This is a genomic window from Agromyces sp. Y575, from assembly GCF_059445445.1.
In genome coordinates this window covers 1-56432 of the sequence record NZ_JCAIUI010000005.1, presented here as the reverse complement: position 1 = coordinate 56432, position 56432 = coordinate 1, and the positions used below count along the sequence as shown (strand labels likewise).

The window sequence follows — 56432 nt, the reverse complement described above, 5'->3', positions numbered from 1 at the left end:
AGGATGCATCATGAGCGCCGCCGAGATCCGCCTCACGTCACTGCCTGCTCGTGTCGGGAGAATGCAATGAGCGCCGCCGAGATCCGCCTCACGTCACTGCCTGCTCGTGTCGGGAGAATGCAATGAGCGCCGCCGAGATCGCCACCGGTCTGCTCATCCTCGTGAGCGGTTTCCTCTCGATGGCCGCGGGCATCGGCATCGTGCGGTTCCCCGACGTGCTGACCCGGCTGCACGCCGCAACGAAACCGCAGGTGCTCGGGCTCGCGACCGTGCTCGTCGCGATCGTCGTGCAGGTTCCGACGTGGGGTGTGCTCACCACGGTCGTGCTCGTGATGACGTTCCAGTTGCTCACCCAGCCGATGACTGCGCACATGCTCGGGCGCTCGGCCTACCGCAGCGACCACGTTCGCCGCGACCTCCTCATCGAGGACGACCTCGACCGCGACATCGCCGAGCACGATCAGACTGGGCCTGATAGTCGACGGTGAGTCGACCGTCGCGGCCACTTTCGTGACGGCTCGGGGCCCCGTGACGCATCACCCAGCACGTCACCGAAGTCCGACGAGAATGGAGTGGCGGGATGGTGGCGGCTCACCGGCGGCTCACCGGCGGTGCCCTGACGTGGTTCCGATGGAAGAGGTGGCGCGAGCATGAGACCCATGAATACGACACGAATCGTCGACCTCCGTCAGGAGCACGGCTGGACCCAGGAGCGACTCGCGACCGAGAGCGGAGTCGGCCTCAGAACCATTCAGCGGCTGGAAGCGGGACACGACGCCAGCCTCGAGACGCTGTCCTTGGTGGCCGACGCCCTGCGAGTTGCAGTGCGAGGTGCTGCCCGTGCCGCTGTCGACGGTGAGGCCGGCCCATGCGAACCCGGCGTCAGCCGCGGGTCGGTGAGACCGTCTTGCGCATCACGGTCTTGCTCTTGCCGATTTGCCGCTCGAACGTGAATCCCGCCTTCTCGAACATGGCCCTCGTGCCGTTGTGAAGGAACGAGGACGACGTCTTCTTGTCCGGGGTGAGCTCGTTGGGGAACGAGACCACCTCGCCCCCGCCGGCCTGCGCGATCAGCTCCAGCGCGCCGTCCAGCGCCTCCCGTGCCACTCCCGAACGTCGGTGGTCGCGGTCGACGAAGAAGCAGGTGATGCGCCACGGTGCGGGCTTGGTCTCGCCCGCGTCGTACTGCTTGCGGTGGTAGATGTTCGGCAGTTCGACCGGACTGCCATACTCGCACCACGCGATCGCGTCGTCGCCGTCGAATACGAGCGCGGCGTGGGCGATGCCCTCCGCCACAAGTCGCTGCTTGAACGTCGGCCGGTCGTACTCGTCCTTGACGGTGTGCTCCGAGTCGGTGTGGAAGTACGAGCAGTAGCACCCGCCCCAGACCCCATTGTGCTTCTGTGCAAGTGCCAGCCACGCCGGGAAGGTCTCGGGAGTGAGCGGCCTGATCACGTGCGAAGTCGTCACGCCCATCTCACCGGCCCCACGTGTCGGTCCAACGCGGCGATGTCGATGCCGTGGTGTTCAGGTGTCGGAGGATCACTCGCCACGCGCGTGCCATGCCGTCATCTTGCCAGCATCACCGATTGATGTCACGGCTTTCATCGTTTGCCCGAAGACCGGTCGATCCGCGCGGCAAGAATCTGTCGCTAGACGCCTGTCTCGACCCAACTCACCGGAAGGAACGGGCTGTACACATAGACGACCTTGTCTCCCTTGCGGTCGATCTCGATAGTTCCCTTGCCCATGTTCATCGCATTGATGATCTGGGACCGAACACCCTCCCACGTGGGGCCATCCGTGAAGCGGAACTTCGCGTAGTTGGGTGCGATGCTGCCGATATAGAGAGTGACGTCCGTTGCCATGTGACGAACTCTACCGAGGGCCGCTGGGCATCAGAGTTCGCGCAGAGCGGCGGGTTCGCAACCGTCCTGGTCGCGGTCCTTCCCTGGCCCGGTGCCGAGAGAACGATATTCTTGAAGTGACGCTCTTCAGGATATTCTTGAACTGGCTGAATTCGTGATATTCTTAAACACCCGGCATTCAGAATATCCTTGAACCCGCTCGTTCTTGATGATCAGGAAAGAGGCCGAATGCCCACCTACGACGTACGCAATCCCAAGATGCTCGCCAATGCGATCCGCGACGCCCGGCGACAGTCCGGCGTGACCGTCGCCGACATTGCAGACGACCTCGGCATCACGCCGCAGTACCTGTACGAGATCGAGGCGGGGAAACACCCCATGTGGATCACTCGGGTGTTCCGGATTCTTCGCAAGCTCAACATCACGGTCACCGTCTCATACGGGAAGGCGGATGACGATCGTGACTGACCCCGAAACTCTGAACGTCTACCTATACGACAATCTCATCGGCACGGTCACCCGGGGCGAGCGGATCGACCAGGTCAAACTGAGCCTGGAACCGCGAAACGTCGGTGATCCCGGCGCGATGTCAGAAGGATTCGCCCTGCTGCCGTCCATCCCGCCGACCCCGAAACAGATCTCCGCGTTCCTCGGTGGATACGCCCCCGAAGGTCTGCAACGCACCGCCCTCGCCGCGAAGAAGCGTATCGACCAGTCGGATCTGTACTCATTGCTCCGGCACTACGGGCTGACCATGGCAGGCGCAGTCTCGGTTCGAAGCTCCGGCCACACCGACGATGCGCCGGGAACCTACCGGAAGCTCACCGAACGCGACCTCATCAAGAAGCTCCAGAAGGCACAGCGCGACCACGACCTCGGGAACGAGCCCGACTCCGGCAGATCGATGCTGCCCGGATTCCAACCCAAGGTGCTGATCGCCCGATTCGACGACGTTTGGTACCAGCCGGAACGGCGGGCGCACTCCACGCACATCCTGAAGCCCGCACCGACCCGCAGGCCTGCGACGGTCTACGACGAGTTCTACTCTCACCAGCTGGCACGCCACATGGGACTCTCCTCGTTCGACAGCGACCTCCTCACTTACAACGGGCACACATTCCTCGCAATCGAACGCTACGACCGGCGTATCGAGAACGGCGATGTTCAGCTCCTCCATCAGGAAGACGCCGCCCAAGCGCTCGGACTCGACTGGGTGGCGTCCACCGCGAAGTTCCAAGACTCTGCATCCCCAACCATGCCCGGCCGACCGAGCGCGAAGAGAATTGCCGAGTTGTTCGGCTCGTTCGGCGATGGCAGCGACGTGGAAACCTGGCTTCGGTATCTGCTGTACAACGTCCTTGTCGGCAACCATGACGCCCACGCGAAGAATGTCTCGATCCTCCACACCGACGATGGACCCCGAATCTCCGACCTCTACGACGCCGTCCCGATTCTGCATATCAATGACGACCCGTCGCGCCTCGGGTCGAAGAGGATCAACGACGAGCTCTCCCTGGCGATCGGCGGAGAATTCAGCCACCACTCCATCACCCTCGACCACTTTCGAAAGGAAGCATCGAGCTGGGGGGCGATCGGGTCCCGTCGCGCTCAACAAGTGATGACGGGCACCATCGAACAGTTCGGCGCCGCCCTCGACGCCGTCGCCGAGATCCCAGGCGGCAGTATCGGCCTTCGGAACCGGCTCGAGTACAATCTCGAGCGAATCGGTTCCGGCAAGCCGATCGGGAGGCCGAAGCTGCCCCGGCCCGCACGGTAGTCGACGGTGAGGCAAGGCACTCAACCGCCGCGAGCGTCTCAGTGCGCGAGCTGCGCGGCCTTCAACCGCACCGGCTTGCCGGGCTTGTACGGCCGGGCACCGTGCCCGGGTTCGTCGGCACGCCGCTCATCCTCGATGCACTGTGCGTGGCAGGTCGACCCGACGTCCCCACTGCATGCTGCTCGAGATCAACGTGAGCCGGTGAAGACCGGCTTGCGCTTCTCCTGGAACGCGGCGAAGCCCTCACGGTAGTCGACCGTGTCGCAGAGCGCGGCCTGCGCACGGTTCTCCTCCGCCATCGACGCCCAGAGTCCGAGCCGGTCGTCGCGGAGCGCGGCGATGAGTCGCTTCGAGGCGACGAACGCCTGGGTCGCCCCGGATGCCGCGGCGCGGGCCGCGGTGCGGGTGGCATCCGTCACCTCGTCGGCGACGAAGACCTGCGAGAACAGCCCGGCGGCGACCGCCTCCGACCCCGACATGAGCCGGCCCGTGACGATGAGGTCCATCGTCCGGTGCGCGCCGAGACGCTCGAAGAACAGGGCGTGGCCGCCCGAGTCGAGGGTCGCGCCGAGGTTCGCGAATGGCGAGCCGATCTTCGCGGTGTCGGCGACGTAGACGATGTCCGACGCGATGAGCAGGCCGAGTCCGACGCCGAGGCACGCGCCGTGGGCGACGGCGAAGGTCGGCGCGGGGAATCCCGCCATGCGCTGCAGCAATGGCTCGACGAGTCCGCCGAGATAGCCGAGCACGTCGTCTTCGCGCGGGTCGACGCCCGAGATGTCGCGGCCGGCGCAGAACGCGCGCCCTTCGCCGCGCAGCACAAGTGCACGCACCTCGCCGAGCTGCGACATCCGCTCGGCCTCGGTGTAGGCCGCCGAGAGTTCGCCGATCGCTGCCTCATCGAGCGCGTTCAGCTTCTCGGGCGCGTTCAGCACGATCTCGGCAACGCCGTCGTGCACGCTCAGTTCGATCATCGTGCCGCTCTCTCTTCCGCTCGCCTATTGCTTTTCTCAGGAGATTCTTGCCCGATACCGCAGATTCCCGTCAGATTCTCCTGAAAACAGTACGTTTTGGGAGGGTCGTTCCTGAGAAGGGAGGCTGTGGCGCCGCGGTGGGACATCACACGTCGTAGTCGACGACGACGCGGTCGGACTTCGGGTGCGACTGGCAGGTGAGCACGTAGCCGCGTTCGAGTTCGTCGGGTTCGAGCGCGTAGTTCTCGGTCATCGCCACGCTGCCTTCGACGAGGCGCGCGCGACACGTACCGCAGACACCGCCAGCGCACGCGAACGGTACGTCTGGCCGCACTCGCAGCGCCGCATTGAGGATGGACTCGTTCGCGCTCACCGGGCTGTCGACGGTCGTCGACTGCCCGTCGAGGGTGAACTCGATTGCGACGGTCGGCTCGCCGCGCTCGACGACGACAGGCCGCCCGTGTCGCGGTTCGACCCGGTCGGCGTCGGTCGTGAAGAGTTCGTAGCGCACATGCTTGGTGGGCACACCGCGCGCCTCGAGCGTGTCGCGAGCGAGCTGCACGAGCTCGAACGGCCCGCAGAGGAACCACTCGTCGATCGTCTCGGGGCGGATCAGCACGTCGAGCATGCGCTCGAGCTTCTCGCCGTCGATGCGCCCCGACAGCAGTGGCGCGGTGCGTTGCTCGCGCGAGAGCACGTGGTGCAGCGCGAGGCGCGAGGGGTAGCGGTCCTTCAGTTCGGCGAGCTCTTCGAGGAACATCACGTCGAGCGTCGACCGGTTCGTGTAGACGAGTTCGAACTCGGATGTCTCGGAGCGGGCCAGCACCGTGTGGGCGAGCGCCATGAGCGGGGTGATGCCCGAGCCCGCGGCGATGCCGACGACATGCTTGCCGTCGAGTACGTCGAGGGTCGAGGTAAACGTGCCCTGCGGGCTCATCACCTCGAGCGTGTCGCCCGCGGCGAGCTCGGTATTCGCCCACGTCGAGAAGAGTCCGCCGAGGTCGCGTTTGATCGCCACCGAGACGCTGCCCCGCACCGGCGGCCGGCAGATCGAGTAGCTGCGTCGCAGCTCGTGGCCGTCGAAGTCCTTGCGGAGGGCGACGTACTGGCCGGGCAGGTAGGTGTACTCGTCGGCGAGGGCATCGGGCACGGCGAAGGTGACCTCGACCGCGTCGGCAGTGAGCGGGCGCACCTCGGCGACCTCGAGCGCGTGGAACCGGGCTCGCCGTCGGCTCGGGCTCGGACCGTCTTCGTTGGTCGCCGTCTCGCCGCCGACCGTGCTCGCGAGGAACGCCGAGGCGACAGCCTCCGTGGGTTGAGGAGGGTGCGCAGCGCCCGTCTCGAAACCTCCGCCACCGAGGGGCGGGTTTCGAGACGCGTCCTCCTGCGCCGGGCGCTCCTCAACCCGCGAGGAGGTGGAGCCCAGGTTCTTCGCCGCCATCAGAGCACCTTGAAGTAGTCGAAGGGCTCGAGGCAGTCACGGCACTCGTAGAGCGCTTTGCACGAGGTCGAGCCGAAGCGGGCGAGCTCGCGCGTGTTCAGCGAGTCGCAGCGCGGGCACTTCACGGCGAGCTGCAGCCGCACGGGCCCGGAGCCGCGCGCGGCGGCGTTGCCCGTCGGCGCCTGGATGCCGTAGCGGCGGAGCTTCTCCTTGCCGCCCTCGCTCATCCAGTCGGTGGTCCACGCGGGCGCGAGCACGATGTCGACCCGCACTTCGTCGTAGCCGGCGTGCGTCAGCGCGAGCAGCACATCGTCACGCATGGCGTCGAGCGCGGGGCATCCGCTGTATGTGGGCGTCAACGCGACGCGCACGGTGCCGTTCTCACCGATGTCGACCGAGCGCAGCACGCCGAGGTCTTCGATCGTGAGCACGGGGATCTCGGGGTCGGTCACGGTCGCCGCGACCTCCCACGCGCGCCGGGCGGCCGGGCTCGTCGGCACCGGTCGTGCGACGGAAGCAGCTGGTCGAGCAGGCGGCGCAGCCGTCGTATCGAGACCCGTCTGCGTCTCGATGCGCGTCGCCTCCGGCAGCGCTACTCGACGGGCGATCGCGGCCGCGCTCACCACGACGTCCCCGGGTGCGCACGGGCGAGCACCTGCATCTCTGCGAGCAGCGGGCCGAGGTGCTCGGTGTGCCGGCCTTCGCGGCCGCCGCCCGACGCGACGAACGCGGTGCGACCGGCCGGTCGCTCGAGACCCGCCTCGAGGAACACCTCGTCGATGACGGCGTCGAAGGCAGCGAGCAGCGTCGAGGGAAGCACCGCAACCCCGTCGGCGGCAAGGCGTTCGACGAGCGCATCGTCGACGAAGAGCTCGTCGATGTACGGCCAGGTGTCGGTGATCGCGGCGATCATGCGGCGACGCGACTCCTCGGTGCCGCCCGCGAGCCGAAGCACCCACTGGGTGGCATGGTCGCGGTGGTAGTCGATCTCCTTCACCGACTTCGCAGCGATCGCCGCGAGCGTCGGGTCGGCCGAGTCGACGAGCCGCGAGTACAGCTCGTACAGGTACACGGATGCCGCGAGCTGACGCGCGATCGTGTGGGCGAAGTCGCCGTTCGGCTGTTCGAAGAGCCAGGCGTTCGTCCACTCGGGCTCGTCGCGCCAGTAGGCGAGGTCGTCTTCGCTGCGGCCGCTCGCGGTGCCCGCATAGTGCAGGAGGGAGCGCGCGTGGCCGATGAGGTCGAGGGCGATGTTGCCGAGGGCGACGTCCTCTTCGAGTTCGGGAGCGCTGGCGATCCACATGCCGAGCTGCTGGGCGAGCACGAGGGCGTCGTCGCCGAGGCGCAGCGCGTACTGCGCGGCATCCGTCGACGCGACCGTCATGGTGCCGTCGGCGGCGGTGCCCGCGAGCTCTTCGGCGAGCGCGAGCCGATCGACGGAGACGTCGCCGTGGACGTCCACTGCGGGTTGAGCCTGTCGAAACCCTTCGACTGGCTCAGGGCGCACATCGCTCACAGGTGCTTCACCCCTTCGCTCTTCGTGTAGTAGACCGCGTGCCGGTAGTTCTTGCCGGCGGGGCTCTCGAAGAACGCGCCCTTCGCGTCGGGGTCGCTCGTCGTGATCGCGTCGGCGGGTACCACCCAGATCGAGATGCCCTCGCCCCGGCGCGTGTACAGGTCGCGCGCGTTGCGCACCGCCATGTCGGAGTCGGGCGCGTGCAGCGAGCCCACGTGTACGTGGGAGAGCCCGCGATTGGCGCGCACGAAGACCTCCCACAGGGGCCAGGCCTCGGTGCCGATTTCGCCGGGAGTCGACATCAGCTGTTCCTCTCGCTCACGCGGGTTGAGGAGGCGCGCCAGCGCCGTCTCGAAACCCCACGTTCGGACAGCCCGGGTTTCGGTGGCTCGCTGCGCTCGCTCCTCAACCCACTCATGCTGCACCCTTCGACAGGCTCAGGGAGCGCTTCTCGGCGTACGCCGCCGCGGCCTCGCGCACCCAGGCGCCGTCTTCGTGCGCCTCGCGCCGACGGCGCAGGCGCTCGGCATTCGCGGGTCCGCGGCCGGCGAGCACCTCGTTGAACTCGTCCCAGTCGATCTCGCTCATGTCGTACTGCCCGGTCTCGTCGTTCCACGCGAGGTTCGGGTCGGGCAGCGTGACGCCGAGCACCGCTGCCTGCGGTACGAGCATGCCGACGAAGCGCTGGCGCAGTTCGTCGTTCGAGAAGCGCTTGATGTTCCACGCCATCGACTGCGCCGAGTTCGGCGACTCGTCGTCGGGCGGCCCGAACATCATGAGCGAGGGCCAGTACCAGCGGTTCACGGAGTCTTGCGCCATCTCGCGCTGCGCCTCGCTGCCCTGCATGAGTTCGAGCAGGATCTCGAAGCCCTGCCGCTGGTGGAACGACTCCTCTTTGCAGATGCGCACCATTGCGCGTCCGTACGGGCCGTACGACGCGCGGCAGAGCGGCACCTGGTTGCAGATCGCGGCACCGTCGACGAGCCAGCCGATCGCGCCCATGTCCGCCCATGTCGGGGTGAGGTAGTTGAAGATCGAAGAGTAGCGCGCCCGCCCGGTGATGAGTTGGTCCATCATCTCTTCGCGGGTGATGCCGAGCGTCTGCGCGGCCGAGTAGAGGTAGAGCCCGTGGCCCGCCTCGTCTTGCACCTTCGCCATCAGGATCGCCTTGCGCTTGAGGCTCGGCGCGCGCGTGATCCAGTTCGACTCGGGCTGCATGCCGATGATCTCGGAGTGCGCGTGCTGGCTGATCTGGCGAATGAGCGTCTTGCGGTACGCATCGGGCATCCAGTCGCGCGGCTCGATGCGGGAGTCCGCGGTGATGAGGTCGTTGAACTGCTCCTCCTCGGGGGAGAGGTCTCGTTCGACCACGCTGAGTTCTGCGGGAGAGGTCATCGTCGACTCCTGTGTGTTCTGCGGCTTTCGCCTGGCATGCGGGCGCTCGTGGCATCCGACATTACTAACCGATCGTTCAGTTAGTATATAGTCAAGTCGAGCGCCGCAGCAACGGCGCGCGAACGCGTGAACGCGTGAACTCGATGAGGAGCTTCAGATTTGGATGCCGCGACCACTGCCACGACAACCGGCCCGGCCTCGAACCGTGCCATGATGCAGCGCGACCGCGCCTCCGCCGCCCTCGGTATGGTCGTCGAGCGAGATGAACCCGGCATCGCGATCGTCTCGATGCGTGTGCGCGACGACATGACGAACGGGTTCCACATCACCCACGGCGGGCTCGTCTTCACCCTGGCCGACACGGCCTTCGCGATCGCCTGCAACGAAGACGACACCGTCACCGTCGCAGCCGGCGCCGACATCACCTTCCTGAAGTCCACGGTCACCGGGCAGACGCTCACGGCGACCGCGGTGCGCCGCACCCGCAGCGGCCGCACGGGCCTCTACGACGTCTCGGTCACCGATGAGCACGGCGACCCGGTCGCCGAGTTCCGCGGCCGTTCGATCTCCACCAATCGCACCATCTGACCCGTCCCGTTCCCTGGCCTGTCGAAGGGAACCTGCCGAACCGTTCGCTTCGCCCTTCGACAGGCTCAAGGAGCTCGACCGGCTCAGGGAGCTCGACAGGCTCAGGGCACCGAATTCCACCCGACCCCGAGGAGCACCCCGTGTCGACGACGACCATCACCCCCAGCGTCTCGGGCATCGCCCCCGCCGCGCCCCAAGAACTCGACCCCGAAGAGCGGATGTCCCGGGCCGAGATCGAGGTGCTGCAGCTCGAGCGCCTCCAGCAGACCGTGCAGCACGCCTACGAGCACGTGCCCCTCTATACGAAGAAGTTCGACGATGCGGGCGTGCACCCCCGCGACATCCGCTCGCTCGAGGACCTCGCCAAGCTGCCCTTCACGACGAAGGAGGACTTGCGCCAGACCTACCCCTTCGGCATGTTCGCCGTGCCGATGGAGCAGGTCGCGCGCATCCACGCCTCGAGCGGCACCACCGGCCGGCCCACCGTCGTCGGCTACACGAAGGGCGACCTCGACCGGTGGGCGACGCTCATCGCGCGGTCGCTGCGGGCGAGCGGCATCCGGCCGGGCATGAAGGTGCACAACGCCTATGGGTACGGCCTTTTCACGGGCGGCCTCGGCGCGCACGCCGGCATCGAGAAGCTCGGCGCGACCGTCATCCCGATGTCGGGTGGGCAGACTGCACGGCAGGTGCAGCTCATCGTCGACTTCGAGCCCGACGCGATCCTCTGCACGCCGAGCTACCTGCTCACGATCGCCGACTGCATGGTCGAGCAGGGCATCGACCCGCGCTCGACGAGTCTGAAGGTCGCCGTGCTCGGCGCCGAGCCGTGGACGAACGAGATGCGGCGCGACCTCGAGCAGCGCCTCGGCATCGACGCGCTCGACATCTACGGGCTCAGCGAGGTCATGGGGCCCGGCGTCGGTAGCGAGTGCCTCGAGACGAAAGACGGGCCGCACCTCTGGGAGGATCACTTCCTGCCCGAGATCATCGACGGTGAGACCGGCGCACAGCTGGCCGACGGCGCGATGGGCGAACTCGTCTTCACCTCGCTCACGAAAGAAGCGTTCCCGGTCATCCGGTACCGCACGCGCGACCTCACTCGGCTGCTGCCCGGCACGGCGCGGCGCGGCATGCGCCGGATCGAGAAGATCACCGGCCGCAACGACGACATGATCATCCTGCGCGGCGTGAACCTCTTCCCGACCCAGATCGAGGAGATCGTGCTCGGCATCGAGCAGCTGACGCCGCACTTCATCCTCGAGCTCACTCGCACGGGCACGATGGACGACCTGACCGTGCGCATCGAACGTCACCCCGACCTCGACGTCGACGTCTGCCAGGCCGCCACGATCGTGCTCGCCAAGCGCATCAAGGAGGGCATCGGGTCATCCGTCGCCGTGAAGCTCGAAGAGCCGGGGGCACTCCCCCGCAGCGAGGGCAAATACAAGCGCGTCTACGACCTGCGCACGACTGCGAGTTGAGGGTGCGGTGCGTCTGCGGGTTGAGCTTGTCGAAACCCCCGAGCGGGTTGAGCTTGTCGAAACCCACGAGCGGGTTGAGCTTGTCGAAACCCTCACCCGGAATGGGTTTCGACAGGCTCAACCCGCAGAACTCGGCGAAGAGGATGCGAAGATGAGGGCGATGTCTGAGAACGGATCACTTCGACGAGGGCGACCCGGTTACGACCGGCAGGGCATCCTCGAGGTCGCCGTCGCCGCCTTCAACCAGTACGGTTACGACGCGACCTCGATGGGCATGCTCGCCGACCGACTCGGCCTCTCGAAATCGGCGATCTACCACCATTTCGCGTCGAAGGACGAGATCCTCGAGCAGGCACTCGATGAAGCGCTGAGCGCGCTCGAATCCGTCCTGAGCGAAGCGGATGCCTCGGGCGGCCGTGCGACCGACCGTGTCGACCGTGTGCTGCGCGGCGCCGTGCACGTGCTCGTGTCGAAACTCGCCTCCGTGACGCTGCTGCTCAGGGTGCGCGGCAACACCGAGGTCGAACGCCGTGCCCTCGCACGTCGCCGTGCGTTCGACAAGGCGGTCACCGCGCTCGTCGAGGAGGCGCAGACCGAGGGCACGTTGCGCAGCGACATCGACGCGAGCGTCGTCTCCCGCCTGTTGTTCGGCATGATCAACTCGATCGTCGAGTGGTACCGCCCGGGCGGGCGTGAAGACGCCGACAAGCTCGCCGACGACGTCATCGCCGTCGCGCTCGACGGCCTGCGCATGCCCACCTCGAACCGCGTCGAGGAGCTGCTCGGCTGACGGGCTCGACCCGAGAGCGTGGCGACGCGGTGGCGCGATCGCTGGTGGACGTGGCGGCCTGACGGGTGCCGCGGCGCGAGGCCGAGCGGTGAGGCAGCGGCCCCCCGGCCGATGCCGCCTCTTCACGACGCTCATCCGCGACCCTGCGCCGCTCGAGGTCACGCGTCAGCTGTGCGTCGTTCGCTGCCTGCAGGTGAGGGAAGGTGATTTCCGAGATGATCATGTCGACTCCTGTGTGTGTATGTCTCGAGATTCCTCGCTAAGGGGGGCACCGGGCATCCGCTCATCGCCCTATTCCTCGCCGCGACCAGCCCGCGCGTCTGAGGTAGGGCACGAGGTAGGGAATGGTCGGATGCCTCGGAGCGCTGTAGTCAAGGTGAAGCAACGCATCGGGTTCCTCTCGTTCGGCCACTGGCATCCCTCGCCGCAATCGGGCACGCGCACCGGCGGTGACGCACTCGTGCAGGCGATCGAACTCGCCGTCGCGGCCGAAGAGCTCGGCATCGACGGCGCGTTCTTCCGCGTCCACCACTTCGCCCGGCAGCTCGCCTCGCCGTTCCCGCTGCTCGCCGCGATCGGCGCACGCACGAGCCGCATCGAGATCGGCACCGGCGTCATCGACATGCGCTACGAGAACCCGCTCTACATGGCCGAGGAGGCCGCCGCGGCCGACCTCATCAGCGCCCACGGCGGCGGCGAGGGCCGCCTGCAGCTCGGCGTCAGCCGGGGATCACCCGAAACGGCGCTCGACGGCTCGCAGACGTTCGGCTTCGTGCCGCCCGAGGGTGAGACCGATGCGGATCTCGCCCGCGCGAAGACCGAGCTGTTCCGAGCGGCCATCGCGGGCGCGGGCGTCGCTCCGGCGAACCCGCAGATGACCGGGTCGACCGGGCTGCTGCCGATCCAGCCGCAGTCGCCCGGACTCCCCGACCGCATCTGGTGGGGCTCGGGTACACGAGCCACCGCGAAGTGGACCGCCGAGCAGGGCATGAACCTCATGAGCTCGACCTTGCTCACGGAAGACACCGGGGTGCCGTTCGACGAGCTGCAGGCCGAGCAGATCCAGATCTTCCGCGATGCATGGGCGGATGCCGGGTGGGAGCGCACCCCGCGAGTGTCGGTGTCGCGCAGCATCCTGCCGATCATGAACGACGAAGACCGGATGTACTTCGGCGAGCGCGAGTCGTCGGACTCCGAAGACCAGGTCGGATTCCTCGACGGCGGCCTCGCCCGATTCGGCAAGAGCTATATCGGCGAGCCCAACAAGATCGCCGCCGACCTCGCGAACGACGCTGCCGTCGCGGCATCCGACACCCTGCTCGTCACCGTGCCGAACCAGCTCGGCGTCGACTACAACACGCGACTGCTCGCGGCGATCGCCGAGCACGTGGGGCCGGCGATCGGGTGGGAGCCCGCCGAGCGTTGAGTCAGCTCGACGCCCAGCCGCTTGTCGGTCGCGTGGGCCAGAGTGGGGGCATGACTCTCGCCGCATCGCCCGCCGACACCCGCGATGCAGCCCTCGCAGCGCTGCGCGAACTCGTGGGACGCTCCGACGCCGAGTTCCACGAGGGGCAGTTCGAAGCGATCGAGGCGCTCGTCGAGGGGCGGCGGCGAGCGCTCGTCGTGCAGCGCACCGGTTGGGGCAAGTCGGCGGTGTACTTCGTCGCGACGCTGCTGCTGCGCCGACAGGGCGCAGGACCGACGGTGCTCGTCTCACCGCTGCTCGCACTCATGCGCGACCAGATCGCCGCCGCCGAGCGCGCCGGCGTGCGTGCGGTGGCGATCAACTCGACGAACGCGCACGAGTGGAGCGACGTGCTCGCGCAACTCGACCGCGACGAGGTCGACGTGCTGCTGGTCTCGCCCGAGCGGCTCAACAACCCTTCCTTCCGTGAGCAGCAGCTGCCCGCACTCGTGCGGCGCATCGGCATGCTCGTCGTCGACGAGGCACACTGCATCAGCGACTGGGGGCATGACTTCCGGCCCGACTACCGGCGGCTGCGCGACCTCATCGGGCAGATGCCGGCCGAAGTGCCGGTGCTCGCCACGACCGCCACGGCGAACAGCCGAGTGGTGGCGGATGTCGCGGAGCAACTGGGCACCGAGGTAACCGGCGCCACCGGCGCGACCGGCGCAGTCGCTGAGGTGCTGACGATCCGTGGGCCGCTCGCCCGCGCGTCCCTGCGGCTGGGGGTGCTACGGCTGCCCGATTCACCGAGCCGGCTCGCGTGGCTGCTCAGCCATCTCGACGATCTTCCGGGTTCGGGCATCATCTACACACTGACCGTGGCGGCGGCCAACGACACCGCGCGCCTGCTGCGCGACCGCGGTCACGAGGTGCGCGCTTACACCGGGCAGACCGACACCGACGAGCGCACCGAGTCCGAGGGAATGTTGAAGCGCAACGAGGTGAAGGCGCTCGTCGCCACGAGCGCGCTCGGCATGGGCTTCGACAAGCCCGACCTCGGCTTCGTGCTGCACCTCGGCGCGCCATCGTCGCCCGTCGCCTATTACCAGCAGGTCGGCCGCGCCGGCCGTGCGAGCGAGAGCGCCGACGTGCTGTTGCTCCCCGGCACCGAAGACGGGGCGATCTGGCACTACTTCGCGACGGCGTCGATGCCCGATCAGGAGCGCGCCGAGCGCGTCATCGGCGCATTCTCCGACGTGCCGGTCTCGACGCCGGCGCTCGAGGCGATGGTCGACATCCGCCGCACGCCGCTCGAACTGCTGCTCAAGGTGCTCGACGTCGACCGAGCCGTGCGCCGCGTGCAGGGCGGCTGGGTCGCCACCGGCGAGCCGTGGGTCTACGACGCCGAACGCTACGAACGAATCGCCGCCGAGCGGCTCGCCGAGCAGCAGCACATGATCGAGTACGAGCAGACCGACGGATGTCGCATGGAGTTCCTTCAGCGCTCGCTCGATGACGACACGGCCGCGCCCTGCGGGCGGTGCGACAACTGCGCCGGGGTCTGGTTCCCACGTGAGATCGCGGCATCCGCGAGCGCGACGGCGGCCGAATCGCTCGACCGCGTCGGCGTGCCGATCGAACCGCGACGTGCATGGCCCACGGGCGCCGACCGACTCGGCGTACCCGTGAAGGGCCGCATCGCGCCCGCCGAGCAGACGGCGGAGGGCCGGGCGCTCGCCCGCCTCACCGACCTCGGCTGGGGCGGCACGCTGCGCGAGCTGTTCGCGGCGGGCGCTCCCGACGAGCCCGTCTCACCGCAGGTGCTCGCCGCCTGTGTGCGCGTGCTCGCCGACTGGGGCTGGGCCGAGCGCCCGGTCGCGGTCGTCGCGATGCCCTCGCGCTCACGGCCGCTGCTCGTCGACTCGCTTGCTCGAGGCATCGCCGAGGTCGGGCGGTTGCCGTACCTCGGCGCGCTCGCGCACTCGGGCGGCGGTCCGACGGGCCAGCCGGGCGGCAACAGTGCGTTCCGGCTCGCCGGCCTCTGGGATCGCTTCACCGCCGAGGGCCTCGACGTGCCGGCCGGCGGGGTGCTCCTCGTCGACGACCAGGCCGACAGCCGCTGGACGCTGACGATCGCCGCTCGCGTCCTCCGTCAGGCCGGCGCGACCTCGGTGCTGCCGTTCGTGCTCGCGCTTCGCGGCTGAGACGAGCGGGGCTCAACCACGTCCGCGCGCGTGATCGCTCCGCGCGAGGAACGTCGCCGCGACGATCGTCACGAGGCAGAGCACGGCGGAGACGATCGTCCTGGCCGCATCACCCTGGATCGCCCCGATGAACGCATCGATGCCCTGCACGATCGTCATCGCGACAGCGATGGCGAGTAGCGCGTCATCCGATCGGAACAGCGGTGCGATGAGCGCGAGCACGACGAGTGCCGTGCTGCACGCGGCGGCGTAGAGCGCATTCGCGTTCGCCGCGCCGACGCCGCCGTCGATCACGGCCAGCATGGCGTAGGTCACGCTGACCCCCGCACTGACGATGACCACGGCGTAACAGATCCAGAAAGCAGCGCCGCGGGCGGCGATCTGCGTCGATTCGCTCATGCGTTCAGCGTGGAGGTCGAGCGGCCGCGCGTCAAGCCGCCATGTCACGCGATCGGCGCGAGCTCCTTCGCGACGAGGGTCAGCACGTCGTACGACGCAACGAGCTCGTCGTTCTGGTTGCGCAGCACCGCGTCCCACCGCACCTCGCCGTACTCGTCTGTCTCGCGCGGTGTGATCTGCTTCGCCGTGAGCTCGACGCGGATCGAGTCGCCGGGCGACACCGGCGTGACGAAGCGCAGATTCTCGAGGCCCGAGTTCGCGAGCACCGGCCCCGGCGCCGCGTCGACGAAGAGGCCTGCCGCCCACGAGACGAGCAGGTAGCCGTGCGCGACACGGCCGGGGAAGAACGGGTTGGCGGATGCCGCGGCCTCGTCCATGTGCGCGTAGAACGTGTCGCCCGTGAACGCCGCGAACGTCTCGATGTCGTCGAGGGTCACCATGCGCGAACCCGACACGACCTGGTCGCCGATGCGGAGTTCGGCGAGTGACTTGCGGAACGGGTGCCCGCCGTCGGGCTGCGATGCGGCTCCCGCGTGCCACACACCGGTGAGCGCGGTGAGCATCGCTGGTGAGCCCTGCACTGCGGTGCGCTGCATGTGGTGCACCACCGCACGGATGCCGCCGAGCTCTTCGCCACCGCCGGCGCGCCCGGGCCCGCCGTGCACGAGGTTCGGCAGCGGCGAGCCGTGGCCCGTCGACGAGCGCGCGTCGTCGCGGTCGAGGAACAACACGCGCCCGTTGTACGCGGAGATGCCGCCTGCAAGCGCCACAGCGATCTCGGGGTCGTGCGTGGCGACGCTCGTCACGAGCGATCCACCGCCCCGCGCCACGAGGGCGACGGCCTCGGCGACCGAGTCGTAGCCGACGATCGACGCCACCGGACCGAACGCCTCCACTTCGTGCAGCGCCGGGCTCGCGGCATCCGCGAATCGCAACAGCATCGGCGCGACGAAAGCGCCCTCGGATGCCGCGCTGCTCACGTCGTCGGGCAGGCTGACGCTCGGAGCATCCGTCGACCCGATGACGAGCTCGCCGCCGCCGGCTTCGAGCCTGCCGACCTGACGCAGCACCTCGTCGCGCTGCGCGAGCGAGGCGAGCGGCCCCATCGTGACCCCCTCAGCGCGCGGGTCGCCGACGACGACGCGCTCGTCGATGCGCGCACGCACAGCGTCGATGACGGCGTCGACGGATGCCTCGGGCACGATCGCCCGGCGGATCGCCGTGCACTTCTGACCCGCCTTCGTCGTCATCTCGGCGACGAGTTGCTTGACGTACGCGTCGAACTCGGGGGTGCCGGCGACGGCATCGGTGCCGAGGACGCTCGCGTTGATCGAGTCGGTCTCGCTCGTGAATCGCACGCCGCCGGTCTGCACCGAGTCATGCGCGCGCAGCTTCTCGGCGGTCGATGCCGATCCGGTGAAGGCTACGAGGTCGCCGAGCCGCAAGTGATCGAAGAGCCCGGGCACGCTGCCCGACACGATTTGCAGCGACCCTTCAGGCAGCAGCCCCGACTCGACGAGGATGCGCACGAACGCCTCGGCGAGGTATCCGGTCGGCGTCGCGGGCTTCACGAGGGTGGGCACACCGGCGAGGAACGCCGGGGCGAACTTCTCGAGCGAACCCCAGACCGGAAAGTTGAACGCGTTGATCTGCACGGCAACGCCCGGCAGGCGGGTGTAGATATGCCGTCCGAGGAATGAGCCGTCTTTCGAAAGGTTCTCGACGGCACCGTCGATGTAGACCTTCGAGTTCGGCATCTCGCGCCGGCCCTTCGACGAGTACGCGAAGAGCACGCCGATGCCACCATCGATGTCGACCCACGAGTCCTGCTTCGTCGCACCCGTTCGCGACGACAGCTCGTAGAGCTCGCCCTTGCGCTCGGTGAGCGCGAGCGCCATCTGCTTCAGCAGCACCGCGCGCTGGTGGAAGGTCAGCTCGCCGAGCGAGGCCTGCCCGACGGTGCGCGCGTACTCGAGCGCGCTGCCGAGGTCGAGTCCCTCGGTCGAGACGCGTGTGACGACCTCACCTGTTGATGCGTCCCGCACCTCAACACCGGCGGCACCCGCCACCTCACCTGTTGATGCGCCCGGCGCATCAACACCAGAGTCCGCCGCCGTGCCACCACCGGACGACGCCGGCGGCGTCCACCATTCGCCGTTCACATAGCTCGGCAGAATCGTCACCATCGGGGTTCTCCTTATTGATGCTCGTGGGTTGAGGAGGCGCACCAGCGCCGTCCCCCTCGTAGGTTGAGGAGGCGCACCAGCGCCGTCCCCCTCGTGGGTTGAGGAGGCGCACCAGCGCCGTCCCCCTCGTGGGTTGAGGAGGCGCACCAGCGCCGTCCCCCTCGTGGGTTGAGGAGGCGCGCCAGCGCCGTCCCCCTCGTGGGTTGAGGAGCGAGCGAAGCGAGCGTCTCGAAACCATACGGATCGAGCGGGCAGGTTTCGAGACCTCGCTTCGCTCCTCCTCGACCCACTGTTGATCATCATGGGGCGTCCCACAGGTAGAAGCCCTCGCCGGTCTTGCGCCCGAGCTTGCCCTCGGCGACCATGCGGCGCAGCAGCGCGGGCGGCGCGAAGCGTTCGCCGAGCGTCGCCGAGAGGTACTCGGCGATGCCGAGCCGCACGTCGAGGCCCACGATGTCGGTGAGCCGCAGCGGCCCGATCGGATGCTTGTAGCCGAGGCTCATCGCGGCATCGATGTCTTCGGCCGACGCGACGCCGTCTTCGAGCATGCGGATCGCTTCCAGCCCGAGCGCGACGCCCAGCCGAGACGAGGCGAAGCCCGGGGCATCCGAGACAACGATCGGGGTCTTGCCGATGGCGTGCACCCAACCCCGCGCCTCCTCCACGAGCGGCCCTTCGGTCGCGCGGCCTCGCACGATCTCGACGAGCGTCGACGCGGGCACGGGGTTGAAGAAGTGCAGGCCGAGGAACCGCTCGGGCCGATCGAGCAACGCCGCGAGCTGGTCGATTGAGATCGACGAAGTGTTCGACGCGAGCGCCGCGCCGGGCGCGAGCACCGACTCGACGCGCGTGAGCGCGTCGATCTTCAGTTCGAGGTCTTCGGGCACCGCCTCGACGACGAGGTCGCAACGGGCGAAGTCCCCGACATCGGTCGACGCGGCGAAGCGAGCGGCGATGGCGCTCTCGTCATCGTCGGCGGTGCCTCGGGCGACAGATGCCGCGACGGACTCGAGCACACGGGCCGACGCCGCGCCCGCGGCATCCGCATCGCGCTCGACGACGGTGACTCGCGAGCCGGCGAGCAGGAACGCGTGCGCGATGCCGGCGCCCATGCGCCCGCCGCCGAGTACGCCGACGTCTTCGGGGGCCCCCGTCGCGGTCTCGGTCACGTGCGCTTCCTCTCGAGGAACTCGGTCATGCGGCGCTGCTTCTCCGGGCTCTCGAAGAGCGCGGCCTGTTCCTCGAGGTCGGCGGCGGGGTGCGCATCGCGCGGTGCTCGGAACACTCGCTTCGTGGCGATCGTCGCAGCCCGGTCGTTGCGAGCGATTCGGTCGGCGATCGCGTGCGCAGCGGCCAGCAGTTCGTCGGCAGGGTGCAGCTCGCTCACGAGCCCGATCTCGAGCGCCTCGGCCGCGCCGACGGTGCGGCCTGTGAGCAGCAGTTCGATCGCCCGAGCGTCGCCGACGATCTCCTTCAGCCGCCAGCTCGCCCCGGCGGCGGCGATGATGCCGAGCCCGGTCTCCGGGTTGCCGATCTTGAGCGCGGGGGTTGCGACGCGGATGTCGGCCGCGTAGGCGAGCTCCGCGCCGCCGCCGAGCGCGTACCCGTCGAGAGCTGCGATGACGGGCATCGGCAGCAGCGCGAGTCGAACGAACGCGTTCGCGTTGATGCCCGCGCGCGCGTCATCCGCCCGCCGTTCGCGGAGCTCTGCGATGTCGGCGCCCGAGGCGAAGACGCCGCGCGCGCCCGTGAGGATGAGCGTGCGCGGCACCGCCTCGAGCTCGGCGCAGAGCACGTGCAGAGCGTCGATCGTGGCCTGGTCGATCGCGTTGCGCTTGTCGGGTCGGTTGAGTGTGGCCACGACGCGGTCGTCGAGCCGTTCGACGAGCAGCGGGCTCTCGTTCGCTGAGCCTGCGGTGCCCTGCGCTCGCCGAAGGGGGGCACCCTGAGCCTGTCGAAGGGTCGAATCGGGCCTGCCGCGCACGCTGCTTCCTTCGGCAAGCTCATGACCCTCGCGCATCAGACGCGCTCCACGATGAGCGCCGTGCCCTGGCCGACGCCGACGCACATCGTCGCGAGGCCGTAGCGCGAGCCCTCTCGCTCCATGCGACCGAGCAGCGTCACGACGAGACGCGAGCCCGACGAGCCGAGCGGATGCCCCAGGGCGATCGCCCCACCGTCGGCGTTGACCCGCGATTCGTCGAGCCCGAGGCGGCGCATGACTGCGATCGATTGCGTGGCGAACGCCTCGTTGAGTTCGATCGAGCCGATCTCGTCGAGATCGATGCCGGCGCGCTCGAGTGCCTTCTCGGTCGCGGGAACAGGACCGAGCCCCATGATCTCGGGGGCGATGCCCGAGCTCGCACCGACGACGACCCGCGCCCTGGGCGTGAGCCCGTAGCGTTCGACCGCCGCACCGCTCGCGACCAGAATCGCGGATGCCCCGTCGTTCAGCGCGCTCGAATTGCCCGCCGTCACGACCGAGCCGCCGTTCACGACCGTCCGGAGCCGGGCGAGCGCCTCGAGCGTGCTCTCGGGGCGTGGCCCCTCGTCGACGAGCACCTCGCCGCGCGCGGTCGGCACACCGACGATCTCGGCCTCGAAGCGCCCCGCAGCGATCGCCGCCACGGCCCGCTGCTGGGAGCGAAGGGCGAACGCGTCGGCCTCTTCGCGCGTGATGCCGTCGATGCGCGCGACCTCTTCAGCCGTCTCGGGCATCGAGTACGTCGCCTTGTCGCGTGCCAAGAGCTCTGGATTCGGGAACCGCCAGCCGATCGACGTGTCGTGCATCGCACCGGGCCGCGCCCAGGCCTTCTCGGGCTTGGCCTGCACCCACGGCGCACGCGTCATCGACTCGACGCCGCCCGCGACGATGAGGTCGGAGTCTCCGGCACGGATCGCCTGCGCGGCCATCGTGATCGCCGACATGCCCGAGGCGCAGAGGCGATTGACCGTGATGCCGGGAATCTCGTCGGGAAGCCCGGCGAGCAGCACCGCCATGCGGGCGACGTTGCGGTTGTCTTCGCCCGCCTGGTTCGCGGCGCCGAGGATGACTTCGTCGATCGCGCCGAGCTCGCCCGCGACGTCGAGCCGGGTGCGCCGTACGATCTCGCCGACGACGAGCGCCGCGAGATCGTCGGGACGAACTCCCGCGAGCGCGCCTCCGTAACGACCGACGGGCGTGCGCACGCCATCGACGAGGTAGGCCTCAGCCATGGTCCACTCCTGACTGCACTGTCATCGCCGGTCGCATTTCCCGACCGAACGTTCAGGAAGTAAGTATGGCAAACGGATCCCCTGCGCGCCACCCGCCCACGAGGCTCGGCCCGGGAAACTTCGGCCGGCGAGCACGCCCGCCCACGACGAGCGCGAACTCGACGTGCTCGCCCGACTCGACGCGCTCGAAGAACAACTGCGCTTCCAGCTCCACTTTCCGCGCCGCTGGAGCGGGTCGATGGTGGCCGATGGCAACCCGATCGGGACCGCGTGAACGCACGAGGGGCCCGCATCCGTCTGGACGCGGGCCCCCGATTTTCCACGGGCGGATGCTTCAGCCGGCGAGTTCCTCGTCGGCTGAAGCCGACTCGGCCTCGACGGTCTCGAGGGTCTCGACGGTCTCGACGGTCTCGACGGCGTCGATGACCTCGGCGGCCTCAGTGGCCGCGTCGAGCGACTCGACGGCCTCTGCAGCGGCCGTGCCGCGCTCGAGCTCGCCGGCGAAGTCGTCGCCGAGACGCATGTCGACGAAGTCGACATCGATCTCGGCTCGGTCGAGCAGCTCGACCATGCGCCGCTGGCGGTTGCGCGGGATGAGCGTGACGACCTGGCCGGTCTTGCCCGCACGTCCGGTGCGGCCCGAGCGGTGCAGGTACGTCTTGTACTCGTCGGGCGCGTCGGCCTGGATCACGAGGTCGATGTCATCGACGTGGATGCCGCGTGCTGCGACATCCGTTGCCACCAGCACATTGACACGGCCCGAGGTCAGCTGCTGCAGGTTGCGCGTGCGGCGCGACTGGTTGAGGTCACCGTGCAGGGCGACGGCGCGGATGCCGTAGTCCTCGAGGTGCCCGGCAAGGTCTTCGGCGAATGCGCGGGTGCGGCTGAAGACGAGCGTCTTTCCCTCGCGGTTCGCGAGCTCGGCGACGATGTCGCGCTTCTCGTGGTTGCCGATGACGAACACGCGGTGCTCGATCGTCGACGAGGCCTGGTCTTCACCGGCGACCTCGTGCACGGCCGGCTCGACGAGGAACTCGTCGACGAGCGTGGCGACGCCCTTGTCGAGGGTCGCCGAGAAGAGCAGCTTCTGGCCGCCGGCGGCGGTGTGGCGGAGGATCCGTTGCACCGGCTCGAGGAAACCGAGGTCGCACATGTGGTCGGCTTCGTCGATGACGGTGATGACGACCTCGGAGAGGTCGAGTCGACGCTGCTCGATGAGGTCTTCGATGCGGCCGGGGGTGCCGATCACGATGTCGACGCCGCGCTGCAGCGCACCGACCTGACGCTGCTGGGGCACACCGCCGTAGATCTGCGTGGTGAAGAGACCGACGCTCTGCGCGATCGGCTGCACCGTGCGGTCGATCTGCAGGGCGAGCTCACGGGTCGGCGCGAGGATGAGCGCGCGGGGCTTGCGGCCCATCTGGCGCTTGCCGCCGGACTTGCCGGACTCGGCCCACATGGCCATGAGGCGCTCGACGGTGGGTGCGCCGAAGGCGATGGTCTTGCCCGAGCCGGTCTTGCCACGGCCGAGCACGTCGCGACCCTCGAGCACGACCGGGATGGTCGCGGCCTGGATCGGGAACGGCGCGTCCGCGCCGAGCTCCTTGAGTGCGCGCACGACGTTGCCGCCGAGGCCGAGGTCGGCGAAGCTCACACCGTCGGTGTCGGTGGCCTGGATGGCCTCGGCCTCGAGGCGCTCGAGCACGACGTCGTCGTTCGTCGAGAAGCCGTGGCCCTTCTCCTTCGCCGGGTAGAAGCTCGACTCGCGTCGACCCGAGTCCTTGAAGCCGGGGCGATCGACATCGCGGTGGGGAGCCCGGCGCTGTGCTGAGCCTGTCGAAGCATCGTCACGGTCGTACGAGCGGGCCGGGCGGTCGTTGCGGTCGAACGAACGCGCGGGGCGATCGTTGCGGTCGTTGCGGGGTGCACGATCGTCGCGATCGAACGAACGCGCGGGGCGGTCCTCGCGGTACGCAGGGCGAGCCGGGCGGTCGTTGCGGTCGTTGGAGCGCGGCGCACGATCGTCACGATCGTACGAACGCGCGGGGCGCTCAGGGCGGTCGTTGCGGTCGTACGAACGAGGTGCACGATCGTTGCGGTCGAACGAGCGCGCAGGGCGATCGTTGCGGTCGGAAGAGGTACGGGGCGCGCGGTCATCACGGTCGTACGAGCGCGCAGGGCGCTCGCTGCGGTCGGAAGAGGTACGGGGCGCGCGGTCATCACGGTCGTACGAACGCGCAGGGCGCTCGTTGCGATCGAAGGAACGAGGGGCGCGATCGTTGCGGTCACCCGAGCGGGGCGCACGGTCATCGCGGTCGTACGAGCGAGGTGCACGATCGTTGCGATCGAACGAACGCGCAGGGCGATCGTTGCGATCGGAAGAGGTACGGGGCGCGCGGTCATCACGGTCGAACGAGCGCGCAGGGCGCTCGTTGCGATCGAAGGAACGAGGGGCGCGATCATTGCGGTCACCCGAGCGGGGCGCACGATCGTCACGATCGTACGAGCGCGTGGGGCGGTCCTCGCGGTACGCGGGTCGAGCCGAGCGATCGTTGCGATCGTTGCGGTCGTACGAACGGGCCGGGCGCTCGTCGCGGCTGTCGCGCTCCGAACGGTGCGGAGCACGGCCGGTGGAGACGCGCTCGTCACGCGACCAGCGTTCCTTTTTCGGAGCCTCGGTCGGCTCGGCGCGGTAGCCGCGGTGGCCTTCGCTGCGTGAGCCGGGCTTGGACGATCCGGCGCGCGCCGGGCCGCCCTTCGAGCCGCCCTTCGCGTACGAGGGATCGAAGTTCTTGGCGGGCCTGCCGCCTTGGGGCTTCTTGTTCTTGGGCATGCTGATGTCTTCCTGGGTTGTACTTGAAGTACATGGCAGGCCTGCCGGGCGCACGTTGGCGCACAGCAGGTCTGAGAACCCGGAGCATCGTCGACCGGGGCCGTTCACATACGGTGACTATCCGAGGCCCTTGCCCCGAAACCGGCCCTTTGGACTCACAAACCCATCCGCGCACAGCGCAGTGTCCAGAACCGACTCGGCTACGATACCGGAAAACGGCTGAGAAAGCGCCTTGCGCGGCATCCGGACCGCGACGCCCAGCCAGATCAGCATCGCGCGACTGGCTCCCGGTGGCGGAACGGTGGCGGCGGCTTCGGCTGGAGTCGTGCTCGGCGGATTCGTGTCGTCGCTCATGGATACCCCCAGGTAACGCGCTCCGGTTCGCCAGCGGCTGTACGGGCTGCGTCGCGCTCATCGTCCTGAGCCGGCGCGGAGCATTCACGACCGTTTGGGGCACGACACGCCGAAACCGTGACGAAACATCGCCGACGTACGCTCCCGGGGTGGACCACCAACTCCCTCCCGTGACCGTCGCCGTCGAGCCACCGCGGCAGCCCGAGGTCGAGCGGCTGCTCGATGGCAGCTCCGCCTACGCGCAGAGCCTGTATCCGCCCGAGAGCAACTTCCTCCTCGACATCGCCACGCTCGAACAGCCGGGGGTGACCTTCTACGTCGCGCGCGACGGCGAACGCGCCGTCGGAATCGCCGCCCTCGTCATCGACACCACGGCAACGGCGACGGATGCCTCTGAGCCCACGCACGGCGAACTCAAGCGCATGTTCGTCGACCCGTCGGCGCGGGGCCGCGGGGTCGCGGGCGCGCTACTGACCCGAATCGAGGCCGACGCGTCCGCGCTCGGCATCCGTGAGATCGTGCTCGAGACCGGCGACCTGCATGACGCCGCCCAGACGCTCTACACACGCCACGGCTACCGCAGGATCCCGCAGTTCGGCCAATACGTCGGCGAACCGCACTCGGTCTGCTTCGCGAAGCCGCTCGCCTGACCGGCCGCACATCGGGCGACCGGAAGCGTTTCCAACCGCAGGAGAAGTGAGCTAACATCACTGCACCCCTGAACCCGGAGCCCGGTGTGAACTCGACCCGACGCACAGGCGGTTCAGGCACCCGCGCCCGGCGGGTCGTGTGGGCCGTCACAGCAGCTGCAGCCGCCATCGCGAGCGTCAGCGCGCTCTCGGGCTTCCACGTGCAGCTGCGCGAGATCGACCCGAAAGGATCGGATGCCGCGAGCGAGCTCACGAGCACCGAGATCATCGGCATCCGCACGTTCACGGCGCCTGAGGGCATCATTGTCGACGCCGATCTCGAATACGGCACCCGAGAAGACGGCACGCTGCTGACGCTCGACGTCTGCGTGCCCGCCGACACCGGCCCCGCAGACACCGAAGTCACGGGCACCGAAGTCACGGGCACCGGCCCCGCTGCCGAGCTCCTGCCGGCGGTCGTCGCGATCCACGGCGGCAGTTGGGCCCGGGGCGACAAGGCCAACGGCGACTGGCGCAACGTCTGTCTGTGGCTCGCGAGCGAGGGATTCGTCGCGGCATCCGTCAACTATCGACTCGTGCCCGACGCCCGGTTCCCAGCCGCGATCGACGACGTCGCGCTCGCCGTGGAGTGGCTGCGCGCGCCCGAGCAGGCCGAACGGTTCGGCATCGACCCCGCCCGCCTCGGCGCGTTCGGCGGCTCGGCCGGCGGCAACCTCGCCGCCCTGCTCGGCACCACCGGCGACGGCCCGCTCGACGAGGGCTCGCGAGTCGCGGCGGTCGCCGAGCTCTCGGGGCCCGTGGGACTCGGCGCATCCGAGCTCGAGGCCGACGGGGCATCCGACTGGCTTCGCCGCATCATCGGCGAATACCTCGATTGCGAACCCGGCGCGAGCGATGAGCAGTGCAGTCAGGCGACGGATGCCTCGGCGGGCCCCCACGCCGACCCGAGCGATCCGCCGTTCTTCATCGGCCATGCCGAGGGCGAGATCGTGCCCCTCGGGCAGTCGCGGCGGTTCGCCTCGACGTTGGAGGCAGCGGGCGTGCCCGTCGAACTCGCGGTGGTGGCCGGCGCCGAGCACTCGATCGGGATCCTCGACGAGGCTCTGCGCGCACGGGTCGCGGCGTTCCTGCACGCTCACCTCGGGTAGCGCCGGCGCTGGCGCACCTACTCGTTGGTGAAGAAGACCTCCTCGCTGTTGAAGTCGCGGGAGATCGCGAGCGTCAGGGAATCGGGATCGGCGACCGACCATGCCGAGTTCCACGTCACTGATTCCCCCGGGAGCACCTCGGTCGGCTCCGTGGCGACGTCGTCGGGAACACCACCGAAGTCGAAGATCTCGCCCGCCCCCTTCTCCGCGGAGTAGAGGGAGAGGGTCATGTACGACAATTCGATGATCTCGTCTGAGTTGTTCTCGACGATCACGGTGAAGTAGACGTTGTCGGCGTACGGCAGATCGATCGCGTATTCGCTCGTCGTGTACGGCTCGGCCGGTGACACGGACAACTCGACACCGTCCTCCCAGACCAAGGTCTCGCCGAACGCGACCGTGGTCTCGCCCGACGGGACCGCGGGCGAGGGCCAGGTCGCCGCGGGCGGCGTCGTCTCGGGAGCGGAAGAGGCGACAGCACCGAAGAACGCGCCGGTGGCCATCGCCACACTCACGACGAACACGACGAGACTCACGACGCCGCCCACCACTGCGACGCCGAGCGCAGTCAAGGCGGGCCACTTCGCGCCCTTCTGGAAGAGGGCGACGATCGCCAACGCGACGGCGGCCAGCAGGAGGAACCATCCCACGAACCGAACGACCGGAATGCACGCGACCACGAACCCGAGCACGGCGGCACCGAGCGCGATGAGGCCGAGCACGTTGAGCGTCGAGCCGACGTGCGTGGCACCGGGCGAGCCAACGGCTGGGACCGCGGCGACGGCGACGGAGGGCACGACGGCGGGCGGTACGGCAGCGGTCGCCGGTTCGACGAATGCCACGGGCTGTGCCGGTGCCTGTGCCGGAGCCGGTGCCGCCACGGCCGGCGCGAAGTGCACCGTCCATGCGGCGCCATCCCAGTAGCGCAGGCGGCCGGATCCGTCGTCGTACCAGCCAGCTGGGGCGTTCGCGTCAGTCATGACCATGATCCTGTCAGAGCCGGCCGACCCCTGTGGGGCCGCGCGCCTCCTGTCGGTTGAAGGCGGCGGAGGTCGACCGGCGCCTACCCCTGAGCACATTGCTGGGCAAGCCCCTGCGCCGACGGCCGCCGCCGCCACCGTAGGCTCGGAGCGTTCCGATCGGAGATGACATGTCCGCGCACGATTCACCCGAGCACGACGCACCCGAGCACGACGGCGCCGACGATTCGCCCGCGCAGCTCTCGCGGAGCGACTGGCGCCTCATCTTCACGCGCACGGTTCACGAGTACCGCATCAACCAGGTGCAGGACATCGCCGCCGCGCTCACCTTCTATACGCTGCTCGCGGTGTTCCCCGCGTTGCTCGCGACGCTCGCGCTGCTCGGCATCTTCGGCAGCGCCGAGGCTGTGGTGGCCGACGTGCTCGAGGTCGTGCGGGAGCTCGGCGGGGCATCCGTCGTCGATGCACTCGACGAACCCATCGACCAGTTGCTGAACGCGTCGCATGCCGGCCTCGCCTTCGCCACCGGACTGCTCGGCACATTGTGGGCGACGTCGGGCTTCGTCAGCGCGTTCGGCCGCGGCATGAACCGCATCTACGAGGTCGAGGAGGGCCGGCCGTTCTGGGCGATGCGGCCCATGACACTCGCTATCTCGGCGGTCCTGGTGGTGCTCGCTGCCGTCGCAGCCGTCGCCCTCGCGCTGACCGGGCCGGTCGCCGAGGTGGCCGTGGGAGTGCTCGGCCTCGACGAGGGTGCTGCGTTCTGGTGGGACCTCGGCAAGCTTCCCGTGCTCGCCGCGATCGGCATCCTCGTGTTGGCGTTGCTGTATTCGGCCGCGCCGAACGTGAAGCGCCGCAACTTCCGCTGGCTGAGCGTCGGCGCCGTCGGCGCGCTGCTCGCCTGGGTGATCACGACCGGCCTCTTCGCACTGTATGTGCTCGGATTCGGCACGTACCAGCGCGTCTACGGCGTGCTCGGTGGAGTCATCGTCTTCCTCCTGTGGATCTGGCTCTCGAATCTCGCGATGCTCTTCGGCGCCGTGCTCGACACCGAGGTCGAGCGGGCTCGCCAGCTGCGGGCGGGCGTCGCAGCAGAGGAGCACGTGCACCTGCCGCTCCGCGACGACCGGCTCATCGCGAAGAACCGCGAGCAACGGCAACGCGATGTGCGCGCCTCCGCCGGCATGCGGCCCGACGTCGTGACAGACGGCGTGACACCCCCTGCAGGGCGTCGTCCGCACGGGTGACCGGGCCGGAAACCCTACCGCGGTAGGGGCGCCGAATGGCTCCCAAGAGGGATGCGGCGCCCGAACGGTGCGTGCCAGAGTACTGGCATCATGGACCAGATCCACCAGACCAGCCCTCGACCAGCGGATGCCCCGGCCCCTCGCCCGCCCGCCCCACCGATGCCGCCGCGCGTCGCCGGCCCTGATGAGCGGCAGTTCCGCGCCTGGATGTGGGTGGCGACCTCCCTCCTCGCCGTGCTGCTCCTGTCGGTGGCGGTTCCGCTCGCGGCGACCGTCTACGGGGTGCACTTGCTCGCCGCGTTCGCGACGAGTCTCTTGCTCGCCGGTTCCATCCCGCTCGCCGTGCGCCTGCCATGGGTGGCGGCGGGGGTCGCGACGATCGGCCTGCTCGCCTTCGCGCTGCTCTCCGCCGGTTCCGACGGCGCCCCGTGGCCGTGGCCGGTCACGACGATCATCGGGCAGGGCGCCCTGCTCATCGTGCTCGGCCTCATGCGACCGTGGTGGGTCGGGCTCGCAACCTGGTTCGCCGGAGTGGTCGTCACCATGCCGTTCGCGTTCGTCGATGCGGGCGCCGCAGCCAGCATGGTGACGGGCGCCGCCGTCACGGCGCTCGCGCTCGTCGTTGCCGTGCTCCTCGCCCAGTGGCGACTCATCGGTGTCGAGCTCTTCCGCGAGCGCGAGCACTCGGCCGCTGAGCAACAGCGGCGCCTGCTCGTCGAAGAACGCAACCGCATCGCCCGCGAACTGCACGACGTCGTCGCCCACGGGCTCTCGATCATTCACGTGCAGGCGACCAGTGCGCCGTACCGCGTCGAGGGCCTGAGCGAGGGAGCGAAGACCGAGTTCGCCGAGATCGCGGTCTCCGCCCGCACCGCGATGACCGAGATGCGGCAACTGCTCGGAGTGCTGCGCAGTGCCGACGCCGCGGCGGAGACCACGCCGCAGCCCGGGCTCGCCGAGTTGCCCGAGCTCGCGGCATCCGTCGAACGCGCCGGCGTGCCGGTGACGCTCACCGTCGCCGAAACGCTGCCCGATGCCGGGCTCGCCTCGACGGCCGTGTACCGCATCGTGCAGGAGGCGCTCAGCAACGTCGTGCGGCATGCGCCGGGCGCACCGACTTTCGTCTCGGTCGAGGTGCTCGCCGACGACCTCGTCGTGTGCATCGAGAACGAGGCGGCGACGGATACCCCGGGGCCCGATGCGAAAGGCGGCGGCCACGGCCTCATCGGCATCGGCGAGCGCGCTGCCCTGCTCGGCGGGCGCGCCGAGTACGGGGCCCTGCCCGGCGGCGGCTACCGTGTTCTGACGACCCTGCCCCTCGGCGCGAATGGAGAAACGGTGTGACGATCTCGGTGCTGATCGCTGACGACCAGGCGATGGTGCGTGCCGGCTTCGCCGCCGTGCTCGGCGCGCAGCCGGGCATCGAGGTCGTCGGGCAGGCGTCAGACGGCGACGAAGCCGTCGCGATGGCGCACGAACTGCGACCCGATGTGGTCGTGATGGACGTGCGGATGCCTGGCCAGAACGGCCTCGAGGCGACCCGGGCCCTGCAGACTCCGCCGCGCTCCACCGACTACGTGCCGCGCGTGCTCATGCTCACGACGTTCGACATCGACGACTACGTCTACGAGGCGCTCCGCGCCGGGGCGAGCGGGTTCCTGCTGAAGGACGCGACGCCTGAGGAACTCGTGGCTGCCGTACGGATCGTCGCCGCAGGCGATGCGCTGCTCGCGCCGAGCGTGACCCGGCGCCTCATCGAGGACTTCGCCCGGTCGGGCCCGCCGCCCCGCCCCTCGGGCACACGTCTCGCCGAGCTCACCGATCGCGAGCGCGAGGTGCTCACCCTCGTCGGCCGCGGGCTGTCGAACTCGGAGATCGCCGCCGCCCTCTTCATCGCCGAGCAGACGGTGAAGACCCACGTCAGCAAGATCCTGCAGAAGCTGCGGCTCCGCGATCGCGTGCACGCGGTCGTGTTCGCATACGACACGGGGCTCGTGCAGCCCGGTTCCTGATCACCTTTTCTGTAGGTCGAGTAGCGAGCGCCAGCGAGCGTATCGAGACCACGCACCGGTTCTCGATACGCTCCTTCGTCACTACTCGACCACGACACTCCCGAGACCACGCACCGGTTCTCGATACGCTCCTTCGTCGCTACTCGACCAACGACACTCCCCTACGGGGTCACGACGTCGAACGACGGGTCGCCCGCGTCGAGCACGCCGAGCAGCGTCGGCATCGCTCCGGTGTCGCCCGAGACCTCGAGGCCCGGCGACGTCAGATCACCGCCGACGAGGCGGATCATGCGCGCCTTCGTCAGCGTGAGCGTGGCATCCGCCGACTCGGCGTCGGCCGGCTTCTCGACGGCGATGAAGACGCCGTTGTGCAGCGACGCGCGGTAGTTCGTGTCGAGGTCGGTGAACGTGACGTCCAACGCGAGGGTCAGTTCCCACGCTTTCGGCCCGTTCACCGAGATGGCAATCGCGTCGAAGAGCTGCTCGGGGCTCAGTTGCGCGACGATCGCCGGGGCGCTCGTGGCCGTCGGCGTCCCGAAGTTGCCGGCCCGGAGCTCGGTCGCACCAGAGAGGAAGAAGTTTCGCCACGTGCCGTTCTCGGCGCCGTACGCGAGCTGCTCGAGCGTGTCGGCGTACAGCGCCCGCGCCGCCGCGTGCGATTCGTCGGCGAAGACTGCGTGGTCGAGCAGCGTGGCCGCCCATCGGAAGTCGCCCGAGTCGAACGCCGCTTGCGCAACGTCGACGACGCGGTCGATGCCGCCGATCGCGTCGACGTAGCGAGTCGCGAGGTTCGACGGCGTGTGCGCCCAGAGCCGCGCTGGGTTGCCGTCGAACCAGCCCATGTAGCGCTGGTAGATCGCCTTGACGTTATGGCTGACCGATCCGTAATAGCCACGAGCGTTCCACGCGTTCTCGAGCGCCGGCGGCAGCTCGAACATCTCGGCGATCTCGGCGCCGGTGCATCCCTGGTTCAAGAGACGCAGGGTCTGATCGTGCAGGTAGGCGTAGAGGTCGCGCTGGGTGCCGATGAACTCCACGATGCGCTCGCCACCCCAGGTCGGCCAGTGGTGGGAGGCGAAGACCGCATCGGTCTTGCCGCCGAACGTCTCGATCGCCTCGGTCAGATACGCCGACCACACGTGCGGGTCGCGCACGAGCGCACCGCGGAGGGTCACCAGGTTGTGCAGGGTGTGCGTCGCGTTCTCGGCCATGCACAGCGCCCGGTACCGCGGGAAGTAGAAGTGCATCTCGGCCGGCGCCTCGGTGCCGGGCGCCATCTGGAACTCGATCTCGATGCCGTCGATGGTGTGCGTCTCGTCGGTGGTCGTCACCTCGAGCGTCGGCACGATCAGGCCCACCTCTCCACTCGAGGCGGTCTGGCCGAGCCCTGCCCCGACCTGACCCTGCGGACCGCGATCGAGCACTGCGCCGTACATGTACCCGGCCCGGCGTGCCATGGCGGTGCCTGCGTAGACGTTCTCGGCCACAGCATGCCCCACGAACCCCTCGGGGGCGAGCACCGCGATCGTGCCCGCGTCGACCTCCGCCTGGGTCGCGACGCCGAAGACGCCGCCGAAGTGGTCGACGTGGCTGTGCGAGTAGATGACCGCGACCACCTTCCGGTCGCCCCGGTGCGTGCGGTAGAGCCCGAGGGCAGCGGCGGCCGTCTCCGTGGAGATCAGCGGGTCGATGACGATGACGCCGGTGTCGCCCTCGACGAAGGTGATGTTCGAGAGGTCGAGCCCGCGCACCTGGTAGATGCCCTCGACGACTTCGTAGAGACCCTGCTTGGCGACGAGCGACGACTGCCGCCAGAGGCTGGGGTTCACCGTTGTGGGGGCGTCGCCCGAGATGAACGCGTAGCTGTCGTTGTCCCACACAACCCTGCCGTCGGCCGCGTGCACCACCCCGGGATCGAGCGCGCCGAGGAACCCGCGATCGGCGTCGTCGAAGTCCTGCGTATCCGAGAACGGCAATGAGCTGCGCAAAGCGTGATGTGCAGCCTCGATCGAGGCGGATGCGGGCTTCTGGTCCATGGACTCCCCCTGAGCGTCAGTGACTGATCCGACTATGGCACCTGCACCCCGTACCCCGGTAGGGGTGCTGAACGGCTCCACGGGGTGATGATCATCCGGCCGCCGCGTTCCTAATCTGCCTGCGTGGGCGGAAGGGCCGCCCGGATGGAGCTGATCATGACCGACACGCTCGCACGTTCGCCCGGGCTCGCCCGCCGTGGTGCAGTCGATCCCGCCGGAGCATCCGCCCGCCATTCTTCAGGGGTCGCCCGCGACTCGAGCGTCGACGCGATCCGGGCGATGCTGCTCGTGGTGGTCTTCGCCCTGCACGCGATGATGGTCGGCGTGAGCGTCGGCCCCGACGGCCCAGTGCTGCAGAACGCGCTCGAGGGGCAGGCGTGGTTCGGCCCCGTGAGCTGGGTGGTTCAGATCATGCCGCTCTTCTTCATCGCCGGCGGGTTCTCGAGCTTCCACCACTGGCGTTCGATGCGCGCACGAGGGGCGAGCGAAGCCGACTACGTGCGGGCACGTCTCGAGCGGCTCGTGCGGCCCGCGATCGCACTCGTCACCGTGGTCGCCGGCGCGCTCGTCGCCCTCAGTCTCGCCGGGCTCGCGCCCGAACTTGTGGCGACCGCAGGGTTCCGCATCGGCCAGCCGTTGTGGTTCCTCGGCGTGTACGTGCTCACCTCGGCGCTCGTGCCCGTGATGGTGCGCGCGCATGAACGGGCACGGGTGCTCACCCCGATCGCTCTGCTCGCAGGAGTCGTCGCCGTCGACGTGCTGCGCATCTCGACCGGCGTCGAGGGGATCGGGTTCCTCAACCTGCTGCTGGTGTGGCTGCTCGTGCAACAGCTCGGCTTCCACCTCGCCGATGGCGGTCTGGACCGGCTCGCACGCACCACGCTCTGGGGCGTGGCCGCGGCATCCCTCGCGCTGCTCGCCGTGCTGACCCTCGCCGTGCCCTACTCCCTCGACATGTACGAGAACCTCAACCCGCCGACCGTGTGCCTCGTGGTGCTCGGTATCGCCCAACTCGCGCTCTTCCAGATGGCACGCCCGGTCATCCGCGCCTGGGTCGAGCGAGCGGATGCCTCGAGGCTCGTCTCAGCCGTCGGCGAGCGCGCGATGACCGTCTACCTCTGGCACCTGCCCGTGCTCATCCTGCTCGCCGGCGCACTGCTCGTCGCGAACGCCGGATTCGGGCTCCCCCTTCCCGAACCGCTGAGCTTCGAGTGGTGGGCGAGCCGGGGGCTCTGGCTGAGCGTCGCCGCGGCGGTCGTGGTGCCCGTCACCCTGGTGTTCGCACGATTCGAGCGGTCGAGGGCGGCGGGGCGCGCGCCGTCAGCCGGGACATCCGCCGCTTCGACGCCCGCGCCGACGGCGCCGACGGCGTGGTCGACCGCGATCGATGCCGTCTGCGGCGGCGCAGGAGTCGCCGTCGTGCTCGTGACCGGGTTCGGCCCGCTGCAAGCCGTCATCTCGCTCGCGCTGCTCGGGGTCGCGTTGCGCGGCAGCGCGAGGCTGTGGGCGTCGGTTCAGCGCAGGTCGCGCCGCAGCGGAATCGCGATCGCGACGACGGCACCGGCGACAGCGTAAGCAAGGAGTACGAGCGCCCCGACGAGCGGCGACATCGTGGTCGTCGCCGCCATCGGGAGCTGGTCGGCGATCGCGTCGCTGAGGAACGTGAAGTCCGTCAGCGATGCGGTCGCCCCGCCCGGGAGGAACGGGTGGATGATGTTCACCCCCGGGATGATCATCAGCACGTGCTCGAGGAAGTAGAAGTATCCGAGCACGATGCCGACCGCCAGCAACTGGTGTCGCGCGAGCGCACCGATCGCGACGCCGAGGATCATGTAGACGGCGGCGGCGAGTGCGAGCCTCGCCAGCAGCGCGGCGAGCGCGCCGAGCGGAATCCCGAGCGAGACCCCCTGCAGCGCAGCACCACCGATCACCGCGGCTCCCGCGAAGAGCGAGGCGACGAGTCCGTAGGCGACCCCGAGCGCGCCGAAGACGAGCAGCTTCGCCGCGAGGACGCGGCCTCGGCGGGGCACGGTGAGAAAGGTCATGCCGATCGTGCGGTGCCGGTACTCACCGGTCACGGTGATCGTGCCGATGAGCGCGGGCACGAAGAGCAGCAGGCCGCTCATGCCGACGACGATGCCGACGCCTTCGGCGGTGTCGAGGCCCGGCAGCGGCGGTGTCGCGTTCTCGGGACCGATGAGGGCGAGCAGGCCTGTGAGCGCGCCGCCGCAGCACGCGGCGATCACGAGCGACCACAGGGGCAGGCGGAGTAGGTGCCGACCCCGCGGTCGAGGTACTCGGAGATACCGACCAGCGCCGCGACATCCGCGACCCGACCTGCACGATGGCCGCCGAGCTCGCAGAAAGTGCGCAGGTGGCCGCGGGCGGTCATCGCGGGGTGGGCCGCCGCGATGTCGAGCACCGCACCGACCGTGCCCGTCGGGTCGGCGAGATCGCGATACCGGATGCCGCCGATGAGTGCGCTGCCCGCATCGGGCAGCATCTCCGGGTTGAATCGCCCTCCGATGCTCGGGGGACGCCGCTGCGGAACCGGCTATCTGACCTCGAAGTTCGCCATCATGGCCATGTCCTCGTGCTCGAGGTTGTGGCAGTGGAAGACGTACTTTCCGGGGTATCCGTCGAATCGGATGGCGATCTTGGCCTGTTCGCCCGGGTTGAGGTCGATCGTGTCCTTCCATCCGGAGTCGAATTGCCCCGGCCCTTCGGCGCCGCGCTCGAGCACCTGGAAGGGGTTCAGGTGCAGGTGCACGGGGTGGTGGAAATCGGCGAACAACTCCCACACCTCCACGGTGCCGAGCACTGCGGTCGCGGCGATGTAGTCGGGGCTGAACGGCTTGCCGCCGATGAGCCAGCCGTGCATGTCGCCGACCTCTCCTTCACGGAACTGGAACGAGCGCCTGACCACCGCGTCTTCAGCGCGCAACGGCTCGATCGTGGAGAGCCGGTCGGGCACGACGAATGCGTCATCGACCCGGTCACCGACGACGAACTGCATCACCTCGCCCATGCGTCCGCTGTCGAAGTCGTTGCGGAGAGTGACGACGGTGCCCGGTGCGTAGGCGCCGAAGTCGACGATCACGTCAAAACGCTGAGCGGGCGCGAGGACGAGGTGGTCGTGCGCCTGCGGGGATTCCAGCAGGCCGCCGTCGGTACCGATCTCGATGAAGCCGCCGGGGGGCGGCGGGTCGAGTCGAAGCGAGAGGCGCCGGGCGTTCGAGGCGTTCAGTAGTCGCAGTCGGTGGTGTGCGCCGTCGACTTCCGCCACCGGCCAGGGCGTGCCGTTGACGAGCATGACGTCACCGAGCACCCCGGCGATGTAGTCACCGGTGACGCCGGGTGTGCGCACGAGCGTCGGGTCGCTGCTCGGATACTTCAGCGAACCGTCGGCCGTGAAGCTCCGGTCGAGGATCATCAGCGGCAACTCGCGCTCCCCGGCGGGGAGCTCGAGGGCCTCCTCCTCGTCGTCACGGTGGAGATGGAACCCGGTGAGGCCCCGCCACACGCTCGGGCCGGTGAAATCCATGCGGTGATCGTGATACCAGAGGGTCGCCGCTCGCTGGTCGAGTGGAAAGGTGTAGTCCCGCTCGCCGTCACTGGTATCGCCGACCATCGTCATCGCCGAGTCGTGCCCGGAGGAGATGTGATCACGACTGCCGAGCTGTCGGTCGTAGCCGCTGCGGTCGACCGGGTAGACGAAGTCGATCGGATAACCGTCGCTGGCCATCGGCGTGCGACCCCCGTGCAAGTGCACGACTGTCGGCAACGGCAGTTGGTTGACGTGCGTCACGACGGCCGTGCGCCCGCGACGGCTCTCGATCGTCGGCCCTGGGAACGAACCGCCGTAGGTCCACAGCTCGGTCTGCAGGCCAGGGATGATCTCCGCGGACGTGATCTGCTGCGTGACCCGGTAGTAGTCGGTGTCGGCATCGCTCCGCACCGGCGCGAGCACCGGCGGAATCGTCAGACGGCGGCGGAACGGCTTCGGGAGAGGCAGCTGACTGGTCAGCAGGTTCCCGGTCGAGGTCGGTGCGCCGCCGAGGCTCAGTGCGATGGGCACCCCCACCCCGACCGCGACGACCCCGCCGAAGACGCCGCCGATGAACAGCCGCCGGTTGATCGGCCGAGTCACCGCCTCCACCAGGCCCACACCGTCAACGCCGCCGTCAGCATGATCACGGTCACGCCGAGCGGGATGTGGAGCGCGAGCACTGAGCGGAACCCGGCGAACGCCTGCAGCGACATCAATCCGACCAGACCGACCGTCGCCGCAATCGGCCACCACGGTCCGCCCCCGGGCCAGCGCACCAGCACGGCCGCGATGACGCAGACCAGCGTCGCCACTCCCGTGACGATGGCCATGTCGCGATGCGTCGCGAGTGCCGGGTACACCCCCGCCATGAACTGACCGGCCAGCACAGCCTGATCGAACATCAGCACGGCCGTCGCAGCCGTCGTGAAACGCAGGAACCACACCGGCCACCGGCGCCCACTGCGGGGCGCGTCATCGGGAGAAGACATGATGGGAGCCTATCGAATTAGATCCATTTGGAACAATCGCAACTGGATCAATGTGCGAGAGAATGGAAACCATGAGCGATGACGGCGGGCGAGTGTCGATCGAGGTGGGTCTCCTGCTCCACCGGGTCTACACACTGGCCACCCAGCAGTTGAACACCGCGCTTCGACCGACGAGCCTGACGAACCGGCACGTCACGGTGATGTTCCTGATCCGCGACGGCGTGCAGACTCAGCGCGACCTCGTTGCGCGCCTGATCACCGACAAGACCGGCATGGTGCGCATGATCGACGATCTCGAACGACTCGGATACGTCTCCCGGACGCAATCCACCCTCGACCGCAGGGTCACCATTCTCGGATTGACAGACGATGGGGACCGAGCCCTTCGTGCGGCGCAGCAGCACACGCAGCGCGTAGCCGATGAGCTGTTCGGAGCCGTCGGCCCACACGACATGGAAACCTTGAAGTCGATCCTGGAACGCATCCTGCAGCCCACCCCGGGAATGGAGTCATGACTGGCGAACCGACCACCGTCTCGATCCGACGCGAGGTCGACCCCGAGCACATCGCCGAGGCGACCGCGTGGGTGCAGACCGGCGTGAACCTCGCCGCCAAGTACCCGGGCTTCCTCGGCTCGGGCTGGGTGCGCGCCGGCGAGGGCTCGCAGGTGTGGCACATGCTCTACCGCTTCGCGAGCGAAGAGACCCTCGAAGCATGGGAACGCTCGACCGAGCGCACGTGGTGGCTCTCGATGGGCGAGGGCTTCGTGCGCTCGGAGCGCAGCAAGCGGCGCACCGGCATCGAGGGCTGGTTCGACGATCCGGCAACGGGTTCGGTTCCGGTGGCGGATGCCGCGGCATCCGATGCCCTCGATGAACTGCCGCCCGCACCGCCGCGATGGAAGCAGGCGGTGACCATCTGGCTCGGCTTCTTCCCGGTGAACCTCGCCTTCACCCTGCTCGTCACCTCGTTCGTGCCCGGTTGGGATGACCTCGCCGTGGTCTGGAAGGTGCTCATCACGACGTTCCTGCTCACACCGGTCATGACGTTCTGGGCGTTGCCCTTCGTCACGCGCATGCTGCGGCGCTGGCTCGCGCCGCACGCGCGCTGACCACCCCCCTGCGCCCTGAGCCTGTCGAAGGGCCACCCACTGCGCCCTGAGCCACCCCCTGCACCCTGAGCCCGCCCCTGCGCCCTGAGCCTGTCGAAGGGCCCGCCCCTGCGCCCTGAGCCCGTCGAAGGGCCACCCCCTGCACCCTGAGCCACCCCCTGCACCCTGAGCCACCCACTGCGCCCTGAGCCACCCACTGCGCCCTGAGCCGGTCGCTGCGCCCTGAGCCACCCCCTGCGCCCTGAGCCTGTCGAAGGGCCACCCGCTTCGACAGGCTCAGCGCGCACACGCGCACACGCGCACACGCGCACACGCGCACACGCGCACACGGCACGTTCAGCGGATGCCGCTGATGCGCCGTGACAGCAGCGCCGCCGCCTCTCGCACTCCCGTGACCGCTTGCGCTTCGAGCTCCGGCCGCGCATCGTCGGGGAAGGTGACGGCGATCGCGGCGGCGGGCCATCCGAGATGGTCGACGACGGCGACGCCGACCGAGGCGAGGCCGCCGGTGACCTCGCCGTCTTCGGCGGCGAACCCCGCTTCGCGCACGCTCGCGAGCACGCGTTTCAGCCGGCCGTAGCTCCACGCCGCGGCATCCGGAGCACCCTCGCTCACGCGTGATGCGAACGCCGCCGAATCGGGATACAGCGCGCGGAGCTGCGCGGGCGGCAGCTCGGCGAGCATGGCCCGGCCCGTGGCGGTGAGATGGGCGGGCAGGCGCACGCCGACGTCGGTGACGAGCGACGGGCGCCGCGGGGCACGTTCCTCGACGAGGTAGAGCACGTCGCGTCCGTGCAGCACGGCGAGGTGCCCGCTCTCTCCGAGACGGTCGACGAGGGCCGCGACGAGCGGACGGCCGAGCCGGGCAAGCGGCTGCTGCCGAGAGAACCCGCTCGAGAGTTCGAACGCGGCGATGCCGAGACCGTACCGGCGCTCCTCTGGCAGGTGCACGACGAAGCCGCGCTCCTGCATGACGGCGAGCAAGTGGTACACCGTCGATCGGGGAAGCTCCAGCGCGTGCGCGATCGTCGCGGCGGGCACCGGCCCGCGCTGGGTCGCGAGATGCGCGAGGATCGCGAGCGTCTGGTCGGCCGCCGGCACCTTGGACACCCCGCCGGTCTTCGATGACGGGCCATCGGATGCATCCAGAGTGCTCGAAACGTCGCTTCGCGACGAGGATTCCGACATCAGCTGCACTTTCGATGGGTGAGTGCGGGGGTGGACCCGGACGGGCCGACGGACACGAGGGGATGCGCCCAGCGTACGCCGGTCTGGGATACCGGACGGCGACGTGGCGTGTGGCGTTCCCGCGCGTGCGACGGCGGTGTGGAATCGGATGCATGAGCAGCATCGACCCCGCAACCGGCCGCACCAACGCCGACACAGGCGTCGCCGACGTCACAGGCGTCGCCGCCGTCTCCGTTACCGTCGGCACCGGCCCGCTCGGCATCGACGAGGTGGCGGCCGTCGCCCGCCACGGGGCATCCGTCGCGCTCGAGCCCACCGCGCTCGACGGCGTCGCCGCGAGTCGCTCGATCATCGAGGGCCTCGCCGCCGACCCCGAGCCGCACTACGGCATCTCGACCGGATTCGGCGCCCTCGCCACGACCTTCATCGCCGAGGACCGCCGTGCTCAACTGCAGGCGAGCCTCGTGCGCTCGCACGCCGCCGGCTCGGGCGCCGAGGTCGAGACCGAGGTCGTTCGCGCGCTCATGCTGCTGCGCCTCTCGACGCTCATGACCGGCCGCACGGGCGTGCGCCGCGAGACCGCCGAGACGTACGCGGCGATCCTGAACGCGGGCATCACCCCGGTCGTGCGCGAATACGGCTCGCTCGGCTGTTCTGGCGACCTCGCGCCGCTCGCGCACTGCGCGCTCGTCGCGATGGGCGAGGGAGAAGTGCGCGCCAGCGCGCTTCTCCCTCGAAAGGCGGCAGCCGGAGCGAGCGAGGCGCGCAGCGCCGAGCCGCGTGCCTCGGAAGACTCGGAAACGCAGGCCCCGCCCCCAACCACCACCATGCCCGCGGCAGTGGCCCTCGCCGCCGCCGGCATCACGCCCCTTCGCCTCGGCGAGAAAGAGGGCCTCGCCCTCATCAACGGCACCGACGGAATGCTCGGCATGCTCGCCCTCGCGATCGACGACCTGCGGATGCTCCTGACCACCGCCGACATCGCCGCGGCGATGAGCGTCGAAGGACTCATGGGCACCGACGCCGTGTTCGCCGAAGACCTGCACCGGCTGCGGCCGCACGCCGGCCAGGCGGCATCCGCTGCGAACCTGCGACGCCTGCTCGCCGGATCGCCGATCGTCGCGAGCCACAAAGGCCCCGAGTGCACCCGGGTGCAAGACGCGTACTCGCTGCGCTGCGCCCCACAGGTGCACGGCGCCGCCCGTGACACGCTCGCGCACGCGGCATCCGTCGCCCACGCCGAACTCGCGAGCGCGATCGACAACCCGGTGCTCACGCTCGACGGGCGTGTCGAGTCGAACGGCAACTTCCATGGGGCGCCCGTCGGGTACGTGCTCGACTTCCTCGCGATCGCGGTGGCGGATGTCGCGTCGATGAGCGAGCGGCGCACCGACCGGTTCCTCGACCGTGCGCGCAACCAAGGCCTGCCTCCGTTCCTCGCCCACGAGGTGGGCGTCGACTCGGGGCTCATGATCGCGCAGTACACGGCCGCGGGCATCGTGAGCGAGCTGAAGCGACTCGCGGTGCCGGCATCGGTCGACTCGATCCCCTCCTCGGCGATGCAGGAGGACCACGTCTCGATGGGCTGGGCAGCCGGCCGCAAGCTGCGCCGCGCGATCGACGGGCTCGCGCGCGTGCTCGCGATCGAGGTCATGACGGCGGCGCGAGGTCTCGCGCTGCGGGCGCCGCTCGAGCCGGGCGCCGCGACCGGCGCGGTCGTGTCGCTCGTGGCGGAGGTCGGCGCTGTGCCAGGGCCCGACCGGTACCTCTCCCCCGAGATCGAGGCGATCTCGAAGATGGTGGCGAGCGGAGAAATGCTGGTGGCGGTGGAATCCGTCGCCGGCGAGCTCGTCTGAACCCCCAAGAGGCGGTTGTGCCTCCCTCAGGGCGGTGAAAGACTGAGGGGAGTCCGGCTCCGGAGCCGGATCGAACGGAACCCTATGTCGAGATTCGTCGCTGGCCCGAAGCACCCAGTCCGAGCGCCAGGCGCTCGGAATCAGAGGGTTGTGCTCGCGGTGGCCACGGTCGCCGTTCTGGTCAGTTCACTGTCGGTGAGCCCCGCTTTCGCGGAGGAGCCAGCGCCGGCACCGACGTCGACTGCCCCCGCGCCTGCTGACGGCGCTGGGTCGCCGGCCGCGCCGACGACACCACCCCCCACGACCGCGCCGCCGACTCCACCCTCAACGACTGAGCCTCCGGAGCCGACCGAGACGCCGAAGCCGGAGCCGACCGAGCCTCCGAAGCCGACCGAGCCTCCAGAGCCGACCGAGACACCAGAGCCGACCGAGCCTCCGGAGCCGACTGAGACGCCGACTCCGACCCCCACGCCAACCCCAACCCCAGCTCCGACGACGCCACCGGCACCGACCGCACCCGTCGCCGCTCCTCGCGGCCCGGTGCTCATCGGCAACGGCCCGTACGCGCGCATCTCGACCGGCGTCGATCCCCAGCTCGGTGCACTGCTCTCCGCCCGCACGGCGATCACCGGGGCCACGACCGATCTGCGTACCGCCGAGGCTGAGCTCGAGACAGCACGATCGACGCGCGAGGTGGCTCGGTCACTCGCCGAGCAACTGCAGGAGAGCGCCGACGAGGCGAATGCCGGGGCCGTCGCCGCCGCGAGCACCTACGTTGCAGCAGCACGGGGCGGAGACGCCTCCCTGACCTCGATGGCCGCGGCGTTCGGATCGGGTAAAGACCTGCTCGCCGGCCTCGGCGGAGTCGCACGCGTCGACCAGATCGCCGGCGACGTCGAGAAGCTGCAGAACATCGCCGAGAAGCGCGCCGATGAGGCCGAGCTCGCAGAAGAGCGGGCCACGACCGCTTGGAGCGACGTCGACGCCGTACCGGTCGAGTCGGCCCAGGCCTCGGTCGCCGCGGCCGAGGGTGCCGTGGCATCCGCTCGCGATGAGATGTCAGGGTTGCAGTCGCGTGTGGCCGCCTCGAGTGTCGCTCTCCTCGACTCGCTTCCGCGCGATGCGGGTCAGTTGAGCGAACAGGGCTGGGCGTCACCGGTGACGGGCCGCCAGACCGACGGGTTCGGCCCGCGGCCCGACAAGCCGCTCGCAGGAGTGAACGAATTCCATCGAGGCACGGATGTCGCGGCCGGCTGCGGCTCGCCCGTCTTCGCCGCGACGGGCGGTGTGGTCGTCGAAGCCCGCACGAACGGCAGCTACGGCAACTGGATCCTCGTCGAGCACGGCGCTGGGGTCTCGACCGGCTACGCGCACCTGGTCGACGGTGGCATCCTCGTCGAGCCCGGCGAGACGGTGACAGCCGGCCAGCTGATCGGCGCCGTCGGCTCGACCGGCGCCTCGACCGGCTGCCACCTGCACTTCGAGGTGCGCATCGATGGAGTCGCCATCGACTCGGTGCCGTTCATGACGGCCCGCGGCATCGCGCTCGACTGAGCTCGCTCGTCTGGAATCCCAGACGAATCGCTCGCGACATCCGTTGTCGCCGCCCAACGTGTGAGCGACCATCGAAGCATGACCGATGCACCCATCGAAGCCCCGATCCCCCTGCCGGCGGCAGCAACAGCGGGTGGGCGCACAGTGCGCACAGTGCGCGCCGCCCGCGGCACCACCCTCACCGCGAAGAGCTGGCAGACCGAGGCGCCGCTGCGCATGCTCATGAACAACCTCGATCCCGAGGTCGCCGAGCGCCCGGAAGACCTCATCGTCTACGGCGGCACGGGCAAGGCGGCGCGCAACTGGGAGTCGTTCGACGCGATCGTGCGCACGCTCGAGGGCCTCGAGGCCGACGAGACGCTGCTCGTGCAGTCGGGCAAGCCGGTGGGCGTGTTCCGCACGCACGAGTGGGCCCCGCGCGTGCTCATCGCGAACTCCAACCTCGTGGGCGACTGGGCGACGTGGCCCGAGTTCCGGCGGCTCGAACAGCTCGGGCTCACGATGTACGGCCAGATGACCGCGGGCTCGTGGATCTACATCGGCACGCAGGGCATCCTGCAGGGCACGTACGAGACGTTCGGCGCGATCGCCCGCAAGCTCGCGGCGACGCGCAGAACGCTCCCTGAGCTCGTCGAAGACAACGCCCCGCGGGGCGTTTCGACCCTTCGACAGGCTCCGGACGCCGCTGGCTCAGCGGGCGGAGCATCACTGGCGGGCACGCTCACGCTGACCGGCGGTTGCGGCGGCATGGGCGGCGCGCAGCCGCTCGCGGTCACCATGAACGAGGGCGTCGTGCTCATCGTCGACGTCGACGAGACTCGGCTCGCGCGCCGCGTCGAGCACGGCTACCTCGACGAGCTCGCCGGCGACCTCGATGACGCCGTCGAACGAGTGCTCGCGGCGAAGGCCGAACGTCGCCCGCTCTCGGTCGGCGTCGTCGGCAACGCGGCATCCGTCTTCCCTGAACTCCTCGCCCGCGGCGTGGCGATCGACATCGTCACCGACCAGACGAGCGCCCACGACCCGCTGTCGTACCTGCCAGAGGGCGTGAGCGTTGCGGAGTGGCACGAGCTCGCGGCATCCGACCCCGAAGCCTTCACCGACCGCGCCCGCGCCTCGATGGCCAAGCAGGTCGAGGCGATGGTCGGCTTCCTCGATGCCGGCGCGGAGGTCTTCGACTACGGCAACTCGATCCGGCGTGAGGCTGAGCTCGGCGGGCTCGCGCACGAGCGCGCGTTCGCGTTCCCGGGCTTCGTACCCGCCTACATCCGTCCCCTCTTCGCCGAGGGCAAGGGTCCGTTCCGCTGGGCGGCGCTCTCGGGTGACCCGGCCGACATCGCGGCGACCGACCGCGCGATTCTCGAGCTGTTCCCCGACGACGAGCACTTGCGACGCTGGATCACGAAGGCCGGCGAGAAGGTGCGCTTCGAGGGTCTGCCCGCCCGCATCTGCTGGCTCGGCTACCAGGAACGCCACCTCGCGGGTCTGAAGTTCAACGAGATGGTCGCTTCGGGCGAGCTGAGCGCACCCGTCGTGATCGGTCGCGACCACCTCGACTCGGGCTCGGTGGCGAGCCCCTACCGCGAGACCGAGGCGATGGCCGACGGCTCGGATGCGGTCGCCGACTGGCCGCTGCTCAACGCGCTGCTCAACACGGCATCGGGCGCGACCTGGGTTTCGATCCACCACGGCGGCGGCGTCGGCATCGGCCGCTCGATCCACGCCGGGCAGGTGATCGTCGCCGACGGCACGCCGCTCGCCGCCGAGAAGATCGCGCGCGTGCTCGTGAACGACCCGGGTACCGGCGTCATGCGGCACGTCGACGCCGGCTACGACCGCGCCGTCGAGGTCGCCCGCGAGCGCGGCCTGCGCGTGCCGATGATGGAAGGCTGACGGATGTCACGGCACGGGCGAGCCGCGATCTGTCGACTTGCCCGACTGTGTACAAAGTCGGGCAACTCGATGATGGAATGGGTCGCGTGAGCGACGGCGGCGCAGTGCAGCGGATGCTCCTGACGAACATCGGGGAGCTCATCACGAACGACCCGGCTGATGGTCGCGAGGGAGGCCTGCTCGGCGTCCTCCGCGACGCGGCCGTACTCGTCGAAGACGGCTGCGTGACCTGGGTCGGGCCGGCCGCGCATGCCGCCGAGGGCGTCTCCGCGCGCGCGGAACGCGACAACCGACGCGAAGGCGACGAACACCGAACGCTGTGGGACGCCGACGTCGAGGTGGTCGACGCCGGCGGCCGGTCCGTCATCCCCGGCTTCGTCGACAGCCACACCCACCTCGTCTTCGGTGGCGACCGCGCCGAGGAGTTCGCTGCGCGCATGGCCGGACGCAGGTACGAGGCCGGCGGCATCCGCTCGACCGTCGCAGCAACGCGCGCGGCGACCGACGACGAATTGCGGGCGCGCCTTGCGGGCTTCGTCGACGAACTGCACGGCCAGGGCACGACCACCTTCGAGATCAAGTCGGGCTACGGTCTCTCGGTCGAGGCCGAGGAGCGTCTCGTGCGTCTCGCCCGCGAGGTCACCGAGGAAGTCACCTTCCTCGGCGCGCACGTCGTGCCCGCCGAGTACGCCGATCCGTCGCAAGCGCCCGGCACCGGCGCAGATGCCTACGTCGACCTCGTCATCGGTGAGATGCTCGCCGCGTGCGCGCGGCACTCGCGCTGGGTCGACGCCTTCTGCGAGCGCGGCGCCTTCACGGCCGAGCAGTCCCGGCGGGTGCTCGAAGCAGGTGCCGCTGCCGGACTCGGCGTGCGCGTGCACGGCAACCAGCTCGGGCCGGGCGAGGGCGTGCGCCTCGCGGTCGAACTCGACGCCGCCTCCGTCGACCACTGCACCTACCTGAGCGATGCGGATGTCTCGGCGCTCGCTGCAGGAGGCACCGTCGCCACCCTGCTGCCGGGCGTGGAGTTCTCGACGCGCCAGCCCTACCCCGATGCGCGACGCCTGATCGACGCCGGGGTCACCGTCGCCCTCGCGAGCGACTGCAACCCGGGTTCGAGCTTCACGAGCTCGATGCCGTTCTGCATCGCCGTCGCCGTGCGCGACATGGGCATGACGCCGGCCGAGGCACTGTGGGCGGCCACTGCGGGCGGTGCGGCCGCGCTCAGGCGAACGGATGTCGGCACGATCACGCCCGGCGCACGCGCCGACCTCGTGCTGCTCCATGCGCCGAGCCACGTGCACCTCGCCTACCGCCCCGGGGTGCCGCTCGTCGCGCGTGTGTGGAAGGGCGGCGAGGTCGTCGCTGGCGCGTGATGCCGGGGCATCCGCTCGACCATCGGCCGGCTCAGCCGCGCCGCACCTCGATCGCGCTCACCCCGCTGAACCCGATCCACGCGCGATCTTCCGTCTCGACCAGGGTCGCGAGCACGTGATCGCATGTGGCGCAGCGCACGACCGTGCCCGCGCCGCTCCGGTAGACCATCGCCCGGGCGAGCTCGCCGATCGCACCGCACCCGTTGCAACGGGCCGTGGCCATCGTCACGTCGAAGGTGAAGAGTTCGGCGAGCGGACCGGCCAGAGAATTGCCGTCGACGTGCTGCATCACGTGCCTCCGTATCGCTCGGTGCGGATCGATCGGGGGTCGTGCCCGAGTTCGACGAGCCAGTCGGCGACGAGTTCGACGAAGCCGGTCGAGCCGCAGACGTAGACGCGCGGCCGCTCGGCCGCGGGGAGCACGGCTGCCTCGAGCACCTCACGTGTGATGCGCCCCGGCTGCGTCGGCCAGCCTTCGGGTGCGCGGCGCGTGTAGACGAGATCGAGTCGAAGCGGTGCGGATGCCACGGCGAGCGCCTGCAGCTCGTCAGTGAAGTACACGTCGTCGGGCGTGCGCACCGAGTAGAGCAACCTGAATGGCGTCGGATCATCGGTGCGGGCGTGCGCGGTCGCCATCGCGAAGAGGGGAACGACGCCGGATCCACCGGCGATGAGCTGCACCGGGCGAGAGTCGCCGGACTCCGCAGCAGGCGCCCACACGAAGAACGCACCGAGGGGCCCGTGCACCTCGAGCATGTCGCCCGCGCGCACGTCGTCGACGAGGTAGGGCGACACCTCGCCGTCGGGCAGCTTGTCGACGGCGAGGGTGATCCGCTTCGACGACCCAGACGAGGCGATCGAGTACGAACGGGTCGCGGTGTAGCCGTCGGGGGCGGTGAGCCGCACATCGAGGTGCTGGCCTGCGGCGTTGCCGGGCCATCCGTCGACCTCAAGTTCGAGTCGCGAGGCATTCGGGGTCTCCCGGTGCGCCGTCGTGACCGTCGCGACGTGCCATCCCGACCGCGGCACCGCACGCAGCGCCTCGCTGAGCCCGTTGGCCTGCGTGGTCGATGACGCCGTCGGGGCCTCGCTCACCAGTAGCGTTCTTCCTTCCACGGGTCGCCGTGGATGTGGTAACCGTTCTGTTCCCAAAAGCCGGGCTCGTCTTGATCCATCATCACGAGGCCGCGCACCCACTTCGCGCTCTTCCAGAAATAGAGGTGCGGCACGAGGAGCCGCGCCGGCCCGCCATGCTCCGGGTCGAGCGGTTCGCCGTCGAACTCGAACGCGACCCACGCCTTGCCGTCGAGCAGCTCATCGAGCGGCACGTTCGTCGTGTAGCCGCCGTAGCTGTGCGCCATGACGAAATCCTGCTCGGTCTCGATGTTCTCGAAGAGCGTGTCGAGCGAGACCCCACGCCAGCTGGTGCCGAGCTTCGACCAGTGCGTCACGCAGTGGATGTCGGTGTCGACCTGGTCGATCTTCAGCGCCATGAACTCGTCCCAGTTCCAGCGGTGCACGCCGGCGTCGGTGCGGATCGTGAACTCCCACTCGGCGGTCTCGACCTCGGGTGTGGGGCCCGCCGACAGCACTGGAAAATCGTGCACGAGCGTCTGCCCTGGTGGGAGCCGGTCGTCGCGTTCACGGCTTCGCCCGCTGAACCCTCTGGTGATGAACGACATGGCGACCCCTCCCGTTGGGTTCGACCCTAGTGACGGTCGGCCCGCTTGTCACCGGGTTCTCACCAGTTCCCGCTCGCCTGCCGCCTTCGCAGGAGGAGTACGCCGCGGCCATGGGCCAAGTGACTCCTCACGGCCCGCCCGGTCACCGGCCGCCCGGCTCCGGCACGCTGTGCGGCGCATCGAACGTGACGCTGACGGGCGAGGCTGTGCTGCGACCGACGGATGCCGCGACGCGCAACTCCGGCCATGACGCGACGTCGAAGTGGAAGACGGCGACCGCCGCCGTCGGCATCGATTCGATGTCGGGCGAGAACCGGGAGGCGAGGTCGGTCATCTCGGGATTGTGGCCGACGAGCATCGCAGTCGTCACGCGCGCGTCGAATGAGCGGATGACTCGGAGCAGGGCCTCGACGGATGCTCCGTAGAGTCGTTCGTCCGTGATGATCCGCCGGGCATCGAGACCGAGCGGGCCGGCGACGAGTTCGGCCGTCGATCGTGCCCGCACCGCGGTGCTCGCGAGGATCACGTCCGGGGTGATCCCGCGATCCACGAGGCGCCGGCCCATGCGCGGCGCATCATGCCGGCCCCGCTCGTTCAACGGGCGGTCGTGGTCGATCAGCCCCGGGGTGTCCCAGCTCGACTTCGCGTGGCGCATGAGCACGAGCGTCTTCACGGTGGTCCTTTCGACGACGGAATTCGACCGTACTCGACGAACGCGGCGAGTGCTCCGCTGAACACTCGAGTACTCGAGTGTTCAGCGGAGCGCGATGCCCGCCGCGACCTCCAGCACGCAGAGGGCCGCCAATCGAACCGTACGCCCATCGGGGGCATCGGCCGTGGCATCCACCTCGGCGAGGTCGACCGATTCGACTCGCGAATCGGCGCCGGCGGCCCGCGCGGCCTGCCGCAACTCGTACGCCGAGATGCCGCCCGGCACCGATGCCGGGCACCCCGGCGCCACGGCGCGATCGCAGACGTCGACGTCGAGGTCGACGTGGATCGGCCCGCCCCGTGCGCCCGCGATCTCGAGCGCTTCGGCGAACACGTCGCTCATGGGGCGGCGGTGCAGTTCGTCGCGGTGCACGACCGTGATGCCGTAGTCGCGGGCGCGCTCAGCGTACTCGCGCGAGTTCACGAAGTCGGCGATGCCGATCTGCACGATGCGCCGCCCATCGAGCCCGGCTTCGACGAGACGCCGCACGGGCGAGCCGTTGCTCACGCCGTCGCGCAGGTCGTAGTGGGCGTCGAGCGTGATCAGGCCGGCCGAGCCGAGCCGCTCGCCCCAGACGCCGAGCGCCACGGGTGAGGTGAGCGAGTTGTCGCCGCCGAGCGCAACCACGACGCGAGCGTGCTCGGCGGCCGCGGCGACCGCTGCGCGCACACGGCGCTCGCCCGCGGGGCCGTCGGGATCGGCGACATCGCCCGCGTCGACGAGGGTGAGTCCGTCGAGCGACGTTGCGTGGTCGCGTCGGCCGCGATCGGCCATGATTGCAGGGCTGTATCGCCTGAGCACGTCACGGATCGCCGCGGGCGTCTCGTGCGCACCGGTCGGCGAGAGCGAGGTGGCGAAGACCGGCACCCCGAGCAGCGCGAGATCGGCGCGCGCGTCCGCGGGCAACTCGCCGAGCGGCGGCCAGTCACCTGCCCGTGGCCAGAGTGGATCGTTCGGAAGCGCAGCGGTGCCCATGGCCTGACGTTAGCAACGACGGATGCCGCGAGCCGAGGCATCCAAACCGATGGCGTCTGCGATTCCAGACGGGGCTCACTCCACCGGGGCAGGGCCGCGGAGCGCCGCGAGCAGTTCACGCTCTCGCGCAGTGCTGAGGCCGGCACCGCGGTCGCGGTCGAGTCCTTCGCTGCGCTCCCACTCGAGGAGTTCGCCGAGCAACTGGTCGAGGGGGCGCAAGCGCAGCCCTGCGGCGACGGCAGCGGCGTTCGAGCGGTCGAGGAACGCGTTCCACTCGGGGTCGACGATCCACAGCGGCAGCGATTCGGGACCCGACCATTCGTTGACGCCCTGCTCGACGAGCCAGTCGGGTGAGACGGCGACGACTTCGCCCCCGTGCCCGGCGAGGGCCCGCGACCGCTCGATCCAGTCGCCGAACGTCGTGTGCTCGCCCACCGCGTTGAAGGCGCCGGTGAGCCGCTGCTCCACGGCGTCGATCGTGAATTGCACGAGGTCGTCGACGTGGATCGCCTGCACCGAGAAGTCGAGGATGTCGGGCACGAGCATCGGCTCGTCGCTGCGGGCCGCGCGCGCCGACCAGTACCCGCCGCGGCCCGAGGCGTCGCCGTGGCCGGTGATGAGTCCGGGCCGGATCACGAGCAGGCGGTCGTCGAGCGCGTCCCGATAGGCCTGCTCGATCGCCGATTTCGCCTCGCCGTAGGTCTCCGGCGTCGACTCGTCGTCGGCGAGCGGTGGCATGAGCGCGGCCGATTCGTCGGCGCCCGGCTCGTTGTGCGCCGCGTAGACGTTGCACGAGGAGATGAACGTCCAGTGCGCAGCGTGCGCGGCGAGATCCGCCGCGGCGCGGCGGGCGAAGCCGGGCTGGCGGGTCACGTCGATGACGGCATCCCACTCGCGGTCGGTGACGGCATCGTAGGCACCGGGTTGCGACCGGTCGGCGACGACGAACGCCGAGCCCTCTGCTGCGGCACCGGCTTCACCACGGGCGAGCGACGTCACCTCATGCCCGCGCCGAATCGCCTCCCGCGCGAGTTCGCGACCGAGCCACTGCGTTCCACCGAGCACGAGAAGGTCCATGCGCCCATTCGAGCACGTGACGGATGCCGCGCGCAGCCGTGTTCTCGCAACGCGAACTCCCGCGGCGACGAGGGCGCATCGCCTCAGACGGTGGGCGCGGGGGCATCCGCTCGGCGACGCTCGATCGCCCGGATACCGACCTTCCTGAGCTCCTCGACCCAGAGCACGGCCGACGCCATCACCGCGCAGACGAGCCAGTGCTCGCCGTCGAGCCCCCGCGTGCCGAACGCCACCTGCAGCGGCGGCAACGAGACGACCGCGACCTGCAGCACCACGGCCAGTACCACCGAGCCCCAGAGCCACCGGTTGGCGAAGAGACCGCGGAACGCGCTCGACGCGGTCGAACGCGCGTTGAACGCGGTGAACAACGCGGCGAAGACGAGCGTCGTGAAGCCCGCGGTGCGCGCGACCTCGAGCGAATCCGTGCCGCCGGGAATGAGCCCACCCGGCAGGAAGATGTCGATGGTGAGCAGCGTGATCACCGAGATGACGAGCCCGGTAGTCGCGATCCCGATCCACATACCCGTATCGATCGCTCGATCGTGGATGCCTCGCGGCGGCCTCGCCATGACGTCGTCGATCTCGGGATCGACGCCCATCGCGAGCGCGGGTCCCGAGTCGGTGACGAGGTTGATCCACAGGATCTGCGTCGCGAGCAGGGGCAGCACGAGCCCGTCGTCGCCGGCGCCGGTGAGGCCGAGCACGCCGCCGAACACGACGCCGAAGAAGACCGTCAGCACCTCGCCCATGTTGGAGTACAGCAGGTAGCGCAGGAACTTGCGGATGTTGTCGAAGATCACCCGCCCCTCGCGCACGGCGTGGACGATCGTGGCGAAGTCGTCGTCGGCGAGCACCATCTTCGCCGCCTCCTTCGTGACCTCGGTGCCCGTGATGCCCATGGCGATGCCGATGTCGGCCGACTTCAACGCCGGCGCGTCGTTCACGCCGTCGCCCGTCATCGCGACGATCTGGCCATCGGCCTGCAGCGCATCGACGATGCGCAGCTTGTGCTGCGGCGCGACACGCGCGAACACTGAGACGGTGCGAACGGCATCGCGCAGCTGCTGCTCGTCCATGCCGTCGAGGCGAGCACCCGGCAGGGCGATGCCGTCGTCGGGGATGATGCCGAGGTCACGCGCGATGCGCCCGGCCGTCGCGGGGTGGTCGCCCGTGATCATGATCACGCGGATGCCGGCGGCATGCGCCTCGGCGATCGCCGGGCGCACCTCGGGGCGCGGCGGGTCGATGATGCCCACGACACCGGCGTAGACGAGGTCGTGTTCAGCGGACTCGTCGATGGCTGCTGCATCCCTCGCCGCGTCGTCGCCGCCTTCGAACTCGGGTGCGGCGCGGTATGCGACCCCGAGGGTGCGGAAGGCCGCCTCGGAGAGCGCCTCCGTGTCGGCGAGGGCTTGCTCCCGCCGATTCGCATCGAGCGGCACCGTCTCGGAGCCCAGCTGTATGCGGGTGCAGTGCTCGAGCAGAACGTCGGGGGCGCCTTTACTGAGCACGACGACCTCGCCGTCGTCCCTGCGGTGCGCGGTCGACATCATCTTGCGTTCGGAGCTGAACGGAACCTCGCCCACGCGCCCGTATCGGGCCGCCTCCTCGGCGGTGCCCTCCACCTTCCGGGCAGCCACGAGGAAGGCCGCCTCGGTCGGGTCTCCCTCGATCTCCCATTTGCCGTCGCGCTCAGCGAGCTGCGCGTCGTTCGCGAGCGAACCCACACCGAGCACGAGCTGCACCTCGGCACGCAGCGAGCCCTCTCCGAGCTCGAGGCCCTTGGTCGTCGCCGCGCCGATGGGCGTGTACCCGACGCCACCGAGGTCGACGGCGCCCGACGCCGTGACGACCCGCTCGATGGTCATCTGGTTGGTGGTGAGCGTGCCGGTCTTGTCGGTGCAGATGACGGATGCCGACCCCAACGTCTCGACGCTCGAGAGGTTCTTCACGACCGCGTTCCGCTTCGCCATGCGCTGCACGCCGAGCGCGAGTACGACGGAGAGGATCGCCGGAAGGCCTTCGGGTACGGCGGCGACGGCGAGCGAGACACCGAGCAGCAGCACCGTCACGAACTCGGCGGGGGTGCTGACGCCCTCGACGAGCACGATCGTGACCATCACGACGATCGCGATGACGACGACGATGCGGCCGAGCAGGCGCCCGAGGTGCGCGACCTCCACCTGCAGCGGAGTGGGCTCCTCGACGGTCTCGTCGAGCATCGTGGCGATCGAGCCCACCTCCGTCGACATGCCGGTCGCGGTGACGATCGCCCTGCCTGTGCCGCGGTTGACCGCCGTGCCCTTGTAGACCATGTCGAGGCGGTCGCCGAGCGGCACGGTGGCCTCGATCGTCTCCGAGTGCTTCTCGACGGCCTCGCTCTCGCCGGTGAGCGAGGCCTCGGCGACGCGCAACGTGTGCGCACGGAACAGCCGGCCGTCTGCGCCGACCTGGTCTCCCTCACCGAGCACCAATACGTCGCCCGGCACGAGTTCGGCGCTCGGCACCGTGCGCAGCTCGCCATCACGCAACACGGTCGAGTGCGCCGCGGTCATCACGGCGAGCGCCGCCACCGCCTGCTCGGCGCGCGACTCCTGCACGAAGCCGAGCACGGCGTTCAGCACGATGATGGCGACGATCACGATGGCATCGATCGGCAGCCCGTCGGCGCCCTCGACGATCCACGCGATGAGAGAGATCACCACGGCAGCGAGCAGGAGCACGATGAGTGGGTCGGTGAACTGGGCGAGGACGCGTCGCCAGAGCGGGGTGCGGCGCGTGCCTCGCAGCTCGTTGGGCCCGTGGACGGCGAGCCGCGCAGCGGCTTCGGCACCCGAGAGTCCGTTGTCGAGGTCGACACCCAGCAGGCGTGCCACCTCCGCGGCATCCGTTCGCACCGGGTCGAACGCGTCGGTCGAGATCTCGCCGGGGCTCGTCATGCCCCCATCCTCCGGGCGTGTCACGACCACCGCAAGAGCGGGACGACGCGGCTCGATCGATGCGCCGGGTGAGGGAACAGAACGGCGAGGGGTGGTGTTCTGCTGAGGGAGCGATACCCTATGGGGGTATTGGAGCACGAGCAGGCGACGGAGGAAGATGATGGGCGCGACCCGCGACGACATGCACGAGCACCACACCGATGGCGCGGGGCATCCGCAGACGAGGCAGGCTGCACACGAGATGAGCAGACACGACGCGCACGCCGGGCACGATCCACACGCCGGGCACGACATGAGCGGCCACACAGGCCACGATCCGCACGCCGGGCACGACATGAGCGGCCACACAGGCCACGACATGAGCGGCCACGCGGGCCACGACGGCCACGCGGGTCACGGCGACCATGTCGGCCAGTTCCGCCGCCTGTTCTGGATCATGCTCGTCATCGCCGTGCCGACCATCGCGTTCAGCCCGATGTTCGCGTCGATCCTCGGCTACCAGCTGCCCGACAACGCCGTGATCGCCTGGATCTCCCCCATCCTCGGCACGGTCATGTACTTCTGGGGCGGCAAGCCGTTCCTCACCGGCGCCTGGTCGGAGCTGAAGTCGCGCAAGCCCGGCATGATGCTGCTCATCGGCCTCGCGATCACGGTGGCCTACTTCGCGTCGCTCGGCGCGAGCCTCGGCCTGCTCAGCCACCACCTCGACTTCTGGTGGGAGCTCGCACTCCTCATCGTGATCATGCTGCTCGGCCACTGGATCGAGATGCGCTCGATCATGCAGGCGTCGAGCGCGCTCGACGCACTCGCGGCGCTGCTGCCCGACGAGGCCGAGCGGGTGGTTCCGCTCGCTGAGCCCGTCGAAGCGGGCGCCCCTCCGACCAGCTCAGCGACCGAGGTGGTCTCGCCGTCGGAGCTCGCGGTCGGCGACGTCGTGATCGTGCGCCCCGGCGGGCGCGTGCCCGCCGACGGCGAGGTGATCGACGGCACCGCCGCGATGGACGAGTCGATGATCACAGGCGAATCCATCACGGTCGCGCGCGGACCCGGCGACCACGTCGTCGCCGGTACCGTCGCCACCGACACGGCGATCCGGGTGCGGGTCGGCGCCGTCGGCGACGACACCGCGCTCGCGGGCATCCAGCGACTGGTCGCGCAGGCGCAGGCCTCAACCTCGCGCGCCCAGCGCCTCGCCGACACGGCCGCCGGCTGGCTCTTCTGGTTCGCGCTCGGCGCCGCCGTCATCACGGCGATCGCCTGGACCCTGCTCGGCGACCCCGACGACGCCGTCGTGCGCACCATCACCGTGCTCGTGATCGCCTGCCCGCACGCCCTCGGCCTCGCCATCCCGCTCGTCGTCTCGATCGCGACCGAGCGGGCGGCGAAGGGCGGCGTGCTCGTCACCGACCGCCTCGCGCTCGAGACGATGCGCACGGTCGGCGCGGTGCTCTTCGACAAGACCGGCACCCTCACGAAGGGCGAGCCCGCGGTCACCGATGCCGTCGCGGCATCCGGGTTCAACCCCGACGAGGTCATGGCGCTCGCTGCAGCGGCAGAGCGGGACTCGGAGCATCCGCTCGCGAAGGCCATCGTGACGGATGCCGCGCGCCGCGGCCTCCTCGTCGCGTCGGCGTCGGGCTTCACCGCGTCCGCCGCGATCGGCGTGCACGCGACGGTCGACGGACGCATCGTGCAGGTCGGCGGCCCCGGGCTGCTCGCCCGCGAGGGGCAGCGGCCGCTCGCGGCATCCACCGGCTGGAGCGAGGCCGGGCAGACGGTGCTGCACGTGCTCGTCGATGGCGAGGTGGCCGGTGCCATCGCACTGGCCGACGAGATCCGGCCCGAGTCGAAGGAGGCCGTCGACGCGCTGCACGCCCTCGGCGTGCAGGTCGTGATGATCACGGGGGACGCCGAACCCGTCGCCCGCACCGTCGCCGCGCAACTCGGCATCGACCGGGTCTACGCGGGCGTGCGCCCCGAGGACAAGGCCGCGAAGGTGCAGGAGCTGCAGCACGAGGGACTCTCGGTCGCGATGGTCGGCGACGGCGTGAACGACGCGCCCGCGCTCGCGCAGGCGAACGTGGGCATCGCGATCGGCGCCGGCACGGATGTCGCGATCGCCTCGGCCGGCGTCATCCTCGCGTCATCCGACCCGCGATCGGTGATCTCGGTCATCGAACTGTCGCGAGCGAGCTACCGAAAGATGTCGCAGAACCTCTGGTGGGCTGCCGGGTACAACCTGATCTCGGTGCCGCTCGCCGCGGGTGTGCTGGCCCCGATCGGGTTCATACTGCCGATGTCGATCGGTGCGATCCTGATGTCGCTCTCGACGATCATCGTCGCGGCCAACGCGCAACTGCTGCGCCGCCTCGACCTGCGGCCCGAGGCTTCGACGCGAGCGGTGCTCGACCGCGCGAGCTGAGGCATACCTGCGGGTTGAGCGTGTCGAAACCTCCGCCCGAGGCTCGACAGGGTCAGCTCGCGGAGCTTCAAGCGCCTGGCCTCCGCGGCCATGCCGCCCACGCGCGCCGCGGCCCGAATGGCGGCTGCCCGCCGCCCACGCTCGACCAGCGCGCGGTGCGGAACGAGACCCAGCCGCCGGATGCCTCGGCGAAGCCGCCCGACACGACGGCGTCGACGTGCTCGCGTGCCGATGCGACCAGATACGCGACATGCTCGTCGCACGCGTCGCATCCGCACGCCGGCAGCGTCAGCCTCGTGAACTCGCCGAACCCGATGACGAGGCCGGGGAAGGAGGTGAGGCCGATCGTGATCGGCGCCGAGGCATCCGCTCGCGGGCGCAGTCGAACCGCGCGTACGATCTCGACGCCCTCGGCGAGCCACGCGTCGAGCGACGGCTCGCCGTCGCGCTCGACGTCGAACTCCGCCTCGAGGTCGGCGGCGAGCGCGAGGGCGAACGCATGCAGCGAGCGGTAGCTGTATTTCCCCGTGAGGTTGTGAACGCGGGCTGAGGGTGTGAGGCCGCCGATGCCGGTGTGGGGTCTGTGGTGATTGTAGTGATGC

At 69.5% G+C, this 56432-nt stretch carries 55 protein-coding genes (1 of these 55 running past the window's edge); 23 read left to right on the top strand and 32 right to left on the bottom strand.

Features of this window, described 5'->3' with window-relative positions; translation table 11 throughout:
* The 3 genes from AC1C2U_RS18145 to AC1C2U_RS18135 form a co-directional block, all read left to right on the top strand.
* Positions 1-14, top strand: partial view of a monovalent cation/H+ antiporter complex subunit F gene (locus AC1C2U_RS18145; RefSeq protein ID WP_495363169.1) — the 3' end only. 259 nt of this gene lie to the left of the window's left edge; 14 of the gene's 273 nt are visible here — the last part of the coding sequence; the start codon falls outside the window, past its left edge; the stop codon is at positions 12-14.
* Positions 15-122: 108 nt separating this feature from the next.
* Positions 123-488, top strand: coding sequence for a monovalent cation/H(+) antiporter subunit G (gene mnhG / locus AC1C2U_RS18140; protein ID WP_495363168.1), 366 nt, complete (start codon positions 123-125; stop codon positions 486-488).
* Positions 489-650: 162 nt separating this feature from the next.
* The gene (locus tag AC1C2U_RS18135) at positions 651-953 is read left to right on the top strand and encodes a helix-turn-helix transcriptional regulator (RefSeq protein WP_495363167.1); all 303 of its coding nucleotides are present in this window, start codon (positions 651-653) and stop codon (positions 951-953) included.
* On the opposite strand, the gene AC1C2U_RS18130 is transcribed toward AC1C2U_RS18135, so the two are convergent.
* Positions 883-1476 carry a GNAT family N-acetyltransferase gene (locus tag AC1C2U_RS18130; RefSeq protein ID WP_495363166.1) on the bottom strand — a complete coding sequence of 198 codons (594 nt, stop codon included), beginning with the start codon at positions 1474-1476 and terminating at the stop codon, positions 883-885. The two genes, AC1C2U_RS18135 and AC1C2U_RS18130, sit on opposite strands and share 71 nt — an antisense overlap.
* Before the next feature lie 176 nt (positions 1477-1652).
* The gene (locus tag AC1C2U_RS18125; RefSeq protein ID WP_495363165.1) at positions 1653-1868 is read right to left on the bottom strand and encodes a hypothetical protein; all 216 of its coding nucleotides are present in this window, start codon (positions 1866-1868) and stop codon (positions 1653-1655) included.
* Positions 1869-2096: 228 nt separating this feature from the next.
* Here AC1C2U_RS18125 and AC1C2U_RS18120 point away from each other — a divergent pair, with 228 nt between their 5' ends.
* Positions 2097-2336, top strand: coding sequence for a helix-turn-helix transcriptional regulator (locus tag AC1C2U_RS18120; protein ID WP_495363164.1), 240 nt, complete (start codon positions 2097-2099; stop codon positions 2334-2336).
* Entirely contained in the window at positions 2320-3645 is a 1326-nt protein-coding gene (locus AC1C2U_RS18115) for a type II toxin-antitoxin system HipA family toxin (RefSeq protein ID WP_495363163.1), read from the top strand. The genes AC1C2U_RS18120 and AC1C2U_RS18115 overlap by 17 nt, the downstream gene beginning before the upstream one ends.
* A gap of 188 nt (positions 3646-3833) precedes the next feature.
* Here the strand turns inward: AC1C2U_RS18115 and AC1C2U_RS18110 are convergent, their stop codons facing one another.
* The 6 genes from AC1C2U_RS18110 to paaA all read right to left on the bottom strand — a co-directional run bounded on the left by AC1C2U_RS18110 (position 3834) and on the right by paaA (position 8971).
* Entirely contained in the window at positions 3834-4619 is a 786-nt protein-coding gene (locus tag AC1C2U_RS18110; protein ID WP_495363162.1) for an enoyl-CoA hydratase/isomerase family protein, read from the bottom strand.
* A gap of 145 nt (positions 4620-4764) precedes the next feature.
* On the bottom strand, positions 4765-6060 hold the full coding sequence (gene paaE / locus AC1C2U_RS18105; protein WP_495363161.1) for a 1,2-phenylacetyl-CoA epoxidase subunit PaaE: 1296 nt from the start codon (positions 6058-6060) through the stop codon (positions 4765-4767).
* Entirely contained in the window at positions 6060-6560 is a 501-nt protein-coding gene (paaD, locus tag AC1C2U_RS18100; RefSeq protein WP_495363280.1) for a 1,2-phenylacetyl-CoA epoxidase subunit PaaD, read from the bottom strand. Before paaD ends, paaE begins: the two co-directional genes overlap by 1 nt.
* A 119-nt stretch (positions 6561-6679) precedes the next feature.
* Positions 6680-7522, bottom strand: a complete 843-nt coding sequence (gene paaC, locus AC1C2U_RS18095; protein WP_495363160.1) for a 1,2-phenylacetyl-CoA epoxidase subunit PaaC — start codon at positions 7520-7522, stop codon at positions 6680-6682.
* 50 nt (positions 7523-7572) lie between these two features.
* Positions 7573-7878 (bottom strand): 1,2-phenylacetyl-CoA epoxidase subunit PaaB, encoded by a 306-nt coding sequence (gene paaB, locus AC1C2U_RS18090; RefSeq protein ID WP_495363159.1) that lies wholly within the window; start codon positions 7876-7878, stop codon positions 7573-7575.
* Between the two features lie 112 nt (positions 7879-7990).
* Complete coding sequence (paaA, locus tag AC1C2U_RS18085; protein ID WP_495363158.1) at positions 7991-8971, bottom strand: 1,2-phenylacetyl-CoA epoxidase subunit PaaA; 981 nt, start codon at positions 8969-8971, stop codon at positions 7991-7993.
* A gap of 210 nt (positions 8972-9181) precedes the next feature.
* On the opposite strand from paaA, the gene paaI reads away from it, so the two are divergent.
* The 5 genes from paaI (at position 9182) to AC1C2U_RS18060 (ending at position 15445) form a co-directional block, all read left to right on the top strand.
* A complete protein-coding gene (gene paaI / locus AC1C2U_RS18080; protein WP_495363157.1) occupies positions 9182-9559 on the top strand; it encodes a hydroxyphenylacetyl-CoA thioesterase PaaI in 378 nt (125 codons plus the stop codon).
* A gap of 140 nt (positions 9560-9699) precedes the next feature.
* Positions 9700-11043 (top strand): phenylacetate--CoA ligase PaaK, encoded by a 1344-nt coding sequence (paaK, locus tag AC1C2U_RS18075; protein ID WP_495363156.1) that lies wholly within the window; start codon positions 9700-9702, stop codon positions 11041-11043.
* 160 nt (positions 11044-11203) lie between these two features.
* Positions 11204-11833 carry a TetR/AcrR family transcriptional regulator gene (locus tag AC1C2U_RS18070; RefSeq protein ID WP_495363155.1) on the top strand — a complete coding sequence of 210 codons (630 nt, stop codon included), beginning with the start codon at positions 11204-11206 and terminating at the stop codon, positions 11831-11833.
* 376 nt (positions 11834-12209) lie between these two features.
* Positions 12210-13259 carry an LLM class flavin-dependent oxidoreductase gene (locus AC1C2U_RS18065; RefSeq protein ID WP_495363154.1) on the top strand — a complete coding sequence of 350 codons (1050 nt, stop codon included), beginning with the start codon at positions 12210-12212 and terminating at the stop codon, positions 13257-13259.
* Positions 13260-13309: 50 nt separating this feature from the next.
* Positions 13310-15445, top strand: a complete 2136-nt coding sequence (locus tag AC1C2U_RS18060; protein ID WP_495363153.1) for a RecQ family ATP-dependent DNA helicase — start codon at positions 13310-13312, stop codon at positions 15443-15445.
* 12 nt (positions 15446-15457) lie between these two features.
* On the opposite strand, the gene AC1C2U_RS18055 is transcribed toward AC1C2U_RS18060, so the two are convergent.
* From AC1C2U_RS18055 to AC1C2U_RS18020, 8 genes are all read right to left on the bottom strand, one after another.
* Positions 15458-15844: a hypothetical protein gene (locus tag AC1C2U_RS18055; RefSeq protein ID WP_495363152.1), complete on the bottom strand. Its 387-nt coding sequence runs from the start codon at positions 15842-15844 to the stop codon at positions 15458-15460.
* Between the two features lie 44 nt (positions 15845-15888).
* Positions 15889-18030 carry a phenylacetic acid degradation bifunctional protein PaaZ gene (paaZ, locus tag AC1C2U_RS18050; protein WP_495363151.1) on the bottom strand — a complete coding sequence of 714 codons (2142 nt, stop codon included), beginning with the start codon at positions 18028-18030 and terminating at the stop codon, positions 15889-15891.
* A 299-nt stretch (positions 18031-18329) separates the two neighbouring features.
* Complete coding sequence (locus AC1C2U_RS18045; RefSeq protein WP_495363150.1) at positions 18330-19199, bottom strand: 3-hydroxyacyl-CoA dehydrogenase family protein; 870 nt, start codon at positions 19197-19199, stop codon at positions 18330-18332.
* On the bottom strand, positions 19196-20014 hold the full coding sequence (locus tag AC1C2U_RS18040) for an enoyl-CoA hydratase/isomerase family protein (RefSeq protein ID WP_495363149.1): 819 nt from the start codon (positions 20012-20014) through the stop codon (positions 19196-19198). The genes AC1C2U_RS18045 and AC1C2U_RS18040 overlap by 4 nt, the downstream gene beginning before the upstream one ends.
* A gap of 35 nt (positions 20015-20049) precedes the next feature.
* A complete protein-coding gene (locus AC1C2U_RS18035; protein WP_495363148.1) occupies positions 20050-21246 on the bottom strand; it encodes an acetyl-CoA C-acyltransferase in 1197 nt (398 codons plus the stop codon).
* Between the two features lie 52 nt (positions 21247-21298).
* Positions 21299-21460: a hypothetical protein gene (locus AC1C2U_RS18030; RefSeq protein WP_495363147.1), complete on the bottom strand. Its 162-nt coding sequence runs from the start codon at positions 21458-21460 to the stop codon at positions 21299-21301.
* 120 nt (positions 21461-21580) lie between these two features.
* Positions 21581-24079: a DEAD/DEAH box helicase gene (locus tag AC1C2U_RS18025; protein WP_495363146.1), complete on the bottom strand. Its 2499-nt coding sequence runs from the start codon at positions 24077-24079 to the stop codon at positions 21581-21583.
* Between the two features lie 117 nt (positions 24080-24196).
* The gene (locus AC1C2U_RS18020) at positions 24197-24433 is read right to left on the bottom strand and encodes a hypothetical protein (RefSeq protein WP_495363145.1); all 237 of its coding nucleotides are present in this window, start codon (positions 24431-24433) and stop codon (positions 24197-24199) included.
* Positions 24434-24582: 149 nt separating this feature from the next.
* On the opposite strand from AC1C2U_RS18020, the gene AC1C2U_RS18015 reads away from it, so the two are divergent.
* Positions 24583-25083: a GNAT family N-acetyltransferase gene (locus AC1C2U_RS18015; protein WP_495363144.1), complete on the top strand. Its 501-nt coding sequence runs from the start codon at positions 24583-24585 to the stop codon at positions 25081-25083.
* A gap of 86 nt (positions 25084-25169) precedes the next feature.
* A complete protein-coding gene (locus AC1C2U_RS18010) occupies positions 25170-26231 on the top strand; it encodes an alpha/beta hydrolase (RefSeq protein ID WP_495363143.1) in 1062 nt (353 codons plus the stop codon).
* Between the two features lie 17 nt (positions 26232-26248).
* Here AC1C2U_RS18010 and AC1C2U_RS18005 read toward each other — a convergent pair whose 3' ends face one another.
* Positions 26249-27211 (bottom strand): DUF2510 domain-containing protein, encoded by a 963-nt coding sequence (locus tag AC1C2U_RS18005; RefSeq protein WP_495363142.1) that lies wholly within the window; start codon positions 27209-27211, stop codon positions 26249-26251.
* A gap of 170 nt (positions 27212-27381) precedes the next feature.
* Here AC1C2U_RS18005 and AC1C2U_RS18000 point away from each other — a divergent pair, with 170 nt between their 5' ends.
* The 3 genes from AC1C2U_RS18000 to AC1C2U_RS17990 all read left to right on the top strand — a co-directional run bounded on the left by AC1C2U_RS18000 (position 27382) and on the right by AC1C2U_RS17990 (position 30470).
* Positions 27382-28458, top strand: a complete 1077-nt coding sequence (locus tag AC1C2U_RS18000) for a YihY/virulence factor BrkB family protein (RefSeq protein ID WP_495363141.1) — start codon at positions 27382-27384, stop codon at positions 28456-28458.
* A gap of 90 nt (positions 28459-28548) precedes the next feature.
* Positions 28549-29802 carry a sensor histidine kinase gene (locus tag AC1C2U_RS17995; protein WP_495363140.1) on the top strand — a complete coding sequence of 418 codons (1254 nt, stop codon included), beginning with the start codon at positions 28549-28551 and terminating at the stop codon, positions 29800-29802.
* Positions 29799-30470 (top strand): response regulator, encoded by a 672-nt coding sequence (locus tag AC1C2U_RS17990; RefSeq protein WP_495363139.1) that lies wholly within the window; start codon positions 29799-29801, stop codon positions 30468-30470. Before AC1C2U_RS17995 ends, AC1C2U_RS17990 begins: the two co-directional genes overlap by 4 nt.
* Before the next feature lie 161 nt (positions 30471-30631).
* Here AC1C2U_RS17990 and AC1C2U_RS17985 read toward each other — a convergent pair whose 3' ends face one another.
* The gene (locus AC1C2U_RS17985) at positions 30632-32506 is read right to left on the bottom strand and encodes an alkyl/aryl-sulfatase (protein WP_495363138.1); all 1875 of its coding nucleotides are present in this window, start codon (positions 32504-32506) and stop codon (positions 30632-30634) included.
* A gap of 156 nt (positions 32507-32662) precedes the next feature.
* Between AC1C2U_RS17985 and AC1C2U_RS17980 the strand changes: the two genes are divergently transcribed.
* The gene (locus AC1C2U_RS17980) at positions 32663-34081 is read left to right on the top strand and encodes an acyltransferase family protein (protein WP_495363137.1); all 1419 of its coding nucleotides are present in this window, start codon (positions 32663-32665) and stop codon (positions 34079-34081) included.
* Here AC1C2U_RS17980 and AC1C2U_RS17975 read toward each other — a convergent pair.
* From AC1C2U_RS17975 to AC1C2U_RS17960, 4 genes are read right to left on the bottom strand one after another with little or no spacing between them, the layout of a single operon-like run.
* Positions 34021-34752, bottom strand: coding sequence for an ABC transporter permease (locus AC1C2U_RS17975; protein WP_495363136.1), 732 nt, complete (start codon positions 34750-34752; stop codon positions 34021-34023). The genes AC1C2U_RS17980 and AC1C2U_RS17975 overlap by 61 nt on opposite strands.
* Positions 34749-35009, bottom strand: coding sequence for a hypothetical protein (locus tag AC1C2U_RS17970; RefSeq protein ID WP_495363135.1), 261 nt, complete (start codon positions 35007-35009; stop codon positions 34749-34751). The genes AC1C2U_RS17975 and AC1C2U_RS17970 overlap by 4 nt, the downstream gene beginning before the upstream one ends.
* Before the next feature lie 51 nt (positions 35010-35060).
* Positions 35061-36656: a multicopper oxidase family protein gene (locus tag AC1C2U_RS17965; protein WP_495363134.1), complete on the bottom strand. Its 1596-nt coding sequence runs from the start codon at positions 36654-36656 to the stop codon at positions 35061-35063.
* Positions 36653-37045, bottom strand: a complete 393-nt coding sequence (locus tag AC1C2U_RS17960; protein ID WP_495363133.1) for a hypothetical protein — start codon at positions 37043-37045, stop codon at positions 36653-36655. Before AC1C2U_RS17960 ends, AC1C2U_RS17965 begins: the two co-directional genes overlap by 4 nt.
* Before the next feature lie 71 nt (positions 37046-37116).
* On the opposite strand from AC1C2U_RS17960, the gene AC1C2U_RS17955 reads away from it, so the two are divergent.
* Positions 37117-37560 (top strand): MarR family winged helix-turn-helix transcriptional regulator, encoded by a 444-nt coding sequence (locus AC1C2U_RS17955; RefSeq protein WP_495363132.1) that lies wholly within the window; start codon positions 37117-37119, stop codon positions 37558-37560.
* Positions 37557-38156, top strand: coding sequence for an antibiotic biosynthesis monooxygenase (locus tag AC1C2U_RS17950; RefSeq protein ID WP_495363131.1), 600 nt, complete (start codon positions 37557-37559; stop codon positions 38154-38156). The genes AC1C2U_RS17955 and AC1C2U_RS17950 overlap by 4 nt, the downstream gene beginning before the upstream one ends.
* A gap of 336 nt (positions 38157-38492) precedes the next feature.
* Here the strand turns inward: AC1C2U_RS17950 and AC1C2U_RS17945 are convergent, their stop codons facing one another.
* Positions 38493-39344, bottom strand: a complete 852-nt coding sequence (locus tag AC1C2U_RS17945) for an IclR family transcriptional regulator (RefSeq protein WP_495363130.1) — start codon at positions 39342-39344, stop codon at positions 38493-38495.
* Between the two features lie 152 nt (positions 39345-39496).
* Between AC1C2U_RS17945 and hutH the strand changes: the two genes are divergently transcribed.
* Positions 39497-41200, top strand: a complete 1704-nt coding sequence (hutH, locus tag AC1C2U_RS17940; RefSeq protein WP_495363129.1) for a histidine ammonia-lyase — start codon at positions 39497-39499, stop codon at positions 41198-41200.
* Positions 41201-41340: 140 nt separating this feature from the next.
* Here hutH and AC1C2U_RS17935 read toward each other — a convergent pair whose 3' ends face one another.
* Complete coding sequence (locus AC1C2U_RS17935) at positions 41341-41748, bottom strand: hypothetical protein (protein ID WP_495363128.1); 408 nt, start codon at positions 41746-41748, stop codon at positions 41341-41343.
* Between AC1C2U_RS17935 and AC1C2U_RS17930 the strand changes: the two genes are divergently transcribed.
* From AC1C2U_RS17930 to hutI, 3 genes are all read left to right on the top strand, one after another.
* The gene (locus tag AC1C2U_RS17930) at positions 41741-42754 is read left to right on the top strand and encodes a M23 family metallopeptidase (protein WP_495363127.1); all 1014 of its coding nucleotides are present in this window, start codon (positions 41741-41743) and stop codon (positions 42752-42754) included. The genes AC1C2U_RS17935 and AC1C2U_RS17930 overlap by 8 nt on opposite strands.
* Before the next feature lie 78 nt (positions 42755-42832).
* Complete coding sequence (gene hutU / locus AC1C2U_RS17925; RefSeq protein ID WP_495363126.1) at positions 42833-44647, top strand: urocanate hydratase; 1815 nt, start codon at positions 42833-42835, stop codon at positions 44645-44647.
* Positions 44648-44760: 113 nt separating this feature from the next.
* Entirely contained in the window at positions 44761-46023 is a 1263-nt protein-coding gene (gene hutI / locus AC1C2U_RS17920; RefSeq protein ID WP_495363279.1) for an imidazolonepropionase, read from the top strand.
* Between the two features lie 31 nt (positions 46024-46054).
* On the opposite strand, the gene AC1C2U_RS17915 is transcribed toward hutI, so the two are convergent.
* The 7 genes from AC1C2U_RS17915 to AC1C2U_RS17885 all read right to left on the bottom strand — a co-directional run bounded on the left by AC1C2U_RS17915 (position 46055) and on the right by AC1C2U_RS17885 (position 53408).
* The gene (locus AC1C2U_RS17915; protein WP_495363125.1) at positions 46055-46312 is read right to left on the bottom strand and encodes a DUF6510 family protein; all 258 of its coding nucleotides are present in this window, start codon (positions 46310-46312) and stop codon (positions 46055-46057) included.
* Positions 46312-47118, bottom strand: a complete 807-nt coding sequence (locus AC1C2U_RS17910) for an FAD-binding oxidoreductase (RefSeq protein WP_495363124.1) — start codon at positions 47116-47118, stop codon at positions 46312-46314. Before AC1C2U_RS17910 ends, AC1C2U_RS17915 begins: the two co-directional genes overlap by 1 nt.
* Positions 47115-47705 (bottom strand): sulfite oxidase-like oxidoreductase, encoded by a 591-nt coding sequence (locus AC1C2U_RS17905; RefSeq protein WP_495363123.1) that lies wholly within the window; start codon positions 47703-47705, stop codon positions 47115-47117. The genes AC1C2U_RS17910 and AC1C2U_RS17905 overlap by 4 nt, the downstream gene beginning before the upstream one ends.
* A 142-nt stretch (positions 47706-47847) precedes the next feature.
* Positions 47848-48378: a SixA phosphatase family protein gene (locus AC1C2U_RS17900; RefSeq protein WP_495363122.1), complete on the bottom strand. Its 531-nt coding sequence runs from the start codon at positions 48376-48378 to the stop codon at positions 47848-47850.
* A gap of 81 nt (positions 48379-48459) precedes the next feature.
* Positions 48460-49392 (bottom strand): arginase family protein, encoded by a 933-nt coding sequence (locus AC1C2U_RS17895; RefSeq protein ID WP_495363121.1) that lies wholly within the window; start codon positions 49390-49392, stop codon positions 48460-48462.
* 75 nt (positions 49393-49467) lie between these two features.
* Complete coding sequence (locus AC1C2U_RS17890) at positions 49468-50469, bottom strand: NAD-dependent epimerase/dehydratase family protein (RefSeq protein WP_495363120.1); 1002 nt, start codon at positions 50467-50469, stop codon at positions 49468-49470.
* An 83-nt stretch (positions 50470-50552) separates the two neighbouring features.
* Positions 50553-53408: a cation-translocating P-type ATPase gene (locus tag AC1C2U_RS17885; protein ID WP_495363119.1), complete on the bottom strand. Its 2856-nt coding sequence runs from the start codon at positions 53406-53408 to the stop codon at positions 50553-50555.
* Positions 53409-53589: 181 nt separating this feature from the next.
* On the opposite strand from AC1C2U_RS17885, the gene AC1C2U_RS17880 reads away from it, so the two are divergent.
* Positions 53590-55830, top strand: coding sequence for a heavy metal translocating P-type ATPase (locus AC1C2U_RS17880; RefSeq protein ID WP_495363278.1), 2241 nt, complete (start codon positions 53590-53592; stop codon positions 55828-55830).
* Positions 55831-55897: 67 nt separating this feature from the next.
* Here the strand turns inward: AC1C2U_RS17880 and AC1C2U_RS17875 are convergent.
* Positions 55898-56432, bottom strand: a 535-nt coding sequence (locus AC1C2U_RS17875; RefSeq protein ID WP_495363118.1) for a DUF6226 family protein, incomplete at its 5' end; no start/stop codon positions are given.

Coding starts and splice junctions, on each gene's coding strand:
- AC1C2U_RS18035 (WP_495363148.1), bottom strand. CDS start 21,246: ATGGCTGAGGCCTACCTCGTCGATGGCGTGCGCACGCCCGTCGGTCGT.
- AC1C2U_RS17905 (WP_495363123.1), bottom strand. CDS start 47,705: ATGTCGTTCATCACCAGAGGGTTCAGCGGGCGAAGCCGTGAACGCGAC.
- hutH (WP_495363129.1), top strand. CDS start 39,497: ATGAGCAGCATCGACCCCGCAACCGGCCGCACCAACGCCGACACAGGC.
- AC1C2U_RS18025 (WP_495363146.1), bottom strand. CDS start 24,079: ATGCCCAAGAACAAGAAGCCCCAAGGCGGCAGGCCCGCCAAGAACTTC.
- AC1C2U_RS18110 (WP_495363162.1), bottom strand. CDS start 4,619: ATGATCGAACTGAGCGTGCACGACGGCGTTGCCGAGATCGTGCTGAAC.
- hutU (WP_495363126.1), top strand. CDS start 42,833: ATGACCGATGCACCCATCGAAGCCCCGATCCCCCTGCCGGCGGCAGCA.
- paaA (WP_495363158.1), bottom strand. CDS start 8,971: ATGACCTCTCCCGCAGAACTCAGCGTGGTCGAACGAGACCTCTCCCCC.
- AC1C2U_RS18055 (WP_495363152.1), bottom strand. CDS start 15,844: ATGAGCGAATCGACGCAGATCGCCGCCCGCGGCGCTGCTTTCTGGATC.
- paaE (WP_495363161.1), bottom strand. CDS start 6,060: ATGGCGGCGAAGAACCTGGGCTCCACCTCCTCGCGGGTTGAGGAGCGC.
- AC1C2U_RS18000 (WP_495363141.1), top strand. CDS start 27,382: ATGTCCGCGCACGATTCACCCGAGCACGACGCACCCGAGCACGACGGC.
- AC1C2U_RS17890 (WP_495363120.1), bottom strand. CDS start 50,469: ATGGACCTTCTCGTGCTCGGTGGAACGCAGTGGCTCGGTCGCGAACTC.
- paaI (WP_495363157.1), top strand. CDS start 9,182: ATGATGCAGCGCGACCGCGCCTCCGCCGCCCTCGGTATGGTCGTCGAG.
- AC1C2U_RS17995 (WP_495363140.1), top strand. CDS start 28,549: ATGGACCAGATCCACCAGACCAGCCCTCGACCAGCGGATGCCCCGGCC.
- AC1C2U_RS17935 (WP_495363128.1), bottom strand. CDS start 41,748: ATGAGCACCGGGCCGCGAGGAGCGGCGACGGGTGCGGTCGGTGCCGGT.
- AC1C2U_RS17895 (WP_495363121.1), bottom strand. CDS start 49,392: ATGGGCACCGCTGCGCTTCCGAACGATCCACTCTGGCCACGGGCAGGT.
- AC1C2U_RS17915 (WP_495363125.1), bottom strand. CDS start 46,312: ATGCAGCACGTCGACGGCAATTCTCTGGCCGGTCCGCTCGCCGAACTC.
- AC1C2U_RS18060 (WP_495363153.1), top strand. CDS start 13,310: ATGACTCTCGCCGCATCGCCCGCCGACACCCGCGATGCAGCCCTCGCA.
- AC1C2U_RS17945 (WP_495363130.1), bottom strand. CDS start 39,344: ATGTCGGAATCCTCGTCGCGAAGCGACGTTTCGAGCACTCTGGATGCA.
- AC1C2U_RS18135 (WP_495363167.1), top strand. CDS start 651: ATGAGACCCATGAATACGACACGAATCGTCGACCTCCGTCAGGAGCAC.
- AC1C2U_RS18125 (WP_495363165.1), bottom strand. CDS start 1,868: ATGGCAACGGACGTCACTCTCTATATCGGCAGCATCGCACCCAACTAC.
- AC1C2U_RS18020 (WP_495363145.1), bottom strand. CDS start 24,433: ATGAGCGACGACACGAATCCGCCGAGCACGACTCCAGCCGAAGCCGCC.
- AC1C2U_RS18005 (WP_495363142.1), bottom strand. CDS start 27,211: ATGACTGACGCGAACGCCCCAGCTGGCTGGTACGACGACGGATCCGGC.
- paaB (WP_495363159.1), bottom strand. CDS start 7,878: ATGTCGACTCCCGGCGAAATCGGCACCGAGGCCTGGCCCCTGTGGGAG.
- AC1C2U_RS17960 (WP_495363133.1), bottom strand. CDS start 37,045: ATGTCTTCTCCCGATGACGCGCCCCGCAGTGGGCGCCGGTGGCCGGTG.
- AC1C2U_RS18070 (WP_495363155.1), top strand. CDS start 11,204: ATGTCTGAGAACGGATCACTTCGACGAGGGCGACCCGGTTACGACCGG.
- AC1C2U_RS17985 (WP_495363138.1), bottom strand. CDS start 32,506: ATGGACCAGAAGCCCGCATCCGCCTCGATCGAGGCTGCACATCACGCT.
- paaZ (WP_495363151.1), bottom strand. CDS start 18,030: ATGGTGACGATTCTGCCGAGCTATGTGAACGGCGAATGGTGGACGCCG.
- AC1C2U_RS17970 (WP_495363135.1), bottom strand. CDS start 35,009: ATGCTGCCCGATGCGGGCAGCGCACTCATCGGCGGCATCCGGTATCGC.
- AC1C2U_RS17880 (WP_495363278.1), top strand. CDS start 53,590: ATGCACGAGCACCACACCGATGGCGCGGGGCATCCGCAGACGAGGCAG.
- mnhG (WP_495363168.1), top strand. CDS start 123: ATGAGCGCCGCCGAGATCGCCACCGGTCTGCTCATCCTCGTGAGCGGT.
- AC1C2U_RS17955 (WP_495363132.1), top strand. CDS start 37,117: ATGAGCGATGACGGCGGGCGAGTGTCGATCGAGGTGGGTCTCCTGCTC.
- AC1C2U_RS18115 (WP_495363163.1), top strand. CDS start 2,320: ATGACGATCGTGACTGACCCCGAAACTCTGAACGTCTACCTATACGAC.
- AC1C2U_RS17980 (WP_495363137.1), top strand. CDS start 32,663: ATGACCGACACGCTCGCACGTTCGCCCGGGCTCGCCCGCCGTGGTGCA.
- AC1C2U_RS17950 (WP_495363131.1), top strand. CDS start 37,557: ATGACTGGCGAACCGACCACCGTCTCGATCCGACGCGAGGTCGACCCC.
- hutI (WP_495363279.1), top strand. CDS start 44,761: ATGCTCCTGACGAACATCGGGGAGCTCATCACGAACGACCCGGCTGAT.
- AC1C2U_RS18120 (WP_495363164.1), top strand. CDS start 2,097: ATGCCCACCTACGACGTACGCAATCCCAAGATGCTCGCCAATGCGATC.
- AC1C2U_RS17885 (WP_495363119.1), bottom strand. CDS start 53,408: ATGACGAGCCCCGGCGAGATCTCGACCGACGCGTTCGACCCGGTGCGA.
- AC1C2U_RS18130 (WP_495363166.1), bottom strand. CDS start 1,476: ATGGGCGTGACGACTTCGCACGTGATCAGGCCGCTCACTCCCGAGACC.